Source organism: Enterococcus faecium (assembly GCF_029023785.1).
Lineage (GTDB): Bacteria > Bacillota > Bacilli > Lactobacillales > Enterococcaceae > Enterococcus_B > Enterococcus_B faecium.
Genome location: NZ_CP118955.1, coordinates 1124559 through 1180420, shown reverse-complemented (window position 1 = coordinate 1180420; position 55862 = coordinate 1124559). Strand labels below are relative to the sequence as shown.

At 35.5% G+C, this 55862-nt stretch carries 71 protein-coding genes, 1 tRNA gene and 3 pseudogenes (2 of these 75 cut by a window edge); 15 read left to right on the top strand and 60 right to left on the bottom strand.

Annotation, left to right across the window (positions count from 1 at the left end):
- A protein-coding gene (locus PYW34_RS05700) for a VOC family protein (protein WP_002323082.1) crosses the window boundary here: on the top strand, positions 1–331 show its 3' portion. 62 nt of this gene lie to the left of the window's left edge; 331 of the gene's 393 nt are visible here — the last part of the coding sequence; the start codon falls outside the window, past its left edge; it ends in the stop codon at positions 329–331.
- A 79-nt stretch (positions 332–410) separates the two neighbouring features.
- Here the strand turns inward: PYW34_RS05700 and PYW34_RS05695 are convergent.
- From PYW34_RS05695 to PYW34_RS05675, 5 genes and pseudogenes are all read right to left on the bottom strand, one after another.
- A pseudogene (locus PYW34_RS05695) lies at positions 411–1335 on the bottom strand (NAD-dependent epimerase/dehydratase family protein).
- Entirely contained in the window at positions 1336–2019 is a 684-nt protein-coding gene (locus tag PYW34_RS05690; RefSeq protein WP_002330163.1) for a type 1 glutamine amidotransferase domain-containing protein, read from the bottom strand.
- Positions 1997–2350, bottom strand: a complete 354-nt coding sequence (locus PYW34_RS05685) for an ArsR/SmtB family transcription factor (protein ID WP_002324895.1) — start codon at positions 2348–2350, stop codon at positions 1997–1999. Before PYW34_RS05685 ends, PYW34_RS05690 begins: the two co-directional genes overlap by 23 nt.
- Positions 2351–2628: 278 nt before the next feature.
- A complete protein-coding gene (locus tag PYW34_RS05680; protein WP_002293041.1) occupies positions 2629–2826 on the bottom strand; it encodes a cold-shock protein in 198 nt (65 codons plus the stop codon).
- Positions 2827–3088: 262 nt separating this feature from the next.
- Positions 3089–3304, bottom strand: coding sequence for a hypothetical protein (locus PYW34_RS05675; RefSeq protein ID WP_002323043.1), 216 nt, complete (start codon positions 3302–3304; stop codon positions 3089–3091).
- Between the two features lie 97 nt (positions 3305–3401).
- Between PYW34_RS05675 and PYW34_RS05670 the strand changes: the two genes are divergently transcribed.
- The 4 genes from PYW34_RS05670 (at position 3402) to PYW34_RS05650 (ending at position 6835) form a co-directional block, all read left to right on the top strand.
- Positions 3402–3656, top strand: a complete 255-nt coding sequence (locus tag PYW34_RS05670; RefSeq protein ID WP_002298667.1) for a hypothetical protein — start codon at positions 3402–3404, stop codon at positions 3654–3656.
- A 178-nt stretch (positions 3657–3834) separates the two neighbouring features.
- Positions 3835–4014 (top strand): hypothetical protein, encoded by a 180-nt coding sequence (locus tag PYW34_RS05665; RefSeq protein ID WP_002333026.1) that lies wholly within the window; start codon positions 3835–3837, stop codon positions 4012–4014.
- 420 nt (positions 4015–4434) lie between these two features.
- Positions 4435–4737 carry a hypothetical protein gene (locus PYW34_RS05660; RefSeq protein WP_002322940.1) on the top strand — a complete coding sequence of 101 codons (303 nt, stop codon included), beginning with the start codon at positions 4435–4437 and terminating at the stop codon, positions 4735–4737.
- A 1795-nt stretch (positions 4738–6532) separates the two neighbouring features.
- On the top strand, positions 6533–6835 hold the full coding sequence (locus tag PYW34_RS05650; RefSeq protein WP_025478623.1) for a DUF5960 family protein: 303 nt from the start codon (positions 6533–6535) through the stop codon (positions 6833–6835).
- Positions 6836–7350: 515 nt separating this feature from the next.
- On the opposite strand, the gene PYW34_RS05645 is transcribed toward PYW34_RS05650, so the two are convergent.
- The 37 genes and pseudogenes from PYW34_RS05645 to PYW34_RS05465 all read right to left on the bottom strand — a co-directional run bounded on the left by PYW34_RS05645 (position 7351) and on the right by PYW34_RS05465 (position 34723).
- Positions 7351–7424 (bottom strand) — tRNA-Ile (locus PYW34_RS05645).
- Positions 7425–7783: 359 nt separating this feature from the next.
- Positions 7784–8362 (bottom strand): hypothetical protein, encoded by a 579-nt coding sequence (locus tag PYW34_RS05640; protein WP_002334523.1) that lies wholly within the window; start codon positions 8360–8362, stop codon positions 7784–7786.
- 93 nt (positions 8363–8455) lie between these two features.
- Positions 8456–9475, bottom strand: coding sequence for a peptidoglycan recognition protein family protein (locus PYW34_RS05635; RefSeq protein WP_002334522.1), 1020 nt, complete (start codon positions 9473–9475; stop codon positions 8456–8458).
- A 124-nt stretch (positions 9476–9599) separates the two neighbouring features.
- Positions 9600–10949: a DUF3329 domain-containing protein gene (locus PYW34_RS05630; RefSeq protein ID WP_002334521.1), complete on the bottom strand. Its 1350-nt coding sequence runs from the start codon at positions 10947–10949 to the stop codon at positions 9600–9602.
- Positions 10950–11142: 193 nt separating this feature from the next.
- Entirely contained in the window at positions 11143–11349 is a 207-nt protein-coding gene (locus PYW34_RS05625; protein ID WP_002334520.1) for a BhlA/UviB family holin-like peptide, read from the bottom strand.
- Positions 11350–11423: 74 nt separating this feature from the next.
- A pseudogene (locus PYW34_RS05620) lies at positions 11424–12473 on the bottom strand (hypothetical protein); the annotation flags it as partial.
- Between the two features lie 129 nt (positions 12474–12602).
- Positions 12603–13765, bottom strand: a protein-coding gene (locus tag PYW34_RS05615) for an IS3 family transposase (RefSeq protein ID WP_086956687.1) whose coding sequence is annotated in 2 segments (ribosomal slippage) — positions 12603–13489 and positions 13489–13765 — 1164 coding nt in all. Because the reading frame shifts where the segments join, the coding sequence is not laid out codon by codon here.
- Positions 13766–13848: 83 nt separating this feature from the next.
- Positions 13849–14985: pseudogene (locus tag PYW34_RS05610) on the bottom strand (coiled-coil domain-containing protein); the annotation flags it as partial.
- 23 nt (positions 14986–15008) lie between these two features.
- Positions 15009–17300 (bottom strand): phage tail spike protein, encoded by a 2292-nt coding sequence (locus tag PYW34_RS05605; protein WP_002334517.1) that lies wholly within the window; start codon positions 17298–17300, stop codon positions 15009–15011.
- Positions 17301–17309: 9 nt separating this feature from the next.
- Positions 17310–18047, bottom strand: a complete 738-nt coding sequence (locus tag PYW34_RS05600; protein ID WP_002334516.1) for a phage tail protein — start codon at positions 18045–18047, stop codon at positions 17310–17312.
- A 50-nt stretch (positions 18048–18097) separates the two neighbouring features.
- Positions 18098–21517, bottom strand: coding sequence for a phage tail tape measure protein (locus PYW34_RS05595; RefSeq protein WP_002334515.1), 3420 nt, complete (start codon positions 21515–21517; stop codon positions 18098–18100).
- A gap of 16 nt (positions 21518–21533) precedes the next feature.
- Positions 21534–21716: a hypothetical protein gene (locus PYW34_RS05590; RefSeq protein ID WP_016925825.1), complete on the bottom strand. Its 183-nt coding sequence runs from the start codon at positions 21714–21716 to the stop codon at positions 21534–21536.
- A gap of 2 nt (positions 21717–21718) precedes the next feature.
- Positions 21719–22081: a hypothetical protein gene (locus PYW34_RS05585; protein ID WP_002286510.1), complete on the bottom strand. Its 363-nt coding sequence runs from the start codon at positions 22079–22081 to the stop codon at positions 21719–21721.
- A gap of 21 nt (positions 22082–22102) precedes the next feature.
- A complete protein-coding gene (locus PYW34_RS05580; RefSeq protein WP_002318244.1) occupies positions 22103–22708 on the bottom strand; it encodes a hypothetical protein in 606 nt (201 codons plus the stop codon).
- Positions 22709–22719: 11 nt separating this feature from the next.
- Complete coding sequence (locus PYW34_RS05575; protein ID WP_002286516.1) at positions 22720–23124, bottom strand: hypothetical protein; 405 nt, start codon at positions 23122–23124, stop codon at positions 22720–22722.
- A complete protein-coding gene (locus PYW34_RS05570) occupies positions 23117–23518 on the bottom strand; it encodes a hypothetical protein (RefSeq protein WP_002318246.1) in 402 nt (133 codons plus the stop codon). The genes PYW34_RS05575 and PYW34_RS05570 overlap by 8 nt, the downstream gene beginning before the upstream one ends.
- Positions 23508–23861, bottom strand: a complete 354-nt coding sequence (locus PYW34_RS05565) for a phage head closure protein (protein WP_002334514.1) — start codon at positions 23859–23861, stop codon at positions 23508–23510. The genes PYW34_RS05570 and PYW34_RS05565 overlap by 11 nt, the downstream gene beginning before the upstream one ends.
- Positions 23851–24162, bottom strand: coding sequence for a hypothetical protein (locus tag PYW34_RS05560; RefSeq protein WP_002334513.1), 312 nt, complete (start codon positions 24160–24162; stop codon positions 23851–23853). The genes PYW34_RS05565 and PYW34_RS05560 overlap by 11 nt, the downstream gene beginning before the upstream one ends.
- Positions 24159–25034, bottom strand: coding sequence for a hypothetical protein (locus tag PYW34_RS05555; protein WP_002334512.1), 876 nt, complete (start codon positions 25032–25034; stop codon positions 24159–24161). Before PYW34_RS05555 ends, PYW34_RS05560 begins: the two co-directional genes overlap by 4 nt.
- A gap of 9 nt (positions 25035–25043) precedes the next feature.
- The gene (locus tag PYW34_RS05550) at positions 25044–26204 is read right to left on the bottom strand and encodes a phage major capsid protein (RefSeq protein WP_002334511.1); all 1161 of its coding nucleotides are present in this window, start codon (positions 26202–26204) and stop codon (positions 25044–25046) included.
- On the bottom strand, positions 26204–26890 hold the full coding sequence (locus tag PYW34_RS05545) for a head maturation protease, ClpP-related (protein ID WP_002334510.1): 687 nt from the start codon (positions 26888–26890) through the stop codon (positions 26204–26206). The genes PYW34_RS05550 and PYW34_RS05545 overlap by 1 nt, the downstream gene beginning before the upstream one ends.
- Positions 26853–28031, bottom strand: coding sequence for a phage portal protein (locus tag PYW34_RS05540; protein ID WP_002334509.1), 1179 nt, complete (start codon positions 28029–28031; stop codon positions 26853–26855). The genes PYW34_RS05545 and PYW34_RS05540 overlap by 38 nt, the downstream gene beginning before the upstream one ends.
- A gap of 19 nt (positions 28032–28050) precedes the next feature.
- Complete coding sequence (locus PYW34_RS05535; RefSeq protein WP_002286533.1) at positions 28051–29745, bottom strand: terminase TerL endonuclease subunit; 1695 nt, start codon at positions 29743–29745, stop codon at positions 28051–28053.
- Positions 29723–30037: a P27 family phage terminase small subunit gene (locus PYW34_RS05530; RefSeq protein WP_002286538.1), complete on the bottom strand. Its 315-nt coding sequence runs from the start codon at positions 30035–30037 to the stop codon at positions 29723–29725. The genes PYW34_RS05535 and PYW34_RS05530 overlap by 23 nt, the downstream gene beginning before the upstream one ends.
- A gap of 102 nt (positions 30038–30139) precedes the next feature.
- Positions 30140–30421, bottom strand: a complete 282-nt coding sequence (locus tag PYW34_RS05525) for a hypothetical protein (protein WP_002296599.1) — start codon at positions 30419–30421, stop codon at positions 30140–30142.
- Positions 30422–30425: 4 nt separating this feature from the next.
- Entirely contained in the window at positions 30426–30770 is a 345-nt protein-coding gene (locus PYW34_RS05520; RefSeq protein ID WP_002305386.1) for an HNH endonuclease, read from the bottom strand.
- 25 nt (positions 30771–30795) lie between these two features.
- On the bottom strand, positions 30796–30963 hold the full coding sequence (locus tag PYW34_RS05515) for a hypothetical protein (RefSeq protein ID WP_002325362.1): 168 nt from the start codon (positions 30961–30963) through the stop codon (positions 30796–30798).
- Between the two features lie 50 nt (positions 30964–31013).
- Entirely contained in the window at positions 31014–31196 is a 183-nt protein-coding gene (locus PYW34_RS05510) for a hypothetical protein (protein ID WP_002318050.1), read from the bottom strand.
- 456 nt (positions 31197–31652) lie between these two features.
- A complete protein-coding gene (locus PYW34_RS05505) occupies positions 31653–31865 on the bottom strand; it encodes a hypothetical protein (protein WP_002325361.1) in 213 nt (70 codons plus the stop codon).
- A gap of 23 nt (positions 31866–31888) precedes the next feature.
- On the bottom strand, positions 31889–32125 hold the full coding sequence (locus tag PYW34_RS05500) for a hypothetical protein (protein ID WP_025478012.1): 237 nt from the start codon (positions 32123–32125) through the stop codon (positions 31889–31891).
- A 239-nt stretch (positions 32126–32364) separates the two neighbouring features.
- Positions 32365–32778: an ArpU family phage packaging/lysis transcriptional regulator gene (locus PYW34_RS05495; RefSeq protein WP_002304479.1), complete on the bottom strand. Its 414-nt coding sequence runs from the start codon at positions 32776–32778 to the stop codon at positions 32365–32367.
- Positions 32779–32853: 75 nt separating this feature from the next.
- Complete coding sequence (locus tag PYW34_RS05490) at positions 32854–33150, bottom strand: hypothetical protein (protein ID WP_002325359.1); 297 nt, start codon at positions 33148–33150, stop codon at positions 32854–32856.
- A complete protein-coding gene (locus PYW34_RS05485; RefSeq protein WP_002325358.1) occupies positions 33147–33350 on the bottom strand; it encodes a hypothetical protein in 204 nt (67 codons plus the stop codon). Before PYW34_RS05485 ends, PYW34_RS05490 begins: the two co-directional genes overlap by 4 nt.
- Before the next feature lie 214 nt (positions 33351–33564).
- Entirely contained in the window at positions 33565–33924 is a 360-nt protein-coding gene (locus tag PYW34_RS05480; protein ID WP_002325357.1) for a hypothetical protein, read from the bottom strand.
- On the bottom strand, positions 33925–34158 hold the full coding sequence (locus PYW34_RS05475; protein WP_002325356.1) for an ASCH/PUA domain-containing protein: 234 nt from the start codon (positions 34156–34158) through the stop codon (positions 33925–33927). It abuts the gene before it with no gap.
- On the bottom strand, positions 34155–34517 hold the full coding sequence (locus PYW34_RS05470) for a hypothetical protein (protein ID WP_002311626.1): 363 nt from the start codon (positions 34515–34517) through the stop codon (positions 34155–34157). The genes PYW34_RS05475 and PYW34_RS05470 overlap by 4 nt, the downstream gene beginning before the upstream one ends.
- Positions 34514–34723 carry a hypothetical protein gene (locus PYW34_RS05465; RefSeq protein WP_002311627.1) on the bottom strand — a complete coding sequence of 70 codons (210 nt, stop codon included), beginning with the start codon at positions 34721–34723 and terminating at the stop codon, positions 34514–34516. Before PYW34_RS05465 ends, PYW34_RS05470 begins: the two co-directional genes overlap by 4 nt.
- Positions 34724–34842: 119 nt before the next feature.
- Here PYW34_RS05465 and PYW34_RS05460 point away from each other — a divergent pair, with 119 nt between their 5' ends.
- Positions 34843–35220: a hypothetical protein gene (locus PYW34_RS05460; RefSeq protein ID WP_002311628.1), complete on the top strand. Its 378-nt coding sequence runs from the start codon at positions 34843–34845 to the stop codon at positions 35218–35220.
- 21 nt (positions 35221–35241) lie between these two features.
- Here PYW34_RS05460 and PYW34_RS05455 read toward each other — a convergent pair whose 3' ends face one another.
- The 15 genes from PYW34_RS05455 to PYW34_RS05385 form a co-directional block, all read right to left on the bottom strand.
- Entirely contained in the window at positions 35242–35703 is a 462-nt protein-coding gene (locus PYW34_RS05455; protein WP_002325355.1) for a class I SAM-dependent methyltransferase, read from the bottom strand.
- Positions 35704–36090, bottom strand: coding sequence for a YopX family protein (locus PYW34_RS05450; RefSeq protein WP_002311630.1), 387 nt, complete (start codon positions 36088–36090; stop codon positions 35704–35706). It lies immediately after the preceding gene.
- The gene (locus PYW34_RS05445) at positions 36087–36398 is read right to left on the bottom strand and encodes a MazG-like family protein (RefSeq protein WP_002311632.1); all 312 of its coding nucleotides are present in this window, start codon (positions 36396–36398) and stop codon (positions 36087–36089) included. Before PYW34_RS05445 ends, PYW34_RS05450 begins: the two co-directional genes overlap by 4 nt.
- Positions 36398–36688 (bottom strand): hypothetical protein, encoded by a 291-nt coding sequence (locus tag PYW34_RS05440; RefSeq protein WP_002326231.1) that lies wholly within the window; start codon positions 36686–36688, stop codon positions 36398–36400. The genes PYW34_RS05445 and PYW34_RS05440 overlap by 1 nt, the downstream gene beginning before the upstream one ends.
- On the bottom strand, positions 36682–36993 hold the full coding sequence (locus PYW34_RS05435; protein WP_080019591.1) for a hypothetical protein: 312 nt from the start codon (positions 36991–36993) through the stop codon (positions 36682–36684). The genes PYW34_RS05440 and PYW34_RS05435 overlap by 7 nt, the downstream gene beginning before the upstream one ends.
- Positions 36990–37151: an antitoxin gene (locus tag PYW34_RS05430; protein ID WP_002296606.1), complete on the bottom strand. Its 162-nt coding sequence runs from the start codon at positions 37149–37151 to the stop codon at positions 36990–36992. The genes PYW34_RS05435 and PYW34_RS05430 overlap by 4 nt, the downstream gene beginning before the upstream one ends.
- Before the next feature lie 14 nt (positions 37152–37165).
- Entirely contained in the window at positions 37166–37525 is a 360-nt protein-coding gene (locus PYW34_RS05425; RefSeq protein ID WP_002334205.1) for a DUF1064 domain-containing protein, read from the bottom strand.
- On the bottom strand, positions 37518–38408 hold the full coding sequence (locus PYW34_RS05420; RefSeq protein ID WP_002334204.1) for a DnaD domain protein: 891 nt from the start codon (positions 38406–38408) through the stop codon (positions 37518–37520). Before PYW34_RS05420 ends, PYW34_RS05425 begins: the two co-directional genes overlap by 8 nt.
- A 48-nt stretch (positions 38409–38456) precedes the next feature.
- Entirely contained in the window at positions 38457–39347 is an 891-nt protein-coding gene (locus PYW34_RS05415; protein WP_002334203.1) for a recombinase RecT, read from the bottom strand.
- Between the two features lies 1 nt (position 39348).
- Entirely contained in the window at positions 39349–40290 is a 942-nt protein-coding gene (locus tag PYW34_RS05410) for a YqaJ viral recombinase family protein (protein ID WP_002334202.1), read from the bottom strand.
- A 136-nt stretch (positions 40291–40426) separates the two neighbouring features.
- Positions 40427–40612, bottom strand: coding sequence for a hypothetical protein (locus PYW34_RS05405; RefSeq protein WP_002319163.1), 186 nt, complete (start codon positions 40610–40612; stop codon positions 40427–40429).
- A complete protein-coding gene (locus PYW34_RS05400) occupies positions 40609–40896 on the bottom strand; it encodes a hypothetical protein (RefSeq protein ID WP_002309082.1) in 288 nt (95 codons plus the stop codon). The genes PYW34_RS05405 and PYW34_RS05400 overlap by 4 nt, the downstream gene beginning before the upstream one ends.
- A complete protein-coding gene (locus PYW34_RS05395) occupies positions 40893–41438 on the bottom strand; it encodes a hypothetical protein (RefSeq protein WP_002334201.1) in 546 nt (181 codons plus the stop codon). The genes PYW34_RS05400 and PYW34_RS05395 overlap by 4 nt, the downstream gene beginning before the upstream one ends.
- A 63-nt stretch (positions 41439–41501) precedes the next feature.
- Entirely contained in the window at positions 41502–41654 is a 153-nt protein-coding gene (locus PYW34_RS05390; RefSeq protein WP_002301569.1) for a hypothetical protein, read from the bottom strand.
- Positions 41651–41884 carry a helix-turn-helix transcriptional regulator gene (locus PYW34_RS05385; protein WP_002301566.1) on the bottom strand — a complete coding sequence of 78 codons (234 nt, stop codon included), beginning with the start codon at positions 41882–41884 and terminating at the stop codon, positions 41651–41653. Before PYW34_RS05385 ends, PYW34_RS05390 begins: the two co-directional genes overlap by 4 nt.
- A gap of 154 nt (positions 41885–42038) precedes the next feature.
- Between PYW34_RS05385 and PYW34_RS05380 the strand changes: the two genes are divergently transcribed.
- From PYW34_RS05380 to PYW34_RS05360, 5 genes are all read left to right on the top strand, one after another.
- On the top strand, positions 42039–42410 hold the full coding sequence (locus PYW34_RS05380) for a helix-turn-helix transcriptional regulator (protein WP_002301565.1): 372 nt from the start codon (positions 42039–42041) through the stop codon (positions 42408–42410).
- A gap of 6 nt (positions 42411–42416) precedes the next feature.
- Positions 42417–42845 carry an ImmA/IrrE family metallo-endopeptidase gene (locus PYW34_RS05375; RefSeq protein WP_002331680.1) on the top strand — a complete coding sequence of 143 codons (429 nt, stop codon included), beginning with the start codon at positions 42417–42419 and terminating at the stop codon, positions 42843–42845.
- Between the two features lie 64 nt (positions 42846–42909).
- Complete coding sequence (locus tag PYW34_RS05370) at positions 42910–43476, top strand: DUF5067 domain-containing protein (protein ID WP_002330975.1); 567 nt, start codon at positions 42910–42912, stop codon at positions 43474–43476.
- Between the two features lie 122 nt (positions 43477–43598).
- The gene (locus tag PYW34_RS05365; protein WP_060789025.1) at positions 43599–44546 is read left to right on the top strand and encodes a hypothetical protein; all 948 of its coding nucleotides are present in this window, start codon (positions 43599–43601) and stop codon (positions 44544–44546) included.
- A 177-nt stretch (positions 44547–44723) separates the two neighbouring features.
- On the top strand, positions 44724–45860 hold the full coding sequence (locus tag PYW34_RS05360) for a site-specific integrase (protein ID WP_002334198.1): 1137 nt from the start codon (positions 44724–44726) through the stop codon (positions 45858–45860).
- Positions 45861–45952: 92 nt separating this feature from the next.
- Here PYW34_RS05360 and lepA read toward each other — a convergent pair whose 3' ends face one another.
- The gene (gene lepA / locus PYW34_RS05355; protein WP_002334197.1) at positions 45953–47788 is read right to left on the bottom strand and encodes a translation elongation factor 4; all 1836 of its coding nucleotides are present in this window, start codon (positions 47786–47788) and stop codon (positions 45953–45955) included.
- A 146-nt stretch (positions 47789–47934) separates the two neighbouring features.
- Between lepA and PYW34_RS05350 the strand changes: the two genes are divergently transcribed.
- Genes PYW34_RS05350 through PYW34_RS05340 form a run of 3 tightly spaced genes read left to right on the top strand, consistent with a single transcriptional unit; the run spans position 47935 to position 50333 of the window.
- Positions 47935–49155, top strand: a complete 1221-nt coding sequence (locus PYW34_RS05350; protein ID WP_002301557.1) for a GNAT family N-acetyltransferase — start codon at positions 47935–47937, stop codon at positions 49153–49155.
- Positions 49156–49174: 19 nt separating this feature from the next.
- Complete coding sequence (locus PYW34_RS05345; RefSeq protein WP_002301556.1) at positions 49175–49669, top strand: nucleoside 2-deoxyribosyltransferase; 495 nt, start codon at positions 49175–49177, stop codon at positions 49667–49669.
- A complete protein-coding gene (locus PYW34_RS05340) occupies positions 49647–50333 on the top strand; it encodes a hypothetical protein (protein WP_002323661.1) in 687 nt (228 codons plus the stop codon). Before PYW34_RS05345 ends, PYW34_RS05340 begins: the two co-directional genes overlap by 23 nt.
- Positions 50334–50479: 146 nt before the next feature.
- On the opposite strand, the gene clpB is transcribed toward PYW34_RS05340, so the two are convergent.
- Positions 50480–53089: an ATP-dependent chaperone ClpB gene (clpB, locus tag PYW34_RS05335; protein ID WP_002301554.1), complete on the bottom strand. Its 2610-nt coding sequence runs from the start codon at positions 53087–53089 to the stop codon at positions 50480–50482.
- A gap of 349 nt (positions 53090–53438) precedes the next feature.
- Here clpB and PYW34_RS05330 point away from each other — a divergent pair, with 349 nt between their 5' ends.
- On the top strand, positions 53439–54863 hold the full coding sequence (locus PYW34_RS05330) for an IS1182 family transposase (protein ID WP_002322596.1): 1425 nt from the start codon (positions 53439–53441) through the stop codon (positions 54861–54863).
- Between the two features lie 15 nt (positions 54864–54878).
- On the opposite strand, the gene PYW34_RS05325 is transcribed toward PYW34_RS05330, so the two are convergent.
- Positions 54879–55862, bottom strand: partial view of a lysylphosphatidylglycerol synthase transmembrane domain-containing protein gene (locus tag PYW34_RS05325; protein ID WP_002300648.1) — the 3' portion only. Its footprint extends 63 nt past the window's final position; the window shows 984 of its 1047 coding nt (coding positions 64–1047); the start codon falls outside the window, past its right edge; it ends in the stop codon at positions 54879–54881.

Sequence of the window (55862 nt, the reverse complement as noted above, 5' to 3'; positions counted from 1 at the left end):
TCACAAAGCTTTTCCTAACTCCGAAATCACTAAGTTGAATCGGTATGGAGATACCAGTAAAGAGGAACCGGATCTTATCCTTGAAGGCGAACTTAAATTAGGCAATCAAGTAATTGGATTTTTGGATATGTCAAAAGATTTCCCTGCACCTGCCTCCACCTGGGCATCTACCATTTTGATTGAAGTAGATGATCAGGCAGAATTCGATCAGGCGTTTAATACATTAAAAGATAGCGGAACTGTAATGATGCATGAAAAAAACTATGAGAAGTATACGGAAGTTTGCTGGGTGACTGACAAGTTTGGCTTTACTTGGCAATTGTTATTCTAGCCATGAGATAAAACGAAAAAGCGATAGTTGACATCCATTAAATATGGAAAGTCAACTATCGTTTTTTTCTCGAGTAATATTACTTTTCTAACTTGAATAAATCGTCTAATGCATTTGAGAATGTTGTTATTTCAAAATCTGGAAATTTCTTTTTAAATTTATCAGAATTAAACTTGTTGTCATAATGATATCTAGGTAATAACTCTTTTAGCTCTTGCATATTTTTATTGAATATAGAGCCAAGATCAAACATCCATTGTTTGATCACTTTATATTTTACCGGTTTGTGCAATTTTTCTTCCATCAACTTTATCATCTCTTCATATGTTCGACTTACATCACAAGGTAGATGCCAGGTTTGGTTATAAGTGTCAGGCTGATTTGCTAAAAGCGCCATGGCTTTACTAGCATCAGGTGTCCATATTAATGTCCTTAATGTTTGATCAGAAATTGGTAACAAAGCAGTCTTATCATTTTTCACTCGGTTAAACAATAAACTGTTTGTAATACTTTGCGTCTTATTAGGTCCATAAAATTCAGGAGCGCGACAAATCATCACATCTATGTCAGGATTCTCCATTTCAGTCACTAGCCGGTCTGCCATTTTAGCTCGAACAGTGGATTTGATACCATCATAAATAAATTTGCTATCCTAAAATTGTTCCGTGTCATTTTTTTCGTACATATAAGTATTATCGAAAAAAACTAATTTCGCCTTTGTTTCTTTACAAGCCTGTATGACGTTTTCTAACATGATTTCAAATTTTGTTTTCCACTGTTCGGAGTCCATCGGTAATCCTGCAGCAAAATAAACAATCTCACTTCCTGCTACAGCGCGAATAGTTGCCTCACGATCTAAAAATATCCGCTGAGATTAGTTCGTCTGTATCGTCGATTGATTTCGGATTTCGACTAACTAAGCGAAGCTGTTTCCCGTAAGTTTGATTAAGTTCTTTTGCTAACTCGTATCCAATTTGGCCATTACTGCCAATAACTGTTTGCATTTAGATAACCTCCTTAATGAATGTTCGTGCTAGTTCTCTTGTTGAATACGGATTTTGTCCAGTAATCAGATGTCCATCCTTTACCACATGACTCTTAAAGAAACGCTTCTTGATAAAATATCCTTTTCTCCTTACAGTCATCTCTTCATTATCAAAAGGAACTACTTTGCTTTTCATCGCCAATAATTCCTCCGCTTTAGTAAAACCAGTCAATTTTTTATTTGCTATTAAATAGTCATTATTAGCAAGTCTGATATTAAATAAACCTGCTATACCATGGCACACAAATAACACATATCCATTTGATTCATAAATATCACTAGCTATTTTTTGTAATGCACTATTCTCGGGAAAATCCCACATGACACCATGCCCACCCCCACCAGTAAAGTAAATAGCAGTATAATCTTTGCTCTTTACGTTTGCAGGAGACAACGTATTCCTCAAACCTTTTTCAATAAAAGCTTTATTAGAATAAAGGTCTATTACATCAGAATCTAGATTTCTCATACTTCGAGGGTCAATCGGTACATAACCACCTAACGGACTGACAAAATCAGCTTCAAATTGATATTTATAGATTTCTGCTAAAAATTCTACTGTTTCTCCTAGCCAAAGCCCAGTAGCTTTATTTGTTCCTTTGTATTGATTGACATTTGTTTCAACTATCAGAATTTTCTTCACTGTTTTTTAGCTCCTCTATTTCATCTATTACGTCAGACAAAAAATCTCTTAGTTTATATATATTTTTATTTTCGTGTTTTAAATAGTAAAAATTTTTAGTTCCTTCTTCTCTGACCTCTAATAAATCGGCGTCTTTTAAAATTTTCAAGTGGTGCGATACTGCTGGTCTTGATAAACCTGTATCGTCAGTTAGTTCTCCTACTTGCAAACCATGACAGCTTTTTTCATTTAATAATCTAATCAAAATCAATTGTCTTTTTCTGTCACCTAAAGCTGCTAAAAAATCACTTAATGATTCTAGTTCTGTTTTTAAGCGATCGTGTCCATTCATTGTGATCCACCTATTTCGTTTATTAGTTTAAACCATTAAACCATTTTTAATAAAATATGTAAATTCCTTTGCTCAAAAAAGTAGCTTCTTTACGATTCGACAATTTCAAATAAAGCAGGTAAAAACTGGCTGTCAGAAAATAGCCAAACTGAAGCAAAAAATAATGTTAAAATTAATTAATGAACGAAAAAAATCCCTCACCTAATATTACGGTGAGGAATTTTTTCTACCGACATAAACAAAAAAACCACCTCATATGAGGCGGTTAACGTTCAACATTATTTTACGATATTTACTGCTTGAGGACCACGTTGTCCTTCTTCAATATCATAAGTAACTGCTTGGCCTTCATCTAAAGACTTAAAGCCTTCTCCTTGGATTGCTGAGAAATGAGCGAATACGTCATTTCCATCTTCACCAGTGATGAAACCAAAACCTTTATCTGAGTTAAACCATTTTACTGTACCGTTATTCATATATATTTCCTCCTGATACGTATATAATACGTGTTTTATTGCAATTAATATTACTTGGTAAAAGGAGTTTTTATAGTGTGAATATATCGCTCAGATTACGTTTCAAATTAGATTACTTATTTACTATAACACGGATGTAATGCTAACACAAGGATAATCACTCGATATACGGTTTAAATATAAATAAAAAAGATGTGAAATTTCAGAAAATCACAATAATTGATTAACCAACGAGAAAGACCTTCAATGAATGATCTCTCTATCAATTTATCGAGTAATATCTAGTTTCTTTTTGTTCTTCGTTAACTATTTCCGTTTTTAAACAAAATGTTTGCAGTGTGATTATATTAGCAATACAATTTTTCGCAACTTTATATGTTTCTTCTGCAGAAGCTCCGTATTCTTTTTTTAATTTTGCTTTCGCTGCAGTTAGTTCGTGTTTTCTTAATTTTGTTAATTTGAGGTATCTGTGATTCATTCGAAACTATTCTTCTTATTATTTGGTTATTAGTTGGCTATTAGTTGATAAAATGCTATTATCCTAATTGATATAAGACTATATGGGAGATGATGCTGTGGTCACATTTAGTATGCTTTTATTTTGGATTCCAGTCTGTATTGGTGTCATCTCTTTCTTTTACTTCACTAAACGTTCTAGAAAAGCGATTATATTAGTGCTTTCTTTTTTACCATCTGCGTTTTTTATAATAAAAATAATAAAACATACATTTTATCAATCGCTTTCAGCATTAAATTTTTACGTAGTAGGGTTGTTTTTATCTCTTATTCTTTTTATCGTTGTTTTGCGATATCTTTATAAGAATTATTAATTTTTCTGCTTTTATAACTATAAATTTTCTCACTTGTTGTTTTTGTCTTTATACTAGTACTATCACTTGACATCCAACTGTTTCTCCTTAATTCTTGTTTCTGTCGACTTATTATTAAGGTATTGACTATAAAATAAATAAGAGATACTCTTATCTAAAAGTGATAGGAGGAAGAAAAATGACGCTTATCAACAAACTTAATGCTAATATATTTTTATACACCGGAATGATTCTTGTTATACTTAATGCTATTTTTTTAGATTTCAATTTTTTCATAAATATTTTAGGTCTTGCTCTTGTCTCATTTTCTAGTAATATCACAAAAATAATTGAAAATTTTCTAAAAGACAATCACTAGTTGATTGTCTTTTTTTCTGAATGTCTATGTAACTAAAAAATATGAAAAGAATCTTTTTATCTTTTCCCCTAACGGTAGTCGCTAGACTTTAAGTGCCTTATTTTCTCTTTTTTTACTCATTTAAATAAAATTCTGATTTATCTTGTTGTGGATCAATTCATAATACGCCTTACTAGAAACCGCTGTGCTTATCTTAGCTTTATTATTTTACAAATCTTACACGATCAAACTGCAAAAACGACCATTTATTGTAATCTGTGTTTGATTTGTTTTATCAAATTTTTCATTTGACTAATTAGCTGCCTCTTCATTCTTCTCCTGCATAATGACCTCAATCTTCTCTTCAGCAAAAAAATGGCTAAAAACAAAAGTATCATGTATAATTAAATTAAAATTAAAATAATTAGAGAAGGTGAAGTTATGGATGAATTTCAAATGATAAAAAGCACTCTTGCATCTATAAAAAAATATGTATCAATGAGAAGTAGCTTTCCTAATGAAAGTGATAGAAACAACGTTATAAGGAATTTTAATATTCAGTTTATAGGAAAAGAACGTAAAAAAGTTATTTCTATAGAGATTGCTAATTATTTAAAATTAGAAAATAGGATATTTAACAAATATATTGAAGAAGTTGCCAATGAACTCCACATCAAATTAGAAGGACTCCATAAGGTAAATTCTGTTACTTCGGAAGCTGATGCGTATTATATTTATCTTTGACAATAAGCAATTGATATATTTTAAGTAAACATAACTTTGATGTTTATAAATTGATAGACAGCAACGGAAATAGTAAAAACAAGGATGTGAATTTCAACTCTTCCTAATTGTTCTTACTATTTTTCAACCGTTGCTGTCTATCGCATTTCATCATTCTTTCAATCCGAATTAATTAGGGTACTTTATCGGCATATCTAGTATTTAACCATCAATACCATGACTACTATCGTAAAATCCGTCTTTTATTTTTATTCCGTTCCCTCCCATTGACGATCATTATCTAATATAGAAATCCAAACTTACGAATAGCCTCACTCGCATTAACAACACGCCGATTTGCCATTTTATATTTCTTCTTCAGAAACTTTGTTGTGACTTCTCCCCTTAGTCTCATTTCTTTCTCATAATAAATAAATAGTGATAAAATAAATATATTGGGAAAGAGAAAAAATAAAGAGGATATAACTTTGTTATTTATTAGTAAAATCTTATTCTGGGTTACTTGTGCATATAAAATTATTGTTCTAAGTTCTTTGAAAATATGGCGTAAAAAAGATTGTTTATTGGTCGTCTCATTCCTCCCATTTATCTATTTCATGATCAAGATTTGGGATGATTCAGATTCTGATCCCCTTTTTTTATCCAATTATTTAGTTGGGTTAGTGTTTTCGATAGTATTTTTTATTTGTATATTAATTTATCTGAATACAAAAAATTAACTTTTCCAGCTCTTGTAGCTGGCTTCTTTTGTTTCTAGCCTAATTATTTTTCTAAAAAGTTATTTGAATAAATACTCTTTTTGAGAGATCTTAGCCAAACCATTTTTTAAATAGCTAGGGATTCTGCGCTAACTTAAACGGCATAACTCAGTTTATACATGGATTCTTTTGATTAATCCAAAGTTGTTTCCAACTCATCCACTGATTCCAAGGTATCCAAGGCATTATTAGATGTACACCTATTCTCATGTGACAAATAAGATAAAAACTGAAACGATAGATATCATGGAGAATTTAAGAAAAAATTCTTGAATTTTACCAAAAAAAGCCACCGGTAACAATCCGGTGGCAAACCCAAAAGAAATCCAGGCTCGAGTTGGTAATTCTAGATTAGTTACTACTATGGATGCTTACGCACATGTAACCAAAAAAATGAAAAATGAAGCTGTTGATATTTTCGCCCAACGTCTGAAAAGATCTTTGATTTAAAATGCAAAAAATTCGCCCAAGTAAAAACTTGGGCGAACATAGGGCGAATATTTTTGAATTTCACAAATTTTGGAAGCTAAGAAACTCCTAAATTCCTTGCTACTTCTTACTTTCTTCCTCATCCATTTTCAGAACGGCCATGAAGGCTTCTTTTCGCAATAATCTAACTGTACTATACTCTATTAATCTAAGATAGTCTCTAAGCTTCTAGTATTAAAGGTTATAAAGGAACTAAATAATCTCTTCTATCTTTAGGTCATTTCAAAACACCTGAGAAAACCTCAGTCATCGGTGGCAAAATGGTGGCAATATTTTTTTTGCTGCATTATTAAAAATAGTAACAAAAACTTTATCACGATCTTTCAATTTCCATCATTATCTTACCAATTTCATTTTCAATTCTATCTAGAACTCTTTGTATTTCAGATCTAACATTGTAAATATCTTCAATATACTGTTGCACTGTATAATTATCTGGTATTTTATTATCACTAGGACTAGGATCTTTAATTTCTAACAACCCTAATATTTGGTCGGGATACATATCAATTACCTTAAATTTCAAAGAAGATGCGTATAACCAAGATATTTTAATAGAAGGAAAGACACAATTATGGTTTAAATTTGATCCTTCGAATAGATTTGTCAAAGATTTTTATAAAGTATGGGATTCAGAAGTTTTCTTTTTAGCAATCGAAGATAGCTTATTAATCAATCTCTACTATTCTAATAAGAACTATTTCAAAATTCCTGCTGCGAAAACTAGAATGAAGAAAGACGTATATTTTTTGTTTGATATCGTGACTGACGTGCCAGACGCTCGAAGCGATCATCGGCGTTATGACTATATAAAGTATACTTTCGTTGATCCAGAAAGATACAAAGATTAAAGTAGGCTACCTAAAAAGGTAGCCCGGAACGGATTTTATCACCATACTTATGAAAGGAGATATTTTTTAAGTTAGTATTAAGATTGTGTAATATGATGATATCTATATTTTATAGTATCAGTGCTATAAAATCAAAAATAAGTCACTAATTAACTACCACTCCAATTATAAGCCTTTTTTCCATTATTTTTTACAGTTATATGGTATGCTTTTTAATGGCTTCAAATATAAAAGAGTTTAAAGCGTAACACACTTATTGGGGAGTGGTTTTTGGGGAACGCTTTAAACTCTTCTTTATTATTATCTCACAATATAATCCAAATGTCTTTCTATTTAAAAATCAAAGTAAAACTTTTCAAATATACAGAAGTATAACTATGTGAAACATCCTTTCATTAATCCATAAAAGGATACATAAAAATGCCACTCATTTGAGTGGCAATGAAGAAAAGCTTTAGCTTGTATAATACTCTTCAAAAAATTCTAACACAGAACGATTCAAATGGCTACATTAATGTACCCTGTAGGACTCGAGCCTACGACCGGACGGTTATGAGCCGTCTGCTCTAACCAACTGAGCTAAGGGTATGGAAAGCCACCACAACTCCTGCAAACAAAAAGAATGGACCTGAGAAAAGATAAATTATTTTTTTCATTCTTTACGTTGCGGTGGCATCTTTATTATTACATATTTAATAGCAAAAAACTAGATTGTACTTATTCTTTGTAAAATATATTATTTTATGCTATTATTTCCAAGTCATAAAAAGAAAAAAGCTTCAGATACTTATCTTTTTGGGGAAAGACTCTAGGGTGAGGGAGTATCTGAAGCTTTTTTCTATGTTTATTATCTCACATGGTTTTTTTTTAGTCTATTATTTGATTAGATTTTTTCAGAAAAAATGAAAAAAACCTCAGTCAAGAATGTTGGTTGAGGGTTTCTACTAACTATAAAGTACCAGTTATTATGATATCCTTTAAATATTCTTTTCCTTGAATATCGATAAAGACCGCTTCCAGATGTAAACTTTTATCCTCGTTTACATATCTTTGTCCTGCACTCAATAAATACTCAATATCTTCTTGATGTTTTTTTCCTAGATTTCCAGGTGGAATAAATTCGATTTCTGGATTATCTAAGAGATCGTCTGGTCTCTTAATATAATCATCCTTATCAGCACCTTGGGGTCTAAAACCCAAAAATAAAATAGCAATTGGTCTTGTACCATAATTATGCGCATACGCTTCAACATACTTAAAATCCCCACCAATTATCGTGGATTCACTTTTGTTTTGCTCGCGAGTTTTATCAACTATTATTAAAACATTGACCTTTTTCTCATCAAAAACAATCCATAATGAAACCCAGACAGCACCTATTGTCCCAAGGGCACTTAACCATTCTGCAAGCGAACCTGACAGACTACAATCAATGCCAAATACAATAAAAACTATAAAACCTCCTAAAACACCACATAAAAAAGATTGAAACTTATTATTTTTAAAAAGACTAACTAATTTGCCCATTACATCACCTCCATATTATTATAGCAATAATATAATAAAAGACGATTATTTTTTAGTTTTATATGTACTGCCCCTCATCGAGGGGCTATTTTTTTATCGTTGCGGAATATTCAAATACCAACGCTTGTCATGAAAATCTTGTGCTCCGCCTTTAGTGTTCCCTTCTGGATCATTCGTTGCACGCATCATGACATAGACTTTCTTATTAGGAAAATTACGCATATTGAAAGATACATGATAGCCAACATTTCCTAAAGTATTATAAGCTTGATTTACGTCTGGTCTATAAATCCCATCAGCTCTTACTCTAGCTAGTTCTTTTCCAGTATTGTAGTCCATAATGAAAATATACTCGTATTTATAATTAGCAATGTGCCATCCAGCTACATGCAAGTTTGCGTTTTCGATTTCTCCGAACTGATCAACGTGGGCGTAATTTGTTCCATCTGTCAGCGTAGAATTTGCAGCACCTGCTCGAGTTGGATCAATTACTGGTTTATCCTCCGAAGTAGTTGGATTATCATCCGTAAAACCATGAGCCAAATCATAGGCTAGTTTTTCTTTACTTACACCCATTTCAGAAAGATAACCGTAAGGATCTGTATGATCGCCCCAAATATTTTGTGTTACCCATAAATGTGATTTAATTCCTGGTTGGTTATAAGGAGTGTCCAATGTTAATGGAATACCATATTTCTTTGCTGAATCTCTAGCCAATTCAACATATGCTTTATAGTTCTTTTCAAAAGTTGCTTTATCATGTGTGTGTTGTAACTCAATCTGCACAGGACTATTGGCATTAGCATATGAACCAGCACCATACTGTACATAACCAGGTTGTCCAACTTGGTAAACAATTCCACCGTCTCCCACAATGTAAGCAGTGTAAGCACTAGTCCATGAACGTTGCATATACTGTGCTTCATTGCGTCCTGTTGCTGTTTCGTTAGCTGTTTCATGCAGTAAAATATACTGATTATTTGCTACTTGTGAGCTACCTTCATTTACACCTAAATTAAATTCATTGTTGATCGTATAGGCAAACCCATTAATTGGCAATAAAAAAAGAGCCGTTAATAGGCTCATCGCAGTAATAGTAATTTTCTTTTTCATTGATCATCTACTCCTTTAATTATTAGTTTTTTTATCAAAAACTAAATTATACTTAAACAAAAAGACACGATATAAATCGTGTCTAAACATTAATATATTATGAAAATAAAAATATTTGATTTTGCTATTTTTCTTTTTCTTCTACCCTAATAGAGTCCACTCCCCAATATGCAGCAACACTTCTATTTCTCTCATTATTTTTATCTGAAGTAATATCATTACCATTGTAAACTGGATAAATAGTTTGTGGATTGTAATTTAATGGTGGAACAACTATATCCATTTCACCATTCTTAATTTGCCTTTTAATAGATTCATTTTGATTATTGTAACTTACATAGTTTTTATATATGTCAGCAGTTCCATTGAAAAAAAGTAATAAAAAACTAATCATTAAATAACTGAAGATCATAGAAAAAACAACTTTATTGATTTTATCAAAATTTGTTAGCAATTCAAAAAGACTAATTACTATAGATATGAAAATAAAAATAATCCCCCCAAAATAAGACCTAGACCAAGATAACGCGGTTGGAGAAATAGTAAGAACTCCTATTGTCAATATGCCACCAACGAAAAACAATGAACTTAAAATATTACTAATTGTTAAACTACTATTTAAGTATGATAAAACAATCAAAGCTAATGCTATCGTTAGAGGAAACATTGCATTTTCCTGTAATGCACGACTGATTGCAGGTATTGCATCAAGAATTTTCCAAAAGATTGAAAGATTACTTCTATCAAAATAAGTAGCCCTGATGTCGTTGCCAGGTGCCATTACCATAAAAAGAAAACCTACAATATTTCCAACAATACCAGCAATCATCCATTTTTCTATTTTTTTATTCTTATAAAAATACGAAAGAGCAGTATATGCTACAACAATGAACAATGTGCCTCCAGAGGTATTTTCATTACACCAACCAGCTATTATTCCCAAAAGAAGCATCCCTATTGTCTTAAAAAAACTATTATTTTGTTCTTTAGATTCTGTTATATATCGATGATAAACCAGAATAAAAGATAACATAATAACCATTGCAGTGAGATAATTCACAGAACCAGCCATCCACAAGTAAACATTATTGAAAGCTGGAGTAAATATCCACATTAATGAAAATATGATAAACCCTTTTAGATAAACATTTTTAGTAGCCCGATCTTTTATTATGGAAGAAAACATAATAATTTGATAAACCAATATAGAAAACATGCAAGAATTATATATATTAAAATATATTTTTGGTAGTTTAGTAAAAAAGCGAAAAATAACGTGGACTACTGATCTACCAGTCCATGTCATATATTGTTGATATTCGTCAGATAAAATTGTTTTTATACTTGAGGTTTTTACAAAATAAGAATAATCGTCGTGTACCAAAGGGGACATACTATTCAAAATAAGCATAAATACAAAAATACAAAATAAAACAATAAATAAATGTCTGTCGCTCTTAATTTTTTTAATCATACCAAACAATTAGCTCCTCTTTATTTCAAAATATAACTTAGTATAACATAAATTTATTATTTGGCAGCGTCAAATTAAAGCATACAGAATATATATTCCAACAAATAATTTGTACTATTTTTCAAATCAAGTAGCACTTATCCATCAAATGATTTTCTATATCTGAATGTTCAGTTTAGTCCATTTATTTCTCCTATTGTAATTTCTCGTGAATCTTCTCTACGGTACTCTTGATTGTCTCTACATCACCCAAAGCGTTCGTTAATTTGTCGATAGTATCTTGATACCGTTCTTCTCTTGTATTGTTCTGTTTCATTACCCAAACAAGTAAGCCGACAAACAATACTGCAAAACTTATTTGTTCAGGATTTGAAAGCAACGACTCCAACAATTTATCCATGCTTCATCACTCACCCCTTTCATTGCACAATAAAAACACCCTCCTTTGAGCGTGTTGGTAGCAAAATTAGTATTTTATACAGGTTTTACTTCTGATATTTTTAAGGATAATAGTTGTAGATGGAACATCTTTGCTGCGGCATCTATCCCTAAAGTAAATTCTACTTTATCTCCTGCGACTAAAGTGTGAACGTACTGACCAGCTTGAGATGTCATATAGTTTAAATTGGCACTACTACCTACATTAGCAAAGTTAGTATCACTTCCATTTTTTCTAATTTTTACATAAGCAAATTTGAACGTATTGTTTCCATGCAATTTTACAGAACCTTCGAAAAATAAAACACAGTTTCTAGTTGCGGTTAAGGTAATCCCATCCCTACTTATCGTATATGGTAAATCACTAGCTGTGTGAGCAAAGTCCGTAGCTACAAGAGCCCCTATTGGTATTTTTGTCCCATCTGGTGAATCTGTTAAGTCTCTACCTTCACTGTAAATAGCGTATAGTGGCATTGCATCACTAATAGTTTTAATGTTAGTTATGTTAGTGGCTATCTTAGAAGTATTGGCAGTTACTTTTTTATCAACTTCATTAATTGAAGCTGTCAACTGCGAATTAATCTCCGATACTTTCCCATCGGTATAATTGTTTGCTTTGCCTGTGATTTCAGAAATTTTAACATCTGTAGCAAGATTGTCTTCGACATATTCTGGTGCTAGATCCCATACATAATCTTTTGGGTTGTTTGAGTCTCGCATACCGATTCCTCGGTATTTATATTGCTCAATATTCGGGGTTCGGGTGTCCCCTTTTTCGATCTTGAGCCAGTCAATTTGACATGCTCCTACTGTAGCTTGTGGCAATTGATAAATACTTAAGTCATGAGTTACCCCTGCGTTAATATGGGCTTGTGTAACTGTAAAAGATAATGACCATTCGTCTGTTTTACCTTCAACTGGTATCATATTACCAACACCAAGAGTTCCACCTTTTATATAAACACCAAAAGTTTGTGTAGCTGGTTTAGTAGCTTTCATAGTTACTGTGTAAGTTTGGTTAGCCTGATAATTTTCTATATTGGAAGCTGTATATGTTGCATAAGCACTTGTTTTAATAGGATAATTATGGAATGGCAACAGTTTTTTTGACAAATTTTATAAGGTGCAGAACTTCTTTCCGTATGCTATTCCGATTGTCCTTGACAATGAGCCTCCTCGGATGTGACGATCTTCGGCAGGAGCTAACAGTTAAAGTTAGACTGCCTCGCTAGCGTTAGCACATCCGAGCTCATTATCAAGGATTCGCTGCGCCAATCTCTGGTTACGGTAACCAACCGGTGTCTCGTAGCCAAGTGTACCGTGCAACCGAAGGTGGTTCCACCAATTGACATAGTCAAATAACTCCAAATCCAATTGTTGTAAGGTTTCAAATGTGTATTGATAGACAAATTCTACCTTCAACGACTTATAAGTTGATTCAGCTACGGCATTATCAAAAGGACAGCCTTTATGACTCAATGATCGATTGATGTCAAAAGTTGTTAATAATTCATCAATAGCTTGGTTATCAAACTCTTTTCCACGATCAGTATGAAAAATCTCAACCTCTGTCAGAGGTTGTTTGATACGGCTAAATGCTTTTTTTACTAGAACGGCATCTTTATGTTCTCCACAAGAATAGCCGAGAATTTCTCGATTGAACAGATCCAAAATGAAACAGACATAATTCCATTTTTTCCCGACTCGTACATAAGTCAAGTCTGTTACGATCGCTTCTAATGGGTTGTCTCTTAAGAATTTACGATTCAATACGTTTGTCGTTTTGGCTTCATTGCAAGTAGAATGATGTACTTTAAAATAAGCAACAGTATAGCTCGATTTTAATCCTCTATTTTTCATGATTCTACTAATTTTTCGTCGGCTGATCTGAATGCCTCGTTTTGATAAGGCTTTTTTTATTTTTCTTGAGCCGTAGGCCTTTCGGCTGCGGATAAATTCTTCAGCGACTACTTCTTCAAGTTCTGATTCGTCTTTCTTTGGTTTTGATTGATAATAATAGGACTGACGTGATAGACCTAATATTCTGCACATCGCTGATATAGGGTAAAGATGCTTATTCGCATCGATTACTTGTCTCTTCGTCCGAATATCAGCGCTGCTTGCTTTAAAATATCATTTTCCATTTCTAATTGCTGGTTTCTTTTACGTAGTTCTAACAATTCTTTTTGTTCAGGCGTAAGATTATCTTTTTCTTTGAATGAACCACTCGTTTTAGATTGCTTTACCCATTTGTCAAATGCTGAAGCCGTTAGTTCATATTCTCGAATGATTTCTACACGTGGCTTTCCAGCTAAGTAAAGATTGACGATTTGTTGCTTGAATTCTTGTGAAAAAGTTCTTCGTGTTCTCTTAGACATAAAAATTCCTCCTGGTATGTTTTCTTCTAGTCTACACACCTTAATTTTTCTGTCTAGTTAATTGTAGCCTATCCATTAATAGTTTTATTAGCAATATTTTCTCCCAAAGCCATCTTACTCAAATAATATGGTGCATCAAGTAAGTTAGGCTGGTACGGGGTGGCTGTTGAGCCTTCTTCGATTTTGATGTTATAGCCTAAATAGCCTGTACATGCACCAGCTGAATCATTAAACCACAAAGATATTCTAGACTCTTCTGTAGTCACAAAATTAGCAGCTGTAGTAAACGTAACGCTATAGGTCGTTCTATTGGTACCCACAGGTTTGTTTATAAGCGCCCAAACAGACCTTACTTCTGTTCCCTCTCTTAATCGAATATTACAAGATATCGCGCCAGATGGCACTTCCATATCCGCCCATATATCAACGCTGAGAGAATAAGTTTTGTTTGGTAACAATGTGCGGAGGTTTAATAGTTTTCCAGCCGGAGGCGCATCTGCAGTTCTTGTAACCGCAATGTGGTCTACTCCATCTTTAGCGGTGTAACCAGTTTGAGAGCCATTGTTGTAAAAATCATTAAAACCTACATTAGGCGCAATATTAGGGTTCCCCGAATAATCATAGCCCCCGAAGTCGATGCTGTTACTGTACATCACTTGTAAGTTACCTAATTTAGAAATTTCTTCTTTCAGAGCATCTAACTTGTCTTGTAGCGTTTTAGCTTGACCAGTTAAATCAGTAATCTGTTGATTTAAGCTATCCACTCTACCTTCGATTTCAGCCATAAAAGCATCAAAAGTTTCGTTATACTTTCGAATCAACTCTTCTAATTGCGAAACATATTCATCGGCTTGGCCTTGCGAAATGTCAGACACTCCTAGTGAGAAAAAAATGATATCTTGCGTTGTTAAAATTTGATTGTCTTTTCTATATTCTACATAGCAGTGTTTATAATATCCTGCTTCACTCATAAATGTTCCATTAAGAGAAAACGTGACTTCTTCACTAGTTACACTAGTTGCCACACTATCTACGTAACGGTTAGATGGTGTTGTTCCTTTTAAAGTAAATGTTCCGCCACTCGTATCCATCTGCAAGCCATTTAGAAACGGTTTAACAGTCACCGTAATCCCTTTATCACCTTGACGAGCCATAATAGCTTTGGTGTAGTTTAATTCTTTGCTGAAATCTAAAGCCAAATTATATAAACTGCTAGCCATTTATATACCTCCTTGTCTTCGTTTTAAAAACGTTTTTGGTCAAGCACTGTGCTATCATATGCTGTATCCTCTTTTAATCTAATATCTTCATACCCTAGACGGTGTGCCACTAAATTCCATCTAACTAATACGTTTGGCTTACTAGTTTCAATGATGAAATGGTCAATATCTTCATGAGTAACAGCACACAAAACTAGTTCTGTAGGTGTCACATGTGTCATATATCGACTTAGATTTACTGTCTCAGCAAACATGGGGTCAATATCAACACGAACTTTACCATCATCACCTGTGACGGCTTCCCCATAATCAGCGAAATAATATTCTGGAGTTTCATAAGCGTTCAATAGTCGTTGTCCATAATGTTCTGTCGGTACAGTTGAGTTTTTAGTACCTCTAACAGTAAAATCTTTATATACTTGTACCGTTGATTGTTCAAACCTTGCAAGTTTCCCATCTTCCCATGAACCAAAAAAACAACCTGGCAACGTTAGCATACCGTCACTAGTAAATTTCATAGTCCTGCCAGCTACTTTAAACTCCCATGAACTACCCGCACTACCATTAATGCTTAAAGAACTACCGTCGCCATCAGTTATATAACTAGCGTTGCTATACCTGAAATTGGGCGCACCAAAAGATAAAAACGGTCTGTTATTGCCATTATCCCACGTACTAAAAACCAAGTTACCTTGTGGATTTCTAATCATGAAACCACCACCAGTTTTCATGGTGTATGATACAATACCGGCATCAGCACTTACATAATCACGTGCTTCTAGCTCCATAATATCTTTGTTAACTTTTTTTGAATACCAAGTCATTTTGCCATTAGCAATACTTGTTCTATAATCAGTGCCATCACTAATTAATGTAGTACCTCTAATAGTAATCCCTACTATCTCACCAGCTGTAATAAACGAGGCATTGAATCCGCCATCTAACGTCCATGCGGTGTCATACGTTCCATTAATGCCAGTTTTAGAGAAACCAATACCAGCGTTGTTGATTTGTAAAACGTTCCGTGCAGTATTCTTATCTGGCGTGTCCATAATCAAAATACGACTAGGTGCTTCTTTAGGATCTAATAAAACATACCCACCATCTTGGCCAGTAATTATATCAGTTTGATGATCTACAATATCATTGATTAAATCACTGATTTCGCCACCATTTTTCAATTGATCAATGGCATCATTAATCAAATTGCTTACATTATTCTCTGTATTTTCTAAGAAGTTTGTTTTGACGTTTCCTACAACTAATTTATCGTATGAATTAGTTAAAACATTAAACGTATATTCCACGATTCTCGCTGACATATTCACTTTTAACTGTGGATGATACACATCTACTCCGTCGCCCATCGAAACTTTTTCTAGATCAACAAATTTTTCATAGCCTCTTTGATGCCTCAATGGTACTAATTCAATCGAACCACTCACTTGTGGTTTTTGTTTATCTATGTTTGTTTTCAACCAGTCTTTAGCAGCTTCCCTTAATGTGGCTACATCAGTCGCTTTGTCTTTAAAATCAACAAAAGAAACATATCCAGCAGGATAATCATCCACGTAATCCGTGAAAATAACTTCTTCTGGTAGAGTGATCTCGTCTTCTCCTTCTGAAGAGCTGCTAATGAATGGATAAACTCCAACTAAAACACTTTGAGCATCTATCTCTAAGTCAATACCAGTTAAGTTTTTAGTATAAATCGCTTTGATTTTATGATCCGTACCTAGACTTTTTTCATGACGTAATGTGTTATTATCTTTTAGAAATTCACCATGAAATCGATCTAGAATAGATCCCTCTTTTCCACCAAAGAATTCTAAAAAATTCGCTTTTTCTATCTTCACATTAGCAAGCGTATCTACTAACGATGAGAAAGAAAACTGCGAAGGAATAGCTGGTTTTGCTAAAACTTTTGCATTTTGCCATGCCTGAGTAGCAGTGATTTTTTCTGTTCCGCTGTCATATTTATTCAACACCGATTTTCTTATATCATTGAAAATAGGTTCAGCTTTTACTTCTATCGTATTTCCTATTACAGAAGTCTTTGCATAATAGATCCGTAGACGTTGTTTTGCTCGATTTTCATCTACATAACACTGAATTATACGTCCTTCTACAATCAAATCTGCATTAGTTCCGCTTATTGGATAAGTACCCTGAAATATCTCGGCTCCGTTTAGTTTATTGCTAACAGTAGCTGTTAACCAGTCTGATAAAGCACCTAAACCTTGCGTATCATATAAATGTTCAGCTAAATTATTCGCGTCATTTTTATCGTAAATAGTTATTAAATTATCGATCATCTATTTCACCTACCTTAACCCGTTACGATAAATTTGTATTTTGCTCAAACCAGTACAATTAAAATGATTAATATCCACTTGCAATGTCGGATATTGCATGGTCTTCATTTTATTGGACCGATCTAAAATATCTCCGTCCAATTGCTCTTCGTAGCAAAGCATTAAATCACTATCAATGACTACGTCAGTTCCTACTACTAAGCCTTCGAAACTAAACACATAATCATTTAAGATGAACTGGCATGAAGTAGCTGAAGGAGTGATGATAATCTTTGGAAAACTTTCTTCTAAACTATTATTCAGCAAGCTAAATGATCGTGGTTTATCTACAGTTATAGGCACATCTTCTTGAACTCTTGCGAATGGTTTCGCAGTAATGTTTACATCGAACTCTCCCCATTCAACGATATCGTTTTCTGCATCCCCAATATCGATAGTCTGGATAACATAATAGACATTGGGATCATCAGAGAATTCTAATTTCTTTGCATAGTTTAACCAATGACGCATGATATAAAACGATTGCTTGAACGCTTGATGGTCTTCCACATCCTCTAAATAGTTATAGTGCAATGTAAACGACATGTCTTCAAACGAGTAATCTTGCACTAAGCCACCTAACCTTCCTAAAACAGAAGTTTCAACTCTCTGTCTTTTTGGAGAAGGTATGGTTGGTCTTTCAGCTAAAGCCAATTTATGCAAATAATCAGGAAATCCATCGATTATAGAATGTATACAATCAGTCATTTTTTCACATCCTTTTTAATACTAAAAAAACAGGAGAAATACTCTCCTGTTTAACGCCATGCCGAAGCATTATCATTTTGAACTTTTGTAATGTTATCAATGATTTGTTGAGTTGTTTGCTTCATAGTAACTTCATCTGCGTTACCATCAATTGTGAAATTGAATTCGTAATTGTTCACAGGTTGAACCGTTTGTGCCCTAGATGAAACTGAGGTGCTACTCAAGATACGATCACCAATTTCTTGCAGCACAGATCTTTTCAAAGGTAAAACTGCTTCAGGCCCTGCTTCACCGACACCGATAATATTCGGAGAATTAAACACACTACCTTTCGCATACCAATCAACACCCAACGTTGGGATTTTTCCCTTCAATGGATTGAATTCCCCACTCAATTTAAAATGTGGTAACGGAATATGTGGTATCGAAATATTCAAATTATCAAAAAGGCTGCTGATTTTATCTCTAATCCAATCAATTGGAGCGCTAACAGTCTTTTTGATACCTTCCCAAATGTTAGCAATTGTACTTTTAACATTATTGAATATGCCGGAAACAATACTTGTTAGATTGGACCAACCGCTTGAAATTGCATTTTTTCCGTCGTTTACTTTAGAGCTAATAGTGCTTGTAATTCCATTCCAAAGGTTTAAAGCAGTGTTTTTGATACCGTTCCAAATTCCACTAATCCACGAAGATATGCTATTCCAAACACTTTGAATGGCACTTTTAGCTGCATTTATAGCATTGCTTATACTGCTTGTCACACTATTCCAGATATTTGATGCTGTAGAGCTGATTGAATTCCAAATTCCACCTAACCAACTAGATACAGTTGACCAAATATTTTGAATTACTGTAGCAGCTGCTTGTACCAAGCTAGTGATTGTATTCTTGATACTGTTCCAAATACTAGAAGCTGTTGCACTAATTGAATTCCAAATATTTGAAGCCGTAGTACTAATGGATGTCCATATACCGTTCCACCATGCCACAATTGGATCAAATATAGTATGGAATGTAGTTACAATTCCATTCCAGGCGATGCTTACCCATTGTGTCATAGTATCCCAAATATTTTTAAGGAAATCAGAAATAGGTGTCCAAACAGCTTGCCAAGCTGTGCCTAATAACTGTCCAGCTACATCAAAAATACCCACGATAATATTAATACCAGCTTGAATCAATGACGTTATTAATGTCCATGGTATTTGAACAATTCCTACAATGTCTGCCCAAATAATCGACCATACTTCTTTGACTCCGTTCCAAATATTTGAAACCCAATCAACGAATGCTTGCCAAGTCTCTTGGACTCCTTGCCAGATGTTGGAAGCTCCTTCAACTAATCCGCTCCATAACTCTCCAAACCAATCAGAAACTCCTTGCCAAATTTCTTGAACCCAATCTACAAATCCAGACCAGGTTTCTTTGACTCCATCCCAAACTGATGAGGCACCTTCTTTTATACTTTCCAAAGTACCACCCAACCAATCAGTGAATTTACTCCATATTCCCTTAAACCAGTCAGTAATTGCACCCCAGTTTTTTATAATTGCTATAACTCCAGCAATAGCAGTAATAACTGCTCCTATTATTAATGTAGTAGGACCACCTAGAGCCATGAAGCCAACTATTATTGGCATTAATAAAGTAAATGCAGCAGTCAATCCGCCAATTGCTACGGCATAATCCTGTACTGGTTGTGGAAGATTATTAAACGCATCAGCCATCTTTCCTAGAAAATCAATTACTGGTTCGAGTGCATCTATGATTGTGTTGCCTATAGGAGCTAATGAATCCTTTAATTCAGCTATTTTCCCGTTCAACTCTTGCAACGGAGTAGTAGAATCTTCATTCATTTTTTGTGCAGATCCACTAACATCATCAAATGTATGGTTAACATCAGTTAAAGATTGGACAACTTTCATCGCATTATCTTCGCCAAGCGCAGACCAAATTGTCGAAGCTTTATTTAATTGGTCGTATTGACCATCCATATTGCTAAAATCTTGAATCATGGAATTAATAACGTCTTTTTGTGTTCCTCCGCCATTTTTCCACTCTTCAAAAGCTTTTCTAGTACTTTCACTAAACATATCCATGTTTTGCTCAAATCGACCATCTGTTAACGATATTCCCATTTCCTTAACTAAGTCATTGACTTTATCAAGGTTATAAGCACCCGCATCTAAACCATTTTGAAGCATTCCGAACGTTTCATCAGCTGAATATCCCATTTGACTCCATAATTGGCTATATTCTGCCATATTGTCGCCTAATTCGTGCGTTTTATCTAAACCGTTTTGAGTACCCGAAACCATTAAATCCATTGCATCTTGAGCACTCAAGCCGAAATTGACCATTAAGCCATTTACACCACGTAACGTTTCATCCATATCAGCGCCCATGGTGTTTTCTAGGACCATAGCTTGTTCCGTGATATTTTGTAAATCTTGATTATTTAAATCGCCTAAATTACGCTTTACCAAAATCAATGCATCTGTGGACTGATCTAACGATTCTCCAAAACCTTTATAATAAATGTCTCTGGCTACATTCGTTAATTCTTCAGCCTCTTGTTTAGTCAAACCAAAATTAGCTTGTATCTTACTCTGGGAACTACCTACACTGTTAGCTGAGTCCACTGCTTGTTTCCCTAATTCTGTAAGCTTATCGCCAATGTCGCTTAAAACGTCAGAAGCTTCCATTAAATTATTCATATCTATTTTGCTTCCGATATCGTCCAAGTTAGTTGTATCTACATTTTTAGCAGCTTGTCCTAACTCTTCAAATTCACGTTCAGCATCATTAAGCTTCGCTTCCATCTGCATTGCTTCTGTGGATGTAGCGCCAAATTCAGACTGTGTAGCTTCTAACTGTCGTCTTAGGATATCTATCGTTTTCTCCGCATTTTCAGATTGTTGAGAAACAAATTCTTGGGCTTTCGCTAATTTCTCGGATTCAGAAGCTGATTGACCAGCAGTTGCTTGCCATTTTTTATATTCTGATTCAATCAGAGAAGCACTAGCTTGAACATTTTTCTGTTCACTGTCCAACTGTTGCATTGTAGACTCGTACGTCTGTATTTCGCCTTTTGCTTGAGCTAGTGCATTACTCGTTTTATCAATTTCGTTTGACAAACGTTGTTGTGCTGTTTGTTGATTAATCAGTTCTCTTTCAAGTTTCTGAACTTCGGTGGAATTTTCTCCATAATATTTTTTGGCATTGGCTAAACGTTGACTAGTTACTTCAACTTTTTGACTTTGTAATTCATACTGCTTTTCTAAAGAAGATAATTTACTTCCTAACTTGTCTGATTCAGAACCAGTCTGTTGCAATTGAGCTTGTTCTAGTTTTAATTCTGCTCTATTTTTAGTTAATTCAGCACTGATTTCTTTTAACGTAGATTTCAATCCGTCATCGTTAGCTATGAAAGTTACTTCTGCTTCTGTTCTCTTTTTAGCCATTTTTTACCTCCTTTCTTTAGTTTTTATGGGATTGGTTTATTGCATAGTTTTTCCATCCTTCATAAGCACTCTTGTTGTAAGCCATTTGCAAAATGTCATCTAAACAGATATCGCTTAAAACCAAATCTGAAGGCATAGAAAAAACGTCGGTCAACATCGAATAGACATCGACCCACGTTTCAACTAAGAGCTTTGGCATTTTTACTTTTGAAGCTTTTTTTCCTTATTTGCTTTTTCGAATTCTTTTTGATAGGCATCTCGTGCTTGTTTGAACATCATCAATTGATAAATATAGCTGGCAGTAGCCATATCAAAATCCCATTTATCGATAAATTCATCGAATGAAATATAATCAGTCATGTTCGCTTGGCGGTAAGCAATATACACAGCCTTTGCACCTTGAATAACAGAAATATCCATGGATCCTTTTCCCACAGTCATTTTTGCAAACTCGTCTGTGTTAAAATCTCTATTGATCATCAATAATTTCTTGATATTCAGTTTAGGTTCTAAATTCAAAATTGTTCCATCGTTTAGTTCAATTTTTGAGTAATCTTCGTTCATTTTGCTACCTCCGTTTTATGTTTAAGCTTGAGTCGTTGTAGTAGTGGTTGTTGAACTCTTTTTAATCACATCAGCAGATAGATTCGTCATCCATTGATCTGTTAAGTCTTCTTCAAGTTCTGCAACAATTGCTTCATGATAGAATTTACCAAATTCATCTTGCATAACTTTTGTTTCTAGTTCTAAAGCAGCTACTTCATCCGCACCATTTTCAATAGAGAATGTTAATCCTGTATTCGAAGTGCATGCTAACATACCAACTAACTTGCTATTTTCTTCGAAGTCATCCACGATCTCTGCAGCAAGTGAGAAATCTTCGCCTACGGAATCAGGACCGTAAGAGTAAATGCCTGGTTTAATACGTTCATCTTGTTTCAACCCATTGAAACGTCGATAAACTTCCATCGGTACATGTGCAGTAATTGTTACCGTCATATTGATTGGTTTAGATTTTGATTTTACTTCTGTCGCTCCACATTTTTTAACCACCGTTTGCATTTCTGTTTCGCCATCTAATTGTCCGTTACAATCTGTTGCGATTGCATTTTCTGCATTCTTAAAATTAAAAGCAATTCGTTTGATACTCACGTTATCGAACGTTGTTACTACAGTTGTTGTTTTAGCCATTGTTGTTCCTCCTATTTATTTAATTTATCGAATTGACGAATCAGAAGTTCTGTAATTGGATCAAGTGCAAGACCTAATCCTCTTCTCATGAATTCGTCTGGCTGATTTCTTTTAGAAGTACCTATCCCCAAATCAGGATATTTTAAATACTCAAATTTTCTTGTAGGTCTAATGATGAAACCCAAATTAATATATTGAGTCTTAAGTGGACGACTATTTTTTGCGTGTTGGTGTCCTCTTCTTAAATCTGCTTCAGAAACAGGAATTTTTTCTGTAATCCTATCCACTGCAATAGCCGAACCCTTCGATTTCAATGCTTCATTGATCAGTCGTTCACTCTCGCTTGAATAGCGTTCCATCCGCACAAGAAGTTCATCATGCCCATTTATTTTTAGCTCCCAACTATTTTTAGCCATGACAATCACTCTTCAATAATCGTCTAAACGTAAATACCAATTGATCGATATAGCGATCTTGATTTTCTAGTTTTAAATGGTTGGGATCCATTCTCTGAAAACGAATCGAACGATTTTGAATCAATGAAATAATATCTAGTGAATCTCCTGTTAAATCTTCTCTATTTTCTGAATAGAAAGTTAGATATAGATTTTGACCCACGCTATATTTTGGTTCAGTGATCATTTCTATTTCTCCTGTTTCGAGAATGAAGTAATTAAAATCATCAGGTAGCTCATCCTCGCCAACAGAGTCTTGAAAGAGTTTGAGCTTAAAATGTTCTTCTAAGGAAGTTTTGATAGCAGAAATTTGCTTATTTAAACGTTCTTTTTCTTTAGAATTATCAATAACCATATTCACCCACACTTTCAAGATAAAAATAGATATAAAAATTATCGTAATCGGCATAGATAACGTTGTAACGCATACTATCGATTACGATAAAATATTGATCTTTATTAAATTTCTTGGCGATCGGATGAAATGGAGTCTTTACTTTCTTAGTTAATTTCGATCCCATCGCATCCATAGCTGTTATATCACTATCTCTCATGGAAAGATTTCTAAATTTTAAAGAAGTGATTTCTGTATCTTCTACACCAATCTTTTTTCCTAGTTCATTTCTTTTGGTAGTTTGCGTCAAAATCTTTAACCAACCATCGTTGAATGTTTCTTCGAGTCTACGATTATTCGCCATTCCCATCACCTGCAATATATTCTTGTAGCGCATAATGTTGAATGAAACCTAATAACTCACTAGCGAAATTTTGTTCAAACTCATCTAAAGCACGATTCCAGTCGTATCTACATCTTTCGATTAGCAATCCGTATTCTAAGCTTTCAGGAGAAAAAGAAAGTGTTGTACTCACTTTACTTTGAAGATAAACAGCATTTTTAGCTATCATCTTTTTAATTGACTCATCTTCTTCGTTCCAGGTAACGTAAATATTATCCTTCACAGCTATTAGCAATTCTTCAGTCACTTGTTCAGGCGTCATCTAACCACCGCCTTAATTGCTTTAACATATGCGTAAGAGCATTTTTTCTTGTTTACAAATGATAAATCTTCATCAAAAGGCGTGGAAGTAACGTATCTCCCTTTTAAAAATAAATCTTCATCATTTGTTGTTACTCCAGCGTTATGCAAGATTTTTACTTCTTTAAATTTTTCTATTGGATCAGTAGCAAAACAAAAGTTTAATTCCTCGTGAACTTTAGGACCAATATTGAAATACATCATGTTCCAAAGCTGTGCCCACATCTCGGCTGTCCAAATCTGTACATTTGTTTTTTGCCCTCTAAGGTAGCGATATAGCCGATTAGAATCCAGATAAACCTTTTTCCAATAATTCGCTTTAGGACGGTTAATAACCCACTGTGCGCCTCCTGAATTAGTGTTTATAGTTTCCAAAGATTCTACTCTAACATTTACAATATTTGCCATATCTTTTAGAATATTTTCTCCGTTTTCACAGCTTCTAATATAATCAAGACTTAGATAACTACAGCAGTCGCTACAATACCAAACATCATCTTTAGAAGGCAATTTGCGCAAATTAATTCTTTTATTGAAAATGACATCCGAATCGATATAGAAATATCGGTCGTCCTCACGCGAATGATCTTCTTCTAAATATTTCCACCATAAATATGGTTTAATCGAAGGAATATACTCTTTGTCGTCCCGCAGATCATCGTACACATGAACTTCAACGCCATATTCCTTCTCAAAAAAAATAGGAATCTGATCATCGTGTCTGCTGAAAAGCAATACGATATCTTTGATTCCTAGTTTCTTCAGATTAGTTAAACAAACTTCAAGCTCCCATTTAAACCGATTGATTGCCGGCTGACAAAGAATATACTTCATTCTGATCACCTACGCTTGTGTTATAGTTGTTGTGGTTGTTGGTTTTGTAGTTGTAGTAGTAGTTCCCAAAGCGCTAATATCTAATACAATGAAACTATCATTACGTTTAGGTTGTCCGTTTGCATATTGTTTAGCTAGATAAATGCGTTCGTCTTCAACAAAATGGTATTCATCTGAAGCTTCAATTTTTAGCGTAGATCCTACACCCATGAAGTAATCTGAAGCTACCCCAATAACTGCTTTTCCTTCTGGCACAGCTGTTGACTGCAAGTCTGAAACTGGTACTGGCAATACTTGTACATATTCTCCATTAGCAGTTAGTACGGTTTTAGCTGGGAAAACTTTAGACCAGTAATCTGTTGGATTCACAATTAGGACCACATCAGAAGGATTTACATTACGATAAATCGGATCATCTACGCCTTCGATATTGAATTTTGATAGTCGTGCCATCAAACCGCCCATAGTTGCAGCATCTAAAGCTGTAATAGGTTCTGCTGTTTTTTCAGCATATTCTCCGCTAGTTTGTTTGCTCATATCACGCATCATTCCGACTGGCATATCTTTACCAGTACCATCAACGATTGCTTGTTCTAATGCAATTCTCAATGATTCTACTAAAACAGTACGGACATAACGATCTAACCATACTGGACCTAAGTCAAGCATTGCCTTACATACAGGAATATAACCTGATAGCTTGAACTGCTTCATGTTAATTACGTCAAAGCCATTATCTAAAACTTTTTTAACAGCTTCGCAAAGTTTACCCCACCATGCTGGATTGACTCCACGTGACACAATCCATTCTGTTACACCAGTTGTGTTAACAAAAGTAATTTTTTGCAATAGTGGATGAGATTGTTCTAGATCTTCAAATACGCGTTCAAATACAGTAGCTGGTACTAATTCTTCAACTCCTGCAAAACCTTCGTTATTCACTACTTCGTTATAGAATTTTGTTTCTTGTGTAGTTAGTACACGCTGACCACGGTTCATTAATACTAATTGATCTTGATTTTTTGCTGTTGCTTCTTCTAAAATTTTATCCTGAATTTCCTTAGATAAACTTACCATAGCTGCGCTAAAAGATTCTTCGTTACCATCTTTAAAAGCTTTCATCAATTGGTCGCTTGCAGCTGTTACACCTTTTAAATTTTTAACTGTCATTATTTTGCATCTCCTTGTCCAAATGTTTTATTTAATGCTGCTGTAAATGCAGCAATTTTTTCTGCTCTTTTTTCTTCAACGTCATTCAAAATTTCTTCAACGCTTTGTTCTTTCTTAGCTTCAGTACCTGCGCTATTTTCTGCATCGATAATTTCATCGACCAATCCATAACTCAAAGCTGTTTCTGCATCCATAAACGATTCTTTTTCAAGAAGTTCTTGCAATGCTTCATCTGTACCGTTGAATCGTGTTTTATATGAAGCCTTTACCGATTTATCAATTGATTCCAATTGATCAGCAATCGTGCGGAAGTCATCGACATTTCCTTCTCCATATGTGGAAGCGCGGTGAATCATCAATTGTGCATTGTTGTAAATTTTTATAGTATCGCCAGCCATTGCGATAATTGAAGCAGCACTAGCGGCTAAGCCGTTAATCACAACGTTAACTTTTGCTTTATTTGACTTAAGTAAGTTCCCAATAGCAATCCCTTGAAATACGTCTCCACCGTTTGAATTAATCACTACTTCAATTTCTTCTTGATCACCTAGACTATCCAAAATATTTTTGATTCCCTTATCAGTATTCCCTTCAAAGAACCAACTAGAGCCAATAAATCCCTGAATAAAAATTTGCGGTACTGTTCCTTCATTCTTTACCGCTAGAAATGTTTTCATTGTCGTCATTCGCCTCACCTCCTTTCGATACTTGTTGGTTGTTTTTAGTTATAAATATTTCATCTGCCATCGCCTTATCAGAGCGATCATTTCCAACGCGTTCTCTTCCTTCGTTGATTGTAAATACCCCATTTCTAATGCCTACATCAATAGCGTCAACCAAATCTTTGAAGCTAGTAATCTTGATCATAGTTGTATCAACACGTACAAAATTCCCTGACAAGTATTCTTCTGCTTCATAGAGACTAGCGTTAAACGCATCCTGAATAAGTTCAGCAATTGGAATGATTTCGAACATTAAAAAAGCGTCCACTTGATCCGATAACCCACTCATGTCTCCCTTTAGTAGGTTTTTCGGAACGTGAAACGCTGCTGCTGTCATCTCAAAGATGTCGTCTATTAAGTTTTTTATATCTCTTGAATTGCTTTGGAAGTTTCCGCTGAAATCTTCTAAATTGAATCCTTCTTGTAGTTGGAATACTGCCCCTGCATTGTCCGCTTCCATGAATGGTTTGAACTGCGATGTCATCATTTTATTGATTTGGTCTTGTGTTGTATTGTCTTGCGGTCGGAATAAATTCCCTTTCAGTACGTATCTACGAGCGTTAGAACGCTTGTAAACATTCATGGCACTAGAAATGAGTTTCCCATACGCTTGATAATACGCATCGACTAGTTGCCTAATTTGTTGATCTGCGTATTTTATATAGATAACATCACTTTCTAGAAATTCTCTATCAAGGACTATGTTGTTAATTTGCACTTGAGAAAACACATCATCTTTTAATGCATACTCTGTGATATCCCAACTATCCGCAATAAATATTTCGCTAGAATTATTAGACGGAGAAACGATCAATACTTCATTGTAGAATATTAATCTCCTGATCAGTTTTTTTCTAAATTCTGTTGCATTATTTTTCTTATTAGGAGCTACATTTAGCCTATAGTAAAGATCATTCTTTTTATTTTTTCCATCTTCATATGACTTGAATTCCGCTTTGCTCATCGCATTTGCAATCAAATCAATACAAGTTTCAATTGCAAATTTTCGATACACAAAATCAACTTGCAATTTACAAAAATATTCTTCTAAAGGAACTGTTGCTTTTTTTGTGAAGTATCCTACCGCCTTTTGAAAAATCCCCACTTTCTCACCTCCTTTCAAGTTAGAATACTAGAGGAGTAAATCCAGTTCCTGTATTTTCTACTGAGCTATTTGTGACTGTTACAGGAGCAGAATCATAAATATCATCTAAAAAATTCAAACCATGAAGGAATGAAAAAAAGCCATCCGTTTTTCTAGTTTCAGGTTCTATTTTTTCATAGCGTATATTTCCATTAGAAATATGCTCTTCATATACATTCATGCAATACCAACGCATAATCGCATCGTCACCAAAAAATAAACGTTGATTAATAAAAAGGTCATCAACCAGATCTTTTAACATACCATGTGTAACAGATCCGCTTCGAACAATTTCCACAGTAAAACCTGCTTCTTCTAAAGCGGGCTTCAATATTTTTGCACGGTACATATCCATAGCGATTTTTTTAATATAATATTTATTACTCATTTCAAGAAACCAACCTACAATATAATCAGCTTCTATATTTTTCCCATGAACGATTTGTGATTTTCCTTGATCTATAGAAATATCTATAACCTCTCGTTTTATGTTCTGTAATCGAAGAGCTGATTCGTGGATAAAAGTATGTTGGGTAAAATACACATCTTTATCATATTTTCCTAGCAACCCAACACTGGCAAAATCTCGTCTATCAGCAAAATCGACTGTTCCTATCACTTCATCCATTTTTTCAGGAAATTCTTTTTCTTTCGTATGCAGAACATCATCATATGAAGCAACAGCAAATCGTGTATCTTCCATAGGTCTGTTCATTCGTTTTGTCATGAACGTAAGTCTTAAACCAGCATTACGTTGCATTTGAGAGTATTCTTGAAACATTTTCCGTTTTAAATCTGCATTGTAATTAATAGTTGGACAAGCTTTTTCCCACATGTCGGGATCATCAACTTCATTATCGTTATCCAAGCGACAAATAAATGGAAACAAACTAGAAAATTCTGCTCCATCCTTGTCAATTCCAAGTTCTCCAGAAAGAATCATTTTTGATTCTTCTATAATGTCATCAAGCGGACCACCACGAACATGACCATTAGTTGTATCATAAAATTCTCTATAATCTCGAATTTTACCACCACCAGAAGTAGCCACATTTATCATTGAATAATCTTCATTTTCGTGAATTTCATCAAAGCGGTTTGCACCTGGTCGCTTCCCGTCTTTTGTTCTAGCGTTTGCCGTGTTATAACGAAGTTTGCTATTTGTAGCGATATTTTGAATAACTTCCTTCGTAGCTTTAAATACTTTTTTATCTAAATCAGGATGATCTTTAATTACTTTAAATACATCATCAAAACTAGTCTTTGCTTGGCTTTCATTATTGGCATAGATATCAATATCATAATTTTTAATACCGTGTTTAGCGGTGAGTAGAAAGAAGTTGTTCCAAGAAGCAAAACCAGTTTTACCATTACCACGTCCCATTAATGAAAGATATCTATTGAACACTAGTGTTTTATCTTTTTTCCATCGAACACCATAAATAAAACATTGTAGAAATTTTTCCCACGGAATTAATTCGAATGGAAAGTATTGTGCTGGTATATTGATTGAATCCTCTACCATCTGCTTATCGAAGTAAATATCTTCTCTAGTAAAGACTCTTTCTTCTAGATAATTTTTTAGCAATAATTGCTCTTTGCATACCTTGATAGTGCCTTCTTCTATAGCTTTGAACCAATTTTCAATATGCTTATAACTCAGGAATTGATTCATTTGCTTCACCTACCAATTCAGGAGTAATGGCAAGTTTATCCAACATCAATCCCATTTGTTTGTTGACAGAAACAAGCAACGCTACTGATTCATTCTTTTTACCATTCTCCAATCTAATGCCGTTCTCGGATATATCTTCTTCCAGTGATATCGCCGTTTCCCATAAACTGATATAACGATCAACATTATCTAAGAATGGCTCAATATTTGTTTTCTGACTTTCCAATTGGCTTATTAAAGAGCGGCGTAATTTTTCTCTGTAGCGATTTTGAGACAATTCGTTTTTAAACATTTTAGCCCTCCTTTCATGATAAAGTTCGAAAAAATCTCTTTTCCTGACAGCCCCCTCCGTTTCATCACCCCCAAAAAATTTGCGATTTATTTTAAGGGGGGGTTATCTCACCATCGGAATGAAAGCTTCAGCGAAGTCAATGTAATAATTAATCTCTTCAATGCTATATCCGAAAACATTTTTTATTCTTTCAACATTATTATCTTTATTCAACGCTTCTCTTACTTGATTCACTTTGTATTTGCTACAACAGTTATCTGATAACAGATCCCTAATACCTACATAGCGAACGTATATCAAACGTTTAATCAATCCCTGAGTATAAGATGAATACTCTTCAATCTTTTCTGTGTCATACTCTCTGCCATTGTCATTGATGATCATGCACTTACCACCTTTCACTTGCATCGAAGTTAGCAAAGCTTTCTATCTTCTTCTCTTGTTTATCTAGTGCTGTAAGATATCTACCATGAACTTCATTATGATGTTCAACACATAAACAAATAAGATTATCTAAATCTAAAGCTAAGTCAGGTCTATCCTTGACTTCCTTTATATGATGAACGTTCTCTACTCTATGATACTTGCCTAGTCTTCTACACTCTTGGCATTCATAGTGATCTCGTTTCATCGCTTTCTCTCTAAGCCTGCGCCATTTAGGAGACTGATAGAACTTAACCAAACGATCTTCTCTTATCAACTGTAATAGCCATCTATAGAATTCCTCGGTCATGATCCGTCTCCTTTCACAATCTTATTTAATGCTTCGCTCTTCTTTTGCCATACAATGGAATAACTTCATTGCTTTCCTTTCGTTTGTATGTATCGCTCTTTATTGGTCTTCTATACTTTCGTACTATCTCACCGTTACCGTTTTGCACAGTGATTACTTCATACTTCTGTTCTAAATATTGTGGTCTATACATTGTTGTTAACCTCCTTTGCGCAAATAAAAAGACCACTCAGCGGTAGTTTCTCATTGGAAGTCCTTCTCTCTATCTGAGATCAGATCATTATAAAGAGCAGTAGCTCGTTCCTTCCCGAAACGTAATCTACGTTGAATAGTTCCAATCGTAAATGATTGTCCTTGACCAACTTCTTCAAAGTCCTTCTTTAATCGCTTCATTTCTTCAAATTCTTTAGTAGTATATTCTTTCATGAGTTCATTCCTCCTTTATGTAAAATAAAAAAGACCACTTAAGGAGTGATCTCATATGTAAAAAACTACACCTCAGCAATGAGATGCAGTTATAACCCTATGTGAACACTGGACTAGAATACCGTCTCTAGCCAAGACCTACGCAATGATACAAAGCCTCACACAGGCAACTTGCCGTGTTCCTAGCAAGTCCAACTTAATGTTTCTCTCCTAACCTACACCTGAGAGTGGCGCACGTCTGCGCTAGTATTTTATGTCTATTAACTGATTTCCAGGCACGCTGGTTAATTCAGCCAACCAATCGGCATCCGATAAGATTGATTGTTTCCGTAGGTTCCTTAAGTCACTGGCAAGGAATCGAACCTTGCATGGTTGCGCTTAGCTCTTGTTTCTCTGGTCTTCAAGCATACCTACCAGATATAGCGTCTACCCTTTCCGCCACAGTAACATAATTATCTATTTTACTTTTATGAAATTAGACTCATACTTTAATAAATTATAACTATATTGAAGGCTTGCGTATGCTTCATCATATGTTAAGTCTTCTTCTTTTAATAATTGAGTTAGTTTTTCTCCAACCTCTTTAACGCTTGATCCAAAAACTTCTTCTGGTTTGTTGTTACGTTTGAATTTACTCAAATAATGTTCTCGTGCACTTTCTTTATCCATTCGTTTTTCCTCCGATGCATAAATTAATTAGTTAATTGTTGCTCATTGATCTGGACAGCAATTTCTTCTTCTATAAGCTCAACGATCTTCCTTTTTGTCGAATTTAGTTCGAACTTATGATCCATTAAAGTAAGCTTTATGTTCTTAATCTTTTCACCTTCGAATTCCTTGATAATATCTTCGATTCTTTGGTTTACTAAAATAGTTAGTTGATCAATTTTTTCGGAAGCGTTATTCATTTTATATACCCTCCAATACATAAATTAATAGACAGCAACGGATGATAGATAATAAGAACAATTTAGAAGGAGTTGGAATTCACATCCTTATTCTTAATATTTCCGCTGCTGTCTATCGAAGCTTAATTGTGAAACAATAATAAAACGATGTTCCTTTTATTATTATTTTGTCTCAGACCTATCACTAATCTTTCGACACTACCATAATATCACTGGTAAATAGCTAAAAACCGCCATCATTCCGCCAAAAAACCGCCAAATTATTTATAAGCAATTATTCTTCCGTGTTTATATGCTTCTGCAAACTCTATTAGAGCTTCCGACTTCATCCGTTGTATACTTCTTTCTGAATAACCCACTTCACGGCTAATTCTGTAGTTTGAGAAGCTATCTGGCACACAAAAGCTGTAGTAGAGTATCTGACGGCTAATCAGACTAAGAGCCATCAAGGCTGCTAAAATCGCGTCTCTCTCCGCTTCTATATCCATCATCTGAATGATCGCGTCTTCTGCCTTATTGCCGTGCTTCGGTGCCTTCGGCATATCCGTAATAATCGGCGACTTAATATCTATCAAAGAGCGACCTGCCATCCGCTCCAAACGCCGAAAGTTCTTCAGCACATCTCTCGCATTACATCTTGTCTGTTTGAAATCTACCTCTCGTAACAATTGCATCAAGTCAAACCGCTCCTTTATGTGATATAATAAATGTGTTGGATTTATTGAATCAGTCGGAGCGATCCGGCTTTTTTATTTGTCATTGATTAGTTCCATATCCACCAAACGAGCCACTGCTAAATTATCTTTGCTTTTCGCTAACCACTTATCGCATTCCATCGTGTTTTCAATGTGAATGATTGCTGAATGATTATAGACATGCTCTACATATCCACGAAACGGATAGATGAACTCTTCTGCTTTACATCGGACCATGTCACCGATTTTGAATTTTGATTTCTGACGTGTTTTAGGGTTCTTTATCGGCATGTCTAGCATTAAACCGCCGATACCATGACTACTAGCGTAAAATCCGTCTTTTATTTTCATCTCATTTCCTCCCATTTACGATCATCATTTAATATCGAAATCCCAAACTTACGAATAGCCTTACTTGCAATAGCAACACACTGACTTGCCACTTTATATACTTCTTCTACAGAAACTCCGTATTCTTTTTCAAACTTTGCCTTTAACACATTCAATTCTTGTTTTCTTAGTTTGGCTACTCTGCGGTGTCTGTTGTTCATTCTGAGACCTCGCTTTCGTCGCCCTTATACAAAATTATTACTGATGTTTTCAAATATTCTGATAGCTCAGATAACATCATTATTTTGATGTATTCAAATGCGAAAATCCCTGTAACTGCTGCTTTAACAAACTCATTATTGAGCCCAAATATAATGACCATGATTAAGGATATCATTAGATAGATATACTTAAAATTTTCTTTTATGGCTTTCCTCATTCCGCTTCTCCCCACTCAATTGATATATATTCCGATTGTTCATGTCTTTTAAGTCCAAAAAAAGTATCATATGTTTTATCATCATTGACGTATTTCACTTTTAATCCTTCGCCTAGTTTCTCTTGGATTTTTTTAACAGTTCTTTTGTCTCTTAGTCGTCTTACAAGATATTTTTGTTTTTCATCCCAATTAGATGCGGATTCCCATGTTTCTTTGATAGAAATACAATAACCTTTATAACCTTTTGCTGCTGACTTGATGATAGTATCTTCTAAATTTTGTTTTTCGTACCAACGTTCAAACCATTTATCGAATGATTCATTTTGTGTTTCTTGTATCTTTTCAATTAAACTCATCTACTTTACCCCTCTAATTCCTAGAACTACATATCCATCTTGCTGAGCATAATCAGTAATATAAGTAATTTCTGCTTTGTATGAGTCGCCTGTATATTTTTCGCCAGTCCACTCTCTCAAAATTAACTGACTACCAACTTTAAAATTACGATCATTCCTGCGGGTCTCGAATTGTTTGCGTCCGCTTGTGACTGCTTCAAAATATTCTGGTAGTATTTTTAGTTCGTGGATCATTCCGCTTCCTCCTGTCCCAATCCCCATTGCGCGAATGCTGCTAGGACTTCATATTCTTGTTTACAATCCAATAGTTTATAAGCTTTGCGTACTTTATCAGGTAATTTTCCTAGTAAATTTTTATCAGAAAAAGCATTAACAGATAATATTGGTGCTTCTCTAGTTAAAATTGTCTCGCTTTTCAACCACTCCAACACGATTTTCTGGTTGTCGTTGAGTTCTAGCTCTTCTATCGCCTGTAAATTTACTAACGCATAATTGAAGCCTTCTATAAAGCTATGATTTACTGTTTTATTCGGATCATCATTTTCAATGTACTCTTTTTCGAGTCTATCTGCTTCAGCTTCTAGCCATTTCAACGCCTTGCTGATCCTTCCGCCACCTCCTCATATAATTCGAATTTACTAGATGGCCAACTCAAACGCTGTTTATCTTCGTCAATCAAAACGATTCTGCCAGGCATCGAAGCATCTTGAACTATATAATATTCGTTGTCCAAGAAGTATAATGACACGCCTGATCCTATTTTAGTAACTACTTTGTCACTCTTTTTGAAACCCATCATTCTACCTCCTCCTTTTCATTTATTGACGATAATAACAAAATAGATAACATGAAAATATTTGACCACAACACAATATTGTGATATTTTTTACATAGTTTTATTTATATGGGAGTGACGAAATGCCATTTATAGTCTTTTTCTTTATATCATTATTAACAATATATATTCCTTTACCAACATTATTAATGTATTTCCATAGACTCTCAGAAAAACATGACACTATAGTCACTATAGATAAACATATATTGGTTATACTTGTCTTATTAGATTATTATATTAGCTACTATTTTCTTAAAAACTGTAAGATTAAAAAGAGATACTACTTTTATTTAATTGGATTAAATTTGATTGAATGGGGAATACATTTAAGCTTGTACTTAAAATTCAACGCTACAGAATTAACTATAGTTTTAATTTTCCAAACGATACTTTTAATTTGCATGTTTACCTTCCCATTATCTGGTAAATTCAGAAATTACATATTTAATCAAAATTGATCCTACAATTTCACGAGGTAGCTAGATACTCTTCATAAATACTAACCAGTGTGTTTTAGCTCTCTTATTTCCATATAATGGCACATAATCAATTGCATTCAATATTTCTGATAGCTTGATTTGATCCTCGTTCCATTTAAATACAAGAGTTCCATTTGGCTTTAATACTCTGAAACATTCTTTGAATCCTAATGCTAAATCTTCTTTCCAAGTTTCGGGATTTAATTTTCCATACTTTTTGACCAACCAGCTATTCTCGCCTGCTTTAAGCAAGTGTGGCGGATCAAATACTACATGATAAAATGATTCATCTTCAAATGGCATATCTCTGAAATCTCCAATGACATTAGGATTGATATCAACGACATGTCCGCTATTTAGTTCTTCGTATTGTTTCCGAATGTCCATAAAAATTACGTTTGGATTCTGTTTATCAAACCAAAACATTCGACTACCACAACATGCATCTAATATTTTAGTCAATTACTCTACCTCTAATAACTCTTTATTCTCGTATATATTCCCGATAACTTCATAGTCAGTGTGAAATACTGGATCATAATAAATTCGATATTCTAAGTCCAAGTCTACTAGCTTACAAATTAAGCCAGAATGGCACTCAGAGGATTGAACAATAGCTTTTTCGTCGACTAAATGATCAAAACCATCACTTACACTGAAAAGTACTACATCTCCTTCAAATATCTCCACACCATTTTTATCTTTCAGCCCTGTTGATTGCATGAGGACATATTTATCTGGAGCCATTTCAGCATGAGTGATCAACCTTCCTGCTTGCCCATATTTCATTTCTTGTCCAATTGTTTTACCTTTAAATGGTGTGTACCACGCTCGAAATCTCGGTATCATTTGCTGTCCTCCAAATCACTCGACTTCACGAATACACCATCTACCATTTTTCCTGTGCGCCCTTTGATTTCGTTGTATGCCATTTCTAAACACTCTTGTATGTTTGTCCCTTTTTGCATGGAAAGGATAATCAGCGTGACGATAACGTCTCCTACGCTATCTTTAAATAGCTCATCATTACTTCTTGCCATCGCCGAAGCAATTTCTCCGAATTCCTCAGCTACTTTCAAAAACTGTGCTTTTGGATCCGCTTGATCCAGTCCCTTATCTTTAGCCCACTGCTCTACTTTTGTGATTAGTTCGTCCATTATTTCTCCTCCTCAATCTCACATGCCTGTTCAAACTGTCTAGTGATGTTTTCTAACGCTTTTTTGTACTCGATAATACTTTTTATCGTTCTTTCTTCACTTAACACGTAATCGCGTTGTATCGCCTTTAAACACGATGAGACAGTTTGAAAGTATCCGATATCTGCTCGTGATTCTTCTTTTGTTTCTGTGTAGCGGATATTTCCTTCTTCATCTCGTCTTACCTTCGATAAGACAATGTTTCTAGAATCACTGGTAATTCGATAATCTTCGATTTTCATGTCTAGCATTTTTTCTCCTCCACATACCTAAACTGTCGTCCCTTTAAATCAATCCATAAGCTACTAGCTCTATCCCAGATGGTGTTTTTGCTCAGACCAGTAATTTCAGATAACTGTTCAGCAGTACCTGTTACTAGAATTCGGTCACCATGCCAGATCGCAATTTTTCTCGGCGTTCTCCGTTTGGCTTTTTCAGTCCACATTGATTTGCCGAGCTTTTGGACTTCTGCAACTATTTCTTTGTCTTCTTGCCAAGATTCTGACTTGGTTAATTCAACAATTCGTTTCATTGCTGCTTTCTTATCCACGCTCATTCCTCCAATCGATGGATTTCCCTTCTTAAATTCTCTATGTGCAAATCGATTGCCTTCCTCGCCGTTTCATTGACCATCACTGCCTTCGTCCGTTCCAGATCGTCAATCTCACGCTGAAGGCTTCGAATACGCATTTGAATCACTTCTTCTGTTGTCATGATGGACCACCTCGTTAAAAACGCTCTTCCTTGAACGTATTCCGATATTTTTTAGCTAAAATCAACGGCACTTGATATTGATGACAGAACAACTTTGCCTTGATCTTAAAGTCTTTTGTCTGCATTCCTTTAACATCTACGACTTTGACAAGTTTGCCGTTTTTATAAAATGTGAAGTCGGGAATATACTCGATCTTGCGATACTTCTTTCCGTCTAGTTCAAATTTCGGCATCAGCTCAAATCTTTTTTGAAGTTTCACTTTCCAGCCATTCGCTTCCGCTTGCCACAAGGCTAGATCGTAGTACTCTGCTTCTGCGATAGAATCGAACTTGATACCTCGATGGATAGTTTTTCGATTACGATATTTATTCATTCTCAAGAAGCGCCTCCTTCTTAGCCTGATAAGCAGCAAAGCGGGCTTCTAATTCTGCTTTTTTATCGGGATCAAGTGCCTTTTCTTCTTGAGGTTTGTTGACCCAATCAGGCAACTTTTCACGCCGTACATTGTTTTGACGTTTAGGAAGATAGTTTTGTTTTTTCTTGTTTTTAAAAGCTTCTTGGACTTTTTCTGCTGATTCCATTGTCTTAATTCCTTGATTACTCCATGAATTTAATATCGCTTCAACATATTTTTTCAATCCTGGCATCTCAACGTTGTTTTCGAAAGCTAATTTAAAAGCAAAGAGAATCATATCTGCTCCCCAAGTTTTAATCATCGGTCCTAATGCTCCTTGCAAAAGTCCAGTAGGTGCTTTCCCCCAGTTTTTTTGGATGAACTCATACACGCCTATATCATCTTCTTTATTTGTCTTGTTTTGTTTTGTATTGTTTATATAAGCTGAAGGATTTACTGTAGAATCTACTGAAGGATTTACTTCCCTATTTACTTTCGGATTTACTTTACTATCTACTGGAATATTTCCAGTAGCGGAGTTTTCTACCGTATTATCTACTGTAGTTTTTACTGTAAAATTTCCAGTTAGATCAGAAAGAATATAAACTCCAGCTTTTGTACGACCTCTCTTTTTATATTGAAGGAGTCCGTTTTGGATCAATTGATTACGATTGTTAATCAATGTTTTTTCAGACGTTTTAGTCATTGCTTGTAGCCTTGTATTGGCAATCGATAATTCGCTCTGCCATCCACTTTTGTTTGCTATAGCCATTAGCTTATACCAAAGCAGTTGGGGACCAGCGCCAAGCTCGTTATATTCAAGCCAATTGTCAAAAGCATTAAGCTGTCCGATGTAATCCAATTGAGTCCCTCCTTTCGTTCTAGTAATTTGAGGGAGAAAACTCCCTCATTATTTGTTTAACGGCGGATTAGATGCATCAAATAATCCAGTTTGTACATCTTCGTTTTTTTCAGAAATAACCTCTGCTTCTTTTCTTTCAGGAATATCTTCCTCAACTTCTGTTTCAGCAATAATGCTGCCATCTTCTTGAACTCTTTGGACTCTCTCATCCGATGTGGTAGCTTCTTGCATTTCAATGGATAAGATCCCCCATTTAGAAAGAAGATTTCTCAAAACAGTTTTTCGTGCCATTGCATTGTAATCAGATGCCCACACACCACTTAACTTTGTCTTATCTCGATCTTTATTGTTAGCAATTCGATGAGCTTCAATTTCTTGTTTGGTCCAATAGACAGTTTTCTTGAATCCATTCAGTAATTCAAAATAGCCAACATATCCAATGACTTCATCAGATGTTCTACCATTTGGATCAAACTCAAACTCTTCTGTCAGTCGGTTCCAGCTTTTTAGTTCTCCTTCGTAAACTTCAATCACATTTAATGCTTTGTATTTACCTGATCGTTGGGCTAATTGGATATATCCTTTATAGCCAAGCATAAATTGAGCTTTCTTTTCCCATTTTCCTGTTTGTTTGTTTTTACTATTGAATGGAACTAAATATGCATAACCTAAATTCTTATCTAGCCCAAGATTTAATGTTGCAGCAGTTAACGCACCACTCATGATAGACATCGGTTCACTATCTGCAAGATAACTGTCATTAGATACAAGAGTCATAACATTCGACATAAAAGCATTAGCATTGTCATGAAGTACTTCTTCAAATTTCTTTCTCATTGTTGGTGTATTCATTAGAGCTTTAAGCCCTAACTGTCCTGGTGCAACTTGTTTCTGTGGCTTTTCTGCCAATTGGTTTTTTAACGATTCATTTGTTGCCATATTATTTAATCTCCTTTTCGGTTAGCCTTCTTGATTCAGTAACGTTATAAATCTCTTCATCATTTGCGACATCTGGATATTTCTCTGCTAGTTTCTTCGAGCTTATACGTCTCGTACGGACAAGTTTCCAACTGATGATGTTTTTTTGAGTTACCCCGATACTAGCTTCACGTTTACCTAATTCACTGATGAACTCGTTGTCCACCTGTCGAATAGCCGATTCAATTTCTTTCTTAGTCCGTTTGAGTTCGTTTTTCTGTTCAACTAGTTCATCAAAACGAATTGGCAACGCCGTTTGAACGTCTTCAACATCTGCATACTTTTCTTTCAAGAAATCAGCTGTCGCTTGACTACCGTCAATAACTGGCTCGATGCCTCCAAGAACATTCGTTTCCCAAAACTCTACTAATTGTTCAGTGATTGTATCGATCAACTCTTGATCTCGTTCAATCCGCTTCCAGATAAATTTTTGACCACCGATTAAGACAGCGATGTAACAATAGTCTTTGTTTAGAACGTTCATATAATGTTGAACTTGGCAGAGATAACTGAGTGGTACTTCTTCACCTTCCCACTCTTTGCCGAGAAATTGATTGGCTGTTTTGCATTCCAGAATGGCATTTTCTCCCACTACATCACGATCAATATTCGCTCTTAGAAACGGATGCAATGGATGTTCAAAGACTTGGTTTCTTCTGCGAACCTTTTTACCTGTACGTTCTTGAAACTCTTTAGCAACCACTTCTTCTAAAACATTACCCCAATAAGCGGGCTCACTTCCTGATTCTTCAAGTACTACTTGTCCTGTTTTTTCTAACCATAGTTGATAAGGAGATTTCCATTTATTCAATCCTAAAATTGTTCCAACATCCGAACCTCCGATGCCTTTCTTACGGTCTTCAAGCCATTCTTGATGGCTCATTTCTAAGGTAGATTTACTCATCGTCTTCCTCCTCTTTATGTGGCGTGCCCCATTCAGGAGTAGTTAAATACTGATCTAATGCTTGTCCAAAATCATTCATTGTTTTAGCCTTCCTTTCGTGCTAAAATACAGTTAAGTTATTTTGATATGTTGCCGATTAGCGATTGCCGTCGCTGGTCGGTCTTTTTTGTGTTGGCATTTTGAAACTTTCTCTTACAGCAGTAACCGTTACTAAGGTTCCCCAATAAATAAGTGCATATGCTGGATTAATACTTGCCAGTACGATTGCTACTAGACTCATAAGCAAAGCGCTCTTGACAGTCATTTTAAATACAGTTTTCATTTCTTTCTCTCCTCTCTATATTTAGCAATTTCGCTAGCAAGATCTTCATTCATATGATTCTCTAAAAATCGAGCGACTTCAGTTTTAGGAATTCTAATTTCACCGAGTTTCAAAAAACCGATGTATCCCATCTCAATCAAATCTTTAACATTTTGAGGATTTGTTGTTATAGCTAGTGCCGCTTCAGTAACTGAGTATGTTAATTTTTCAATGTTTCTTTTATTGTTGCGCTTCAAGACAACTTTTTTTGGAAAAATATTTTCCAATGTTTCCATTTCCATCATCCTTTCATATATCCTTGTGCTACCCAGTACGACAGCCGTTCCTCACTAAGCTTGCGAACATCGATTCCAAGTATTTCGCATAATGCACTTATTAGTGTTACTTCCACCATGATTTCATCTAAAAATTCATAAGCATATGCAATGATTTGTTGACGATCATCAACAGTTAAGTAATTTACTTGTTTAAGAAGAATTTTCTCTACTTCTTGCTTCTTCTGTTTCCGCTCATCTGATTCAATCATTTGCAACTTGTCTAATGATGAAGGATCTTTCCTATAAACATCACCATCTATTGATTTAAATAAACCAAAGAACTCATGAATCACTTGAAGAGTGAAATCTGAATCTCTAAAATGATCCGTTAACGCCTGAGCATTTTCCAACGTCACGGGCTTCGTATTAAGCAATGTTGTCCAATCGCTTAATGACTGTTGAGAGACGTTGATTTGTCTTGCTATTTCCTTTTTGGTCTCACCACTCTTATTAATTACTTCGACTAACGATTCTCGAATAACACTTGATTTTTTTAACAGTTTAAACACCTCATATTCTTATTCGCCCGTATATCAATACGAGCAATTTTTTTATACTATTAATTTAAAGAATCAAACGAAAGCTGCTTCGTCTAATTCACGTTCAAGCTCTTTTTGGACTTCTTCAACTAGACGATCGAGTTGATCATCATTTGCACATTTGATGATGTGGACTAGTCTAGGCCTAGCATCAAGTACGATGTTTATTTTTTCTTGTCGTGTCATTTGGAAGTCCCCCTTGTTTTTAACTCATTTTTGTAGTTAAAAGCCATAAAAAAAATTTTTTCTTTAGGAACATGAAAAATATCTTCTAGATGTTGCATCTGGGAAGGCTTAGGCAAGGTACGTCCTACCTCCCAAGAACTGATTGTTTTTTGGGATACTTTTAATAAAGACGCTAGTTGAGATTGAGAGATCCCTTTTCTAGATCTTATTTGTCCCATTTTGTTTTCCATACATTTCCACCTCTCTTTTACTACCTTATGTAGTTATAATATACTACAAAATTTAGTAAGTCAACTATTATTACTACTTTTTTTTGTATTAACTAAATTTCGTTGTACCGACTACGCTTTGTAGTATATAATTTTATTAAAAGGAGGACTTGCTGTGTTAAAAGATCGAATCAAAGAGTTAAGAAAGCAACATGGCTGGACCCAAGCAGAACTAGCAAAAAAAATGAGCGTGTCCCAACAAACTATAGGAAGTTGGGAAGTAGGTCGTGCAGAACCTAATTCAGAAGCACTAACTAAATTAGCTCATCTATTTAACGTTAGTACTGACTATCTATTAAGTAATCATAAAACTCCAGAATGGGCGACTAAAGAAGATATAATTGAACTTGATAAACTACTTGAATCAAATGCTAACATGGCTTATGGAGGCGAAACTTTAACACCCGAACAGCTTCAAAGAGTCAGAGATGTTTTAGCAGGCATGTTTTGGAAATTCAAAAAAGAAGACAAGGACAAAGAGAAGTGATTGGGTATGGAATTGGATGTTATCAATTTAGTTGAGAACCTAAAGCGGAAGTATCAATCCGCTAATCCATTTTATATCTGTGAAAAAATGGACATTCAAATTGAATATGTTCCTTTTATTGATGATCCTAAAGGTCAATTCCAAGAGATTTTAGGTCGTGCTGTCATCCTACTGAATGATGAATTAAAGGATTCTGAGGAAAGATTTTATATTTGTGCTCATGAACTTGGTCACGCCATCTTTCATCGTGGGTTATCTAGCTATTATGTATCCACACGAACATCCAGAAGCAAATCAGAAAGCGAAGCGAATTGCTTTGCTGCTAATCTCATTGTTTCTCTTTATAAAGAAGACAACGATCAATACCCTAGAAAAGTTGAGGAATTAACAAATTTGTATGGGCTACCTGAAAACGTGTACAGATTTTTAAATTAAAATTGGCGACTATCACTACCTGCCTTCAAGTGGGAGTAAATTATTTTATTTTTTGGAGGAAAATATGAAAAAAATAGTTGGGTTAGGATTAATCTTGTTTTCTAGTATCACATTAGGTGCTTGTGGTAACAACGATTCAAACTCTGATGTGCCTAAAAAAACGACTATTAATACTTCTACAATGGTTACTTTAGAGAGCAGCAACTCTATGGATTCAAGTACTGAAGAAAAATCTACAAGTGATACAACTTTTGAAGACGATTCATCAAAGATTGTAATAAAAAACACTGAAGAATTATCTAGCCAATATGATCCAAATAAAAAAATATTAGCTATTGAAATTCAATATACTAATAAATCTGACAAAGCTCAAAGTCCTTGGATGGCATTCGCTACATCAATCAAACCTATACAGGAAACAGATAAAACTGAAGAACTATTGAATGGAGCAAATGGCTTGTTCCCTCAAGACTACAAACCAGATCTTGTAAAGATGGGCGATACAGATGTTAAGCCTGATGCTACTGTTGATGCAGTTGTTGGTGTAGAAATTATTTATCCAGGTTCTCCTATTATCATGAAAGATTTTATGGATAATGGAAGTTTTGAAAAAACTATCCCTACTAATTAAAAAAGGTTGGCCTTCCGGCTTTCTTTTTGTTAAGGCTTTATTAAGGGCGACTATCACTACCTGCCTTCAAGTGGGAGTAAATACTTGATTTACCCAGTGATATATTCAACAAGGAGGAATAAATGAGTACGTTTTTAATTTTAGTTGGGTTCTTTGGTTTTCTATTTGGAGTATGTTTTTTAGTATATTCTTTTTTCTCCAAGAAGAAACGTTCAAAGAAAAAGATTAGTATTGGAATTCTAGTAGCTTTTATAGTTATGGTAATCGGAGGGGCTCTTGCTCCACCAACAACTGGACAAGCAGATGTACACAAAGACGCTAAATCTTCATCTTCTAGTGTATCTGTCTCTTCTGAAAGCCGAGAAAAAGATGAAAAAAAGGCTAAAGAATTAGCTAAAAAGAAAAAGGCCGAAGAACAAAAAGCTAAAGAAGAGGCTGAAAAAAAGCACCAAGAAGAACAAAAAGCTAAAGAAGCTGAGAAAAAACGCCAAGAAGAACAAAAAGCTAAAGAAGCTGAGAAAAAACGCCAAGAAGAACAAAAAGCTAAAGAAGCTGAGAAAAAACGCCAAGAAGAACAAAAAGCTAAAGAAGCTGAGAAAAAACGCCAAGAAGAAATTAATCAAAAAACTTCAACAGCTAAAACCATTCTGGAACAAGCTGAAGCTAATCCAACTAGAGATAACTACAATGCAGCATTATCAGCTATTCAATCTATACCTGGTGGAAACCAAGAATTATTAAATCGCTTAGTCAATGTTGATTCAACTATAAAATCTAATGAGGCAGCTGAAGCAGAACGACAAAAGCAACAAGCTGCTGAAGCTCAGCGTCAGGCTCAAGAACAGCAAGCTACTGAAGCTCAACGTCAAGCTGAACAACAAAATAATTCATACACTGTTGATGGCCAGTGGTCTATCGCTGCAAATGGTATGGTTTTCGCTCGTTCAGATAGTGGAAAGTACTATTCTCGTGTTACAAATCCAAATAATTATCAATACATGACTCAAATAGATGCTGATAATGCTGGGTATAGTCGTGCCCCTCGAGGGAATCAATACGCTCGTCCCTAATTAGTTGCATTGTAATAGTTTAAGATCAGCCTTCGGGCTTTTCTTTTTAAACGCAAAAGAACATAAGTTCGTATACTTCTATTGAAAATACGGATTTTACATCTATTCCCTCTCTATATGTACCAAAAGAATTTAACTATCGTACTAATGACATAGCAATATGAAAGGACTGATTTTATGCGTGGCGGTGTGAGAAAACGTGGAAAACGTTGGTATTATTATTTTGAAGATATTAATGATGATGGCTCAAGAAAAAAAGTGGAGAAAGTTGGCGGAGACACCCGACCAGAGGCCGAAGCTGCTTTACGAAAAGTTTTATCAGATATTGACGAAACAGGACAATACTTTTTAGGTACGGATACTCGAGTAAAACAATACCTTGATTTTTGGATGGAGGAATACGTTAAACTAAATCTAAAATACAATACCTATGAAAACTACCGATTTACCATCAAAAATCATATAGATGGTTATTTAGGAAAGAAAAAACTTACGGATCTCTCCCCTGCTCTTTTACAAAATTTCATCAATGCTGAATTTAAAAAGGGTTACTCGAAGAAAACAATGACTATTACTCACTCTGTCCTTAAGAATGCGCTGAATATGGCGGTTTATCCTTGGGGGTTAATCAAGCAAAATCCTATGCTGTATGTAAAGATACCAAAATACGAAGAACGACCAACGACTAAAAAAGATCTAAAAATCATTTCTCTTGAGGACTTTGATCATATGCTAGAAATCACTCCTGAAGGCCATCCTTTCTATATTCCTTTGAATATTGGATTTTATACGGGAATGCGCGTTGGCGAAGTTTGTGGTCTGACGTGGGATAATGTCGATTTTTCAAATGGAACAATTACTGTAGAGAAACAAATGGTAAAGAATGATGGCGCATGGATATATGGTACACCAAAGACAAGCAGTTCCAATCGAACGATTTTTATTGGACAAACCTTGCTAGCAATTCTGAAAAAACATAAGAAACAACAATTAGAAAATCGAATGAAGTATGGAAAGCTCTACATTGATTCAAATGCAGTATGTACAAAGGAAGACGGTGGGCTAGTTACGCCAAGTGTAGTGAAATGGAATACTAAAAGGATATCGAATGCACTCTCCCTCTCTTTTAACTTCCATTCTCTCAGACATACTCATGCTACACTTCTTCTCGAAAATGGCGCAAAAATGAAAGAAATCTCTGAACGATTGGGGCACAGCAGAATTTCAATTACGATGGATACTTACTCGCATGTGACAGATAAGATGAGAAATGAAACGGTCGATATCATGGAGAATCTGAGAAAGAATTCTTGAACTTTGCCACCGAAAAAAACCACCGGTGGCAAACCGGTGGCAAATCCATGTAAACACGGTTTATTTTTTACACTGTTTTCAAACAAACCTTGCTATTTCTTCGGTTCGTCCTCATCCATTTTCAGAACAGCCATGAAGGCTTCTTGCGGAACTTCGACTGAGCCGATTTGTTTCATCCGCTTCTTCCCTTCTTTTTGTTTCTCTAAGAGTTTACGTTTACGAGAAACATCTCCACCATAACATTTAGCCAAGACGTTTTTACGCAAGGCTTTGATGTCTGAACGGGCAACGATTTTTTGTCCAATAGCTGCTTGGATTGGCACCTCAAATTGTTGGCGTGGGATTAGTTTTTTCAGTTTTTCAACGATTGCTTTTCCACGTTCATAGGCAAAGTCTCGGTGAACGATAAAGCTTAATGCATCGACTTTTTCTCCATTCAGCAAGATATCCATCTTCACTAACTTGCTTTTTTGATAACCAGACATTTCATAATCCAATGAGGCATAGCCTTTCGTGCTTGATTTCAATTTGTCGAAAAAGTCAAAGACAATTTCAGAAAGCGGAATATTATAGACGACATTTACTCGGTAATCATCTAAATAATCCATCGTAATGAATTCTCCCCGTTTTCGTTGAGAAAGTTCCATTACTGCACCGACAAAATCATTTGGGACCATGATCTGTGCTTTGACGAATGGTTCTTCTACATCCTGGATCGTTACAGGTTCAGGAAAATCTGCCGGGTTATCTACTGTAGCAGTCGTACCATCCGTTTTATTAACATGGTAAATAACGGATGGTGCAGTCGTGATCAATTCTAGATTGAATTCCCGTTCCAAGCGTTCTTGGACGACATCCATATGAAGAAGTCCGAGGAATCCACAGCGGAACCCAAAACCTAATGCTTGAGAGGTTTCTGGTTCGAATTGTAAAGCAGCATCATTCAATTGCAGTTTTTCTAAAGCTTCCCGCAAATCGTTGTAACGAGAAGTATCAATTGGATAAAGACCACAATAAACCATCGGATTCATTTTTCGGTAACCTGGTAAAGCTTCAGCGGCAGGATTGTCTGCTAACGTTACTGTATCCCCTACTCGTGTATCTTGGACAGTTTTGATACTTGCTGTGATATAACCGACATCACCGACCATCAAAAAGTCTCTAACAACTGCTTTTGGCGAGAAGACCCCGACCTCTGTAACATCAAATGTTTTTCCATTACTCATCAGTTTGATTTTGTCTCCGGGTTTGACCATACCGTCCGTGATTCGGACATTTAGAACAACACCGCGGTAACTATCATAAATAGAGTCAAAGATCAAAGCTTTTAGCGGTGCATCTAAGTCTCCACTTGGTGCAGGAACATATTCCACGATCTGCTCGAGAATATCTTCAATCCCAATCCCTGATTTGGCACTAGCTAATACAGCTTCACTAGCATCAATTCCGATTACGTCTTCGATTTCTTGACGGACACGTTCGGGATCTGCTGCGGGTAGGTCGATTTTATTGATGACTGGCAGGATCTCCAAATCATTGTCTAAGGCTAAATAAACATTGGCCAATGTTTGGGCTTCGATTCCTTGTGCTGCATCGACCACTAAAACGGCACCCTCACAGGCAGCAAGGCTTCGAGAGACTTCATAGGTGAAGTCGACGTGCCCTGGGGTGTCAATCAAGTGAAAGATATATGTTTCTCCATTTTTCGCTGTGTAATTGAGTTCTACAGCATTTAATTTAATCGTGATTCCACGTTCACGTTCCAAATCCATCGAGTCTAACAGCTGATCTTGCATTTCGCGAGACGTCACAGTGTGCGTCATTTCTAAAATACGATCGGCCAATGTAGATTTCCCATGGTCGATATGAGCGATGATCGAAAAATTACGAATCTGCTCTTGGCGTTCTTTCATTTTCTTTATATCCATAGCGTCTCCTCTTTTCATATAATCAGCACTTTCCATTATACCAACGAAAAGCAGTAATTTAAAGAGTTTTTAATTAGTCAGCTATAGAAGTTTTTTTTGTAGAATTTTGCTATACTGTTATCAAGCTAATAAATGGAGATGAAAAAATGGATCAAAAAGATTTTAGAGAAAATCTTGAATTAAAACCGGTCACTCAAGAACATATCGATCAATTCAATGAATTGCTTTCCTATGTGTTCCAAGTGACTGAAGCAGATATCGAGGAAAGCGGGTTTGAGAATAAACGAGCTTTTATCCGTTCCAAAAGACCGATTTTGGAAGTATCGAAAGTGTTCGGATGGTTCCACGAAAATAAACTGATCTCTCAAATCGCTATCTATCCTTGTGAAGTCAATATTCACGGTGCACGTTATAAAATGGGTGGTGTGACTGGAGTTGGAACTTATCCAGAATATGCGAACCATGGATTGATGCAAGATCTAATTATCGTTGCATTGGATAATATGCGCAAGAATAAGCAATGGATCTCTTATTTGTATCCTTATAGTATCCCCTACTATCGGCGTAAAGGATGGGAAATCATGTCTGATAAACTTTCCTTTAAAATCAGAGATACACAGTTACCTAAACAAATCCCAGTAAGTGGTATGGTTGAGCGATTACCAGTTGATCATCCAGACGTATTTTCCGTTTATGACAAATTTGCCCAACAAAACCATGGTGCTTTATTCCGCAGTGATTTTCATTGGGAAGAGTATTGGCGTTTCGAAAATGAAGATGAGCGCACAGCCGCTGTCTACTACGATAGCAACCATGAACCAAGAGGTGTTCTATTCTACTGGGTAGCTGAAGAAATATTTCACGTAAAAGAAATGTTCTATCTTGATCAAGAAGCTCGAAATGGCTTATGGAACTTTATTTCCGCACATTTTTCCATGATCTACTGGGTACATGGAGATATTTATAAAAATGAGCCTTTAGCATTTTTGATTGAAGATAGTCAGATCAAAGAGCAGATCGAACCATATTTTATGGCTCGGATCGTTGATGTAAAAGAATTCCTTCAACGGTTTCCGTTTGTTGGAACAGCTGATGCTTTTCATTTCATCATTGAAGATCCTGTCGCTCCTTGGAATAATGGCGTCTTTGCTTTAACATGGGATGAACAGGGAAAAGTCCGTGTCTTGAATGAACCTATAGGAAAATCCGTTCGATTGAATATCCAAACATTGACTTGCTTGATGATGAATTATCGACGTGCTTCTTATTTGGCAAGAATCGAACGGTTAGAAACAGATGAAGAAACACTGAAGTCACTAGAGCGTATCATTCCAAACATGGAAGCTTACTTTAGCGATTATTTTTGATAAAAAGGATGATGTTTAGATGAAAATTTATTTTGCCGCACCAATGTTTGCTAAAAGTGATTTGTTATATAACCAACAGTTAGTTAAAGAAATCAGAGAGCTCTCTTCTGAGCTTTCGATCTATCTTCCTCAAGAAAATGAAGCAATCAATGACAAAACTGCTTATGCAGACAGTCGAATGATTGCTCTTGCTGATACAGAAAAAGTGTTGGCTAGTGATTTAATGATTGCTTTACTAGATGGGCTGACGATCGATGCCGGGGTAGCATCGGAAATCGGTGTGGCTTATGCGAAAGGCATCCCAGTGATCGGCTTATATACTGATACTCGACAGCAAGGCGGAACCCACCCGAAAAAAATCGCTGCACTACAAGAAACAGCTGAAAATCAATTTCACTACCTGAACTTATATACAATAGGTCTGATCAAATTGAACGGAAAAGTGGTTTCTTCAGAAACTGAGTTGCTTTCAGAAGTAAAAAGATTTTTAGATGGAGGGACTTTCAGTGATTAAAGAAATCAAAAAGGTGCAAATAGCTTTACTTGCTTTTGGCATATTCGTTGTCTGCTATAATTTTTATGAATTTATCACACAAAAATATTCGACTTCTCAAGGAATCACATTTATCGTGGAATCTTTATTAGGGATTGCATTGATTTTCATGCCACAAGTCATTTTGAAAGTTTTCAAACTTAAAATACCAGCAGCAATCGTTTTGTTTTACTGGTTTTTCTTGTTCATCTCTGTCTTTTTAGGCACAGGGATGCATTTGATCAGTATCATCTCTTTTTGGGACAAAATTTTACACGCTGTGAGTCCAATGGTCCTGACAGCTCTTGGCTATGGATTGATTGGTTACTTGATGAAAGATGCTGAGATATCAAAAACCAGTCCTTGGTTGTTCCTCTTATTCGGCTTTGCGTTTGCTGGACTTTGCGGCGTGTTTTGGGAGTTCTGGGAATTCTTATGTGACCAATTCTTAGGCATGAATCTTCAACGCTTTGCTGCTTCTGACGGCACACTGTTTGTCGGACGAGCAGCATTGATGGATACGATGGGCGACTTGCTGACAAATACGATAGGTGCTGCCTTGATGGGATTGTTTGCTTGGTCTCAAAGTAAAAAAGATGAGCGTTATTTTGAAAGTTATAAATTAGAAAAAGTAAAAAATATTTAATAAAAGAGATTGTGGCAGAAGCGGGCAGCTTCAAGGAATTTCGACTTATTTTTCGAAGAAGCTACTTCTGGAATTTATTCGGAAAAAGGGGGTGTGACACTAGTTGTGTCACACCCCCTTTTTCTTTCATAGTCTCAATTTGAAGATTAGACGATTTCTTCTAGTTCTTCTGTTTTGAAATGAAGTTGTCCATCAAGTAAAGTAATCGTTACTTTTGATTTAGGCATAACATGCCCTGCAACGATTTCTTTAGCTAGTGGTGTTTCTACTTCCTTAGTGATAAATCGTTTCAGTGGTCTTGCACCATATGCTGGTTCATAAGCATTTTCAGCAATCCACGTTTTGGCTTCATCACTGATTGTCAACAGGATTTCTTGATGTTCCAGACGTTGTGCCAATTGCGCCACCATTTTGTCAACGATTCCTTTCACGTTGTCTAGGCTCAATGGTGTAAATAAAATCGTGTCGTCGATTCGGTTCAAGAATTCTGGTTTGAAGTTTCCACGTAATAGCGTGTTGACTTGTTCAGCCACTGCTTCTGGAATCGTTCCATCAGCAGTCACGCCTTCCAGCAGTAACTGTGAACCGATATTGCTGGTCATGATCAGAACCGTATTTTTAAAATCTACTACTCGCCCTTTTGAATCAGTCAAGCGTCCGTCATCTAGGACTTGTAACAAGATATTGAAGACATCGGGATGCGCTTTTTCGATTTCATCCAACAAGACGATTGTATAAGGATTTCGTCTGACAGCTTCCGTTAATTGACCACCTTCTTCGTAACCTACATAGCCTGGAGGAGCTCCGACTAGACGAGACACAGCATGTTTTTCCATATATTCACTCATATCGATCCGTACCATATGATCTTCTGAGTCAAACAAGTTCTCAGCTAACGCTTTCGCTAATTCGGTTTTTCCGACACCAGTTGGTCCTAGGAAAAGGAAAGAACCTAGAGGACGATTTGGGTCTTGCAATCCAGCCCGTGAACGAATTACCGCGTCACTGACCGCATCAACTGCTTCATCTTGACCAATCACTCGTTTATGAAGTGTTTCATTCAATTTAATTAGTTTTTCTCGTTCACCTTCTACAAGTTTCGTTACGGGGATACCCGTTAATCTGCCAACGACTTGAGCAATCTCATTTTCGGTAACGGACTCTTGAACCATCTTAATCTCGCTGTCTTTTGCTTTAGCTTCTAATTCCTTCAATTCTTTTTCTAATTGAGGTATCGTACCATGACGCAATACAGCAGCGCGTTCTAAATCATAGTTATTTTCTGCATCTTCTAATTCGTGTTTTGCTTTATCGATTTCAGCACGTTTTGCTGAAACAGAATTGACTTCTTCTTTTTCTGTTTCCCACTGCATCTTCATCGCATTTGCTTCTTCACGAAGTTCAGCTAATTCTTCTTGCAAATTTTTCAAGCGTTTTTTACTTGCATCATCTGATTCTTTTTTCAGTGCAGCTTCTTCGATTTCCAACTGCATCAAACGTCTAGTAACTTGATCTAATTCCGTTGGCATAGAGTTCATTTCTACCCGAATCGTTGCACTGGCTTCATCGATCAAATCGATTGCTTTGTCCGGTAAGAACCGATCAGTAATATAACGGTCAGATAAAGTAGCTGCTGCTACTAATGCGTTGTCATGGATGTTAACACCATGGTGGATCTCAAAACGTTCTTTTAATCCACGCAGAATACTGATCGTATCTTCCACTGTTGGTTCTTTGACTAATACCTTTTGAAAGCGACGTTCCAACGCTTTGTCTTTTTCCATATATTGACGGTACTCATCTAAAGTTGTGGCACCGATCAAATGTAATTCACCGCGAGCAAGCATTGGTTTCAACAGATTTCCGGCATCCATACTTCCTTCTGTTTTTCCTGCCCCTACGATATTGTGGATTTCATCGATGAACAAGAGGATACGTCCATCACTTTTTTTGACTTCTTTCAAGACTGCTTTTAGTCTTTCTTCAAATTCACCGCGGAATTTTGCTCCAGCGATCAATGCACCCATATCTAATGAAAAAATCGTTTTATCTTTTAAATTTTCAGGCACATCTTTGCGTACGATACGTTGAGCAAGCCCTTCAACGATTGCCGTTTTCCCTACACCGGGTTCTCCTATCAGAACAGGATTATTTTTTGTTTTTCGTGAAAGAATACGGATGACATCACGGATTTCTTCATCACGACCGATGATTGGATCCATTTTTCCGCTTTTGACTTGCTGTACTAAATCAACGCCGTATTTTTCTAATGCTTTGTATTGTTCTTCTTGGTTTTGTGAGGTCACTCTTTCTCCTCCTCTCATCTCTTCGATGTTTTTACGCAATTCTTTTTCAGATAATCCGTTTTTATTCAAATAAACAGTTAACGGATAATTTTTTAATTTCATCAACGCTAAAATAACGACTTCCGTTGAAAGAAACTCGTCGCCGAAGCTTTCACGTATTTGGTCTGCTTCATTCAATAATCGAAAGAAATTCTGGCTGAGGTTTTGTCCATATTGGACGTTTCCACCAGAAACAACTGGATACTCATCCAGTAGACGATCAATTTCATGTTCAAAAGATTCGACATCCAATCCGGCATCCGTATAGAAATTTCGACCAAAATGATTAGGTTGTAAAAAGATTTTCCATACATGGGCAATGTCGATATCTTGGTGTTTTCGAGTGACCGCAATCTGTTGAGCTTCAGCAATCGCTTCTTGAAGCGTCGTAGTCATTTTCTCAATATTCATACAGGTATACCCTCCTAATTAAAGATAAGATCACTTATTTCTTTGATCTTTACAAAAACTATTATATCGCTTTGGTCAATTTTGGTCAAAATATACACATAGTTTTTTGACTTTTTTTCTCGACTTATATAAATCTTAAAAAACAAAATTGATTGTATGTATATAAAAAAAGAGCCAAACAAACGTAAAATTATCTTATCCATAACGTTTTTCTTTGATTTGATAAAAAGGGTAGATCTTATAAAAGACCTACCCTCAGACTGTAGACAAACTCCTAAATTTGGAGTGTTGTTTGCAGTTTTTTTGTTTTATACTCATTGTATAAACTATTCTGGGAGTGATTCTAACGATGAGAAAACAATCGATTGAAGGTAGAAATCAATTTGCTATGTTAACAATTGATGATCTTGTACCTAAAGATCACTTAGTTCGAAAGATTGATGCTGCGATTCAGTTTGATTTCATTTATCCCATTGTAGAATCTACGTATTCGACCCATGGTCGTCCCAGTATTGATCCAGTGGTCTTAATTAAATTAGTATTTATCCAATATTTATTTGGTATCCGTTCGATGAGACAGACTATTAAAGACGTTGAAACAAATGTTGCTTATCGTTGGTTTTTAGGTTATTCATTCGAGGATCCTATCCCGCATTTCTCTACTTTTGGTAAAAACTATGTTCGAAGATTTAGAGAAACAACTTTATTTGAAGACATTTTCTCTCATATTCTAGAACAAGCTGTAAAAGCTGGCTTCGTTACGGAAGACAACCTTTATATTGATTCTACTCATATTAAGGCAAATGCCAATAAACATAAGTTCACAAAAGAAATGACCTACGGTCAAGCTAAAGCTTATCAAGATGAATTAGAAGATGAAATAAATAAAGAACGTATTGCTGTAGGAAAACGTCCTTTTACATGGGACATAGAAAGTGAGTTGAGTCTTCAAAAAATAAGTCATTCAGATCCAGAAAGTGGTTACTATGTTAAAGGTGAACGAGAAAAACAATTTGCTTATTCCGCGCATACTTCCTGTGAAGATAATGGTTTTATCTTATCTACATTAATCACACCAGGAAATGTACATGACAGCCAAGTCGCAATCGATCTGGTCAAACAGTCGAAAAGAGCTTTTCCAAATATAAAGCGTGTTGTCGCTGATGCAGGATATAAGACGCCTAAATTTGTTCATTTTCTGTCACACTTGAAACTCTACCCGATTCTTCCATATACTGTACCTCATGGAGTAAAAGGAATGTTTCGTAAAAAAGACTTTGTTTATGATGCCTATTTTGACTGCTATTTATGTCCCAATAATCAACCGTTGTTATTTTCAACTATCACTCGTGATGGTTATCGAACCTATAAATCAAATCCAAAATTCTGTAGGAGTTGTCCATTACTTAAAAACTGTACTTTGAGTACAAAACATCAAAAAATAGTAACTCGACATGTTTGGGCGGATCTTATGGATGAACTTGAACACCAACGCCATACGGCGTTGAATAGAGAAATTTATAAAAAGAGAAAACAAACCATTGAACGAATATTTGCAGATGCAAAAGAAAAGCATGGTATGCGTTGGACGAAATATCGAGGTCTCGAAAAAGTCGCCACGCACACGATGCTTACGTTTGCTGCCATGAATTTAAAAAAACTAGCCACATGGCTATGGAAAGCAAAAAAGCCTATGGCTTTTTATTTCAAATTTCTACAAAGACTAACAAAAAGGAGTTGGCAATTAAGCCACTCCTTTTTGTCTACAGTCTGAGATCTTATAAAAGACCTACCCTTGATTTTCTTTATTCTCTTTTTTTACTTCTATTATTTCTTCTTTGATCACTCTTCGCCGTTCAGCAATCACATACACAAATCCATAGAGAAATGGCAAGATAAAGGAACTGAAACGATACAGTAAAAGCGAAGAAACTGCGTCAACTGTTCCAACAACTGGTCTGAATAATAACAAATAGACAAATTCAAAGGAACCAATACCAGCAGGCGTAGGAATAACCCCTGAAAGCACTACTGCAAAGCTGATAAACGAAATGGTCAGTAGAAAATCTATTTTAGGATGGTTTTCAATCAGAATCAAATAGGGAAGTACATACCAAAATACAAGTTTTAACATATTCCATAGATAAATCCGCAATAGCGCAGTCCTGTCTTGGATAATGGTTTGGACCGTTTCCCTTAAAGAGTAGATCTGCTGATTGCATGTATCCACCCATTTTCGCAAACGCTCACTCTTAAATAACTTATTCGATAAGCTGACAAAAAATATTTGGACATTCAAGCTGACGGACATCGCCAATAAAAAGGCAACAATCACGATCGTCAAAAGGATACCAGCGATGATAAACCAGATCATTGACGGACCATTAGAATAAAAAAGAGAGAATTGGATGACCAAGCCAGCTAATGCATAAGTGATCACTGCCAGTTTGTACATAATCATATGGAGTGCTGTCACCCCTGCTCCCTGGGATAGCTTCATTCCTTTTTTGTTATAAAAATAAATCTCCGAGATCAGCGTTCCTGTACCAAATGAAACGATTCGGTAAAACGCAATATAGCTAGAGGTCAAGAACCCATCTTTCGTTGTAAAATTCGGCGCGAAAGGTTCAGCAATTTCTTTGATTGAGCGCCCTTCAGCGATTTGGTAAACTGTCCCTAATATAACAGCTGCTACCAAAACAACAATACTGGTAGACAGCAATTCGGCAAAGATATCTGCAAATGATTGATTGATTAAATAATAAATAATGGC

Excerpts from the sequence above, each read along its gene's own strand:
- PYW34_RS05640 (WP_002334523.1), bottom strand. The coding sequence starts at position 8,362 with ATGGGCAAATTAGTTAGTCTTTTTAAAAATAATAAGTTTCAATCTTTT.
- PYW34_RS05530 (WP_002286538.1), bottom strand. The coding sequence starts at position 30,037 with ATGTTTAAAAACGAATTGTCTCAAAATCGCTACAGAGAAAAATTACGC.
- PYW34_RS05445 (WP_002311632.1), bottom strand. The coding sequence starts at position 36,398 with ATGGACGAACTAATCACAAAAGTAGAGCAGTGGGCTAAAGATAAGGGA.
- PYW34_RS05405 (WP_002319163.1), bottom strand. The coding sequence starts at position 40,612 with ATGAAAACTGTATTTAAAATGACTGTCAAGAGCGCTTTGCTTATGAGT.
- PYW34_RS05465 (WP_002311627.1), bottom strand. The coding sequence starts at position 34,723 with ATGATGGGTTTCAAAAAGAGTGACAAAGTAGTTACTAAAATAGGATCA.
- PYW34_RS05565 (WP_002334514.1), bottom strand. The coding sequence starts at position 23,861 with ATGGCGAATAATCGTAGACTCGAAGAAACATTCAACGATGGTTGGTTA.
- PYW34_RS05430 (WP_002296606.1), bottom strand. The coding sequence starts at position 37,151 with ATGACAACAGAAGAAGTGATTCAAATGCGTATTCGAAGCCTTCAGCGT.
- PYW34_RS05450 (WP_002311630.1), bottom strand. The coding sequence starts at position 36,090 with ATGATACCGAGATTTCGAGCGTGGTACACACCATTTAAAGGTAAAACA.
- PYW34_RS05635 (WP_002334522.1), bottom strand. The coding sequence starts at position 9,475 with ATGAAAAAGAAAATTACTATTACTGCGATGAGCCTATTAACGGCTCTT.
- PYW34_RS05680 (WP_002293041.1), bottom strand. The coding sequence starts at position 2,826 with ATGAATAACGGTACAGTAAAATGGTTTAACTCAGATAAAGGTTTTGGT.
- PYW34_RS05510 (WP_002318050.1), bottom strand. The coding sequence starts at position 31,196 with ATGAAAGAATATACTACTAAAGAATTTGAAGAAATGAAGCGATTAAAG.
- PYW34_RS05590 (WP_016925825.1), bottom strand. The coding sequence starts at position 21,716 with ATGCCAAAGCTCTTAGTTGAAACGTGGGTCGATGTCTATTCGATGTTG.
- PYW34_RS05630 (WP_002334521.1), bottom strand. The coding sequence starts at position 10,949 with ATGATTAAAAAAATTAAGAGCGACAGACATTTATTTATTGTTTTATTT.
- PYW34_RS05600 (WP_002334516.1), bottom strand. The coding sequence starts at position 18,047 with ATGACTGATTGTATACATTCTATAATCGATGGATTTCCTGATTATTTG.
- PYW34_RS05500 (WP_025478012.1), bottom strand. The coding sequence starts at position 32,125 with ATGTATTGGAGGGTATATAAAATGAATAACGCTTCCGAAAAAATTGAT.
- PYW34_RS05535 (WP_002286533.1), bottom strand. The coding sequence starts at position 29,745 with ATGAATCAATTCCTGAGTTATAAGCATATTGAAAATTGGTTCAAAGCT.
- PYW34_RS05435 (WP_080019591.1), bottom strand. The coding sequence starts at position 36,993 with ATGAGCGTGGATAAGAAAGCAGCAATGAAACGAATTGTTGAATTAACC.
- PYW34_RS05425 (WP_002334205.1), bottom strand. The coding sequence starts at position 37,525 with ATGAATAAATATCGTAATCGAAAAACTATCCATCGAGGTATCAAGTTC.
- PYW34_RS05475 (WP_002325356.1), bottom strand. The coding sequence starts at position 34,158 with ATGATCCACGAACTAAAAATACTACCAGAATATTTTGAAGCAGTCACA.
- PYW34_RS05330 (WP_002322596.1), top strand. The coding sequence starts at position 53,439 with ATGAGAAAACAATCGATTGAAGGTAGAAATCAATTTGCTATGTTAACA.
- PYW34_RS05480 (WP_002325357.1), bottom strand. The coding sequence starts at position 33,924 with ATGAGTTTAATTGAAAAGATACAAGAAACACAAAATGAATCATTCGAT.
- PYW34_RS05555 (WP_002334512.1), bottom strand. The coding sequence starts at position 25,034 with ATGAAGTATATTCTTTGTCAGCCGGCAATCAATCGGTTTAAATGGGAG.
- PYW34_RS05345 (WP_002301556.1), top strand. The coding sequence starts at position 49,175 with ATGAAAATTTATTTTGCCGCACCAATGTTTGCTAAAAGTGATTTGTTA.
- PYW34_RS05515 (WP_002325362.1), bottom strand. The coding sequence starts at position 30,963 with ATGTATAGACCACAATATTTAGAACAGAAGTATGAAGTAATCACTGTG.
- PYW34_RS05390 (WP_002301569.1), bottom strand. The coding sequence starts at position 41,654 with ATGACACGACAAGAAAAAATAAACATCGTACTTGATGCTAGGCCTAGA.
- PYW34_RS05520 (WP_002305386.1), bottom strand. The coding sequence starts at position 30,770 with ATGACCGAGGAATTCTATAGATGGCTATTACAGTTGATAAGAGAAGAT.
- PYW34_RS05370 (WP_002330975.1), top strand. The coding sequence starts at position 42,910 with ATGAAAAAAATAGTTGGGTTAGGATTAATCTTGTTTTCTAGTATCACA.
- PYW34_RS05415 (WP_002334203.1), bottom strand. The coding sequence starts at position 39,347 with ATGGCAACAAATGAATCGTTAAAAAACCAATTGGCAGAAAAGCCACAG.
- PYW34_RS05385 (WP_002301566.1), bottom strand. The coding sequence starts at position 41,884 with ATGGAAAACAAAATGGGACAAATAAGATCTAGAAAAGGGATCTCTCAA.
- PYW34_RS05490 (WP_002325359.1), bottom strand. The coding sequence starts at position 33,150 with ATGAAAATAAAAGACGGATTTTACGCTAGTAGTCATGGTATCGGCGGT.
- PYW34_RS05665 (WP_002333026.1), top strand. The coding sequence starts at position 3,835 with ATGACGCTTATCAACAAACTTAATGCTAATATATTTTTATACACCGGA.
- PYW34_RS05440 (WP_002326231.1), bottom strand. The coding sequence starts at position 36,688 with ATGCTAGACATGAAAATCGAAGATTATCGAATTACCAGTGATTCTAGA.
- PYW34_RS05585 (WP_002286510.1), bottom strand. The coding sequence starts at position 22,081 with ATGAACGAAGATTACTCAAAAATTGAACTAAACGATGGAACAATTTTG.
- PYW34_RS05365 (WP_060789025.1), top strand. The coding sequence starts at position 43,599 with ATGAGTACGTTTTTAATTTTAGTTGGGTTCTTTGGTTTTCTATTTGGA.
- clpB (WP_002301554.1), bottom strand. The coding sequence starts at position 53,089 with ATGAATATTGAGAAAATGACTACGACGCTTCAAGAAGCGATTGCTGAA.
- PYW34_RS05660 (WP_002322940.1), top strand. The coding sequence starts at position 4,435 with ATGGATGAATTTCAAATGATAAAAAGCACTCTTGCATCTATAAAAAAA.
- PYW34_RS05375 (WP_002331680.1), top strand. The coding sequence starts at position 42,417 with ATGGAATTGGATGTTATCAATTTAGTTGAGAACCTAAAGCGGAAGTAT.
- PYW34_RS05410 (WP_002334202.1), bottom strand. The coding sequence starts at position 40,290 with ATGAGTAAATCTACCTTAGAAATGAGCCATCAAGAATGGCTTGAAGAC.
- PYW34_RS05675 (WP_002323043.1), bottom strand. The coding sequence starts at position 3,304 with ATGAATCACAGATACCTCAAATTAACAAAATTAAGAAAACACGAACTA.
- PYW34_RS05360 (WP_002334198.1), top strand. The coding sequence starts at position 44,724 with ATGCGTGGCGGTGTGAGAAAACGTGGAAAACGTTGGTATTATTATTTT.
- PYW34_RS05625 (WP_002334520.1), bottom strand. The coding sequence starts at position 11,349 with ATGGATAAATTGTTGGAGTCGTTGCTTTCAAATCCTGAACAAATAAGT.
- PYW34_RS05460 (WP_002311628.1), top strand. The coding sequence starts at position 34,843 with ATGCCATTTATAGTCTTTTTCTTTATATCATTATTAACAATATATATT.
- PYW34_RS05550 (WP_002334511.1), bottom strand. The coding sequence starts at position 26,204 with ATGACAGTTAAAAATTTAAAAGGTGTAACAGCTGCAAGCGACCAATTG.
- PYW34_RS05595 (WP_002334515.1), bottom strand. The coding sequence starts at position 21,517 with ATGGCTAAAAAGAGAACAGAAGCAGAAGTAACTTTCATAGCTAACGAT.
- PYW34_RS05485 (WP_002325358.1), bottom strand. The coding sequence starts at position 33,350 with ATGAACAACAGACACCGCAGAGTAGCCAAACTAAGAAAACAAGAATTG.
- PYW34_RS05575 (WP_002286516.1), bottom strand. The coding sequence starts at position 23,124 with ATGGCTAAAAATAGTTGGGAGCTAAAAATAAATGGGCATGATGAACTT.
- lepA (WP_002334197.1), bottom strand. The coding sequence starts at position 47,788 with ATGGATATAAAGAAAATGAAAGAACGCCAAGAGCAGATTCGTAATTTT.
- PYW34_RS05605 (WP_002334517.1), bottom strand. The coding sequence starts at position 17,300 with ATGATCGATAATTTAATAACTATTTACGATAAAAATGACGCGAATAAT.
- PYW34_RS05495 (WP_002304479.1), bottom strand. The coding sequence starts at position 32,778 with ATGCAATTGTTACGAGAGGTAGATTTCAAACAGACAAGATGTAATGCG.
- PYW34_RS05580 (WP_002318244.1), bottom strand. The coding sequence starts at position 22,708 with ATGGCTAAAACAACAACTGTAGTAACAACGTTCGATAACGTGAGTATC.
- PYW34_RS05545 (WP_002334510.1), bottom strand. The coding sequence starts at position 26,890 with ATGACGACAATGAAAACATTTCTAGCGGTAAAGAATGAAGGAACAGTA.
- PYW34_RS05570 (WP_002318246.1), bottom strand. The coding sequence starts at position 23,518 with ATGGTTATTGATAATTCTAAAGAAAAAGAACGTTTAAATAAGCAAATT.
- PYW34_RS05685 (WP_002324895.1), bottom strand. The coding sequence starts at position 2,350 with ATGAATGGACACGATCGCTTAAAAACAGAACTAGAATCATTAAGTGAT.
- PYW34_RS05525 (WP_002296599.1), bottom strand. The coding sequence starts at position 30,421 with ATGATCATCAATGACAATGGCAGAGAGTATGACACAGAAAAGATTGAA.
- PYW34_RS05560 (WP_002334513.1), bottom strand. The coding sequence starts at position 24,162 with ATGACGCCTGAACAAGTGACTGAAGAATTGCTAATAGCTGTGAAGGAT.
- PYW34_RS05400 (WP_002309082.1), bottom strand. The coding sequence starts at position 40,896 with ATGATGGAAATGGAAACATTGGAAAATATTTTTCCAAAAAAAGTTGTC.
- PYW34_RS05505 (WP_002325361.1), bottom strand. The coding sequence starts at position 31,865 with ATGGATAAAGAAAGTGCACGAGAACATTATTTGAGTAAATTCAAACGT.
- PYW34_RS05340 (WP_002323661.1), top strand. The coding sequence starts at position 49,647 with ATGGAGGGACTTTCAGTGATTAAAGAAATCAAAAAGGTGCAAATAGCT.
- PYW34_RS05350 (WP_002301557.1), top strand. The coding sequence starts at position 47,935 with ATGGATCAAAAAGATTTTAGAGAAAATCTTGAATTAAAACCGGTCACT.